This window comes from Polaromonas sp. CF318 (assembly GCF_000282655.1).
Lineage (GTDB): Bacteria > Pseudomonadota > Gammaproteobacteria > Burkholderiales > Burkholderiaceae_C > Polaromonas.
This window is the reverse complement of the sequence record NZ_AKIV01000011.1, coordinates 1-44,344: the sequence shown is the minus strand read 5'-3', so window position 1 is coordinate 44,344 and position 44,344 is coordinate 1. Positions and strand designations below refer to the sequence as shown.

The following is a 44,344-nucleotide window of genomic DNA, read 5'->3' as shown; positions in this document are numbered from 1 at the left end:
CATTGGCGGCCGTGGCCACCACACTGGCCGCTCCCCCGCCGGCGCCGCCGCCGGACCAGCCATCGCAACCGGCCTGGCCGCCGGAGCCGCCCGCAAACCCTGTGGCACCGCCGGCCAGGCCGCCCGCGCCGGCAGCGTTGGCGCAGGTGAAGGCCCCTTGCGAGGTGTTGCCCGCCCGGCCGCCTTGCCCCACATAAATATTCAGCACCGTTCCCGGTGCCGCATAGTAAGTGCCGGTGGCCCGCGCACCCGCGCCGCCTGCGCCGCCCCAGCCATTGGAGTCGTTGCCGCCGCTGCCGCCGCCCGCGCCGTTGGCCTGGATAGTCACCCCGCCCGCGCCTGCGGGCACGGTGTAGGTCTGCACCGCGCCGGTGTAATTAAAAGTCGTCTGCGCCGCCGCCCAGGGCGCGGCCAGCAGCAGCAAGGCGGCGGCCCATGCGGCGCGAGCCGGGCCGCGTGAAAACACCGGCTTGCGCGGCAAACGGAAAACGGGGCACTGAAGAAGCATCATTATTGGAGGGCCGCCGTGCGGGAAGGAGACGCCGCGGCCGCGCCGGAAGGCTCGCCGAAAACGTTCTCGTCAAACTTGAAGCGTACACGCAGATAGAGGCCGCGCTGGGTATAGGCCTCGCCCGCCATGTCCGCGGCCTTGAAACCCTTGACGTTGTAGCCCACCGACACCCACATGTTCTTCCAGGCGAGGTAGCCGACTTCCGCGCCCACGGCGGTTTCGGCGGCGCCGTTGCCCCACAAGCGGTAGGCCTGCAGGCTCACGTCCCAGCGCTCGGTCAGGTCCCAGGTGGAGCGCCCGCCGATCAGCTGCGTGAAGGAGCGGCTGCTGATGCCGTTGGAGCGGTCGCTGCCCCACTTGGCGGCGTAACGCCCGCTCATGGTCCAGTGGCGGTTGGGCTGCACGTTGAGGTGGGTGGACAGGATCAGGCCGGACTCGTCGCGGCTCAGGCCCGGGCCCAGAGTGCTGTCGGAATCTTTTTTGTATTCGATGCGGCCCAGGGCATTCCACTTATCGGTATCGACCGGGCGGTAAGCCACGCCGGACTGCGCGGTGATGAGCTCGCGCTTGCCGCCGCCGGCGCCGAGGTTGGACTGCTCGCTGTAAAGGCCGCGGTTGAGCAATGTCCAGCTGTCGTCCAGCTTGTTGGCCAGCGCGCCGGTGAGCAGCCAGCTGCTCGAGTTGGTCGAAGTCTGCCACTGCAGCTGGCCCGAGGCCTTCCAGGTGGCGGCGGCGGTGTAATCGGCGCCCAGCGTCACGGCGCTGGAGTCGTCGACCACCACGCCGGAAATCGGCTTGATGCGCTGCACGCTGGCCGTCAGGCCAACGCCGTTGTCCAGGCGCCAGAGCCGGCGCAGGCCCAGGGCGGCTTCGCTGGTGCGGCCGTTGATGCTGTCGCCCATGCGGTATTCGTTGAACAGCTGCGTGCTGTCCGTCAGTTCGGTGTTGATGCCGGCGACGGTGGTGTACTGCGAGGTCGAGGCGTTGAGCGTGTAAATGCTCTTGAGGCTGTTGATGAAGTCGTGGCGCGCATACAGGCGCGTCGTCGAGTTGATGGCGTAGTTGCCGCCGACGCCGACTTCGCGGCCGCCGCTGCCGTCGATGGCGTACTCGGCCAGGCCGTAGACGTCGGCCTGCGGCACGTCGGGCACGGGCACCGTCACCTTGACGCGCGCGGTGGTGGTGCCGACTTCTTCGGAGGATCCCGCCGCCAGCGCCGTGGCCGAGGGAACGATCGGCTGGGTGGAGCCCGGCAGGGCCGGGCCGGACAGGGCTGCGGCCGTGTTGGCGGCGCTGTAGCGCACGCCGACTTCCACCTTGACGTTGCCGGCCATGCTGTGCTCCAGCTTGAGCTCGGCGCCGGTCTGCGACGCGCCGGTCACGCTGTTGGCGGTGCGCAGCGCTTCGCCGACCACGCGGTTCTTCTCGTCCAGCGCGTAGCCGATCTTGGCACCGTATTCGGACTGGCCGGCCGACTGCACGCTGTTGGGGTTGTAGAAACCGGCGCTGGTCTTGGCGCCCCAGACGCGCGCCTGCAGCGCCTGGTCTTCGTGGCGGATCTCGACGCGCTGGCCCGAGCCGCTGCCCTGCAGGTCGGTGCTGCTGCGCGCGATCTCGCCGGTGGCCACGGTCTTCTCGCCGAGCTTGGCCGTCACGTTGAGGCCGTCCAGGTTCTGGCGGTTGGCCGGGTCGGTGTCGCGCAGCGTCGAAGCGCCCAGCGTCACGGCCGGCGTGACCTGCACGCGGGCATCGGCGCCGGCGACCGTGTGTTTGGCGCCGCCGGAATCGACCGAGTAGCTCACGCGCACGAAGATGGGGTTGAGGTCGGGGTCCACGCTGGGCACCGGCGCCTTGAGCAGCAGCCGGCCGCTCATGGGCTCGATCTCGTAGTCGGTGAACTGCGTAAGCGGCGTGTCGTTGACGATGACCGAGGCCTGGCTGCGGTTGCGCGTCAGGATGTTGACCTGCTGGCTGTTGACCACGCCGTTGATGTTCAGCAGGAAGGGGCCGGAGGTGCCGTTGGCACGGAATTCCTGCACCAGCTGCGTGGTGGCGGTGCGGCTGGCAAAGCCTTCCACCGTGACCGCGCCGTCCTGGTAGCGGCCCTTCACGCCGTTCAGCGCGCGCGAATACTGCGTGAGCTGGCGCGCCTGGTTGTCGGTCTGGGTCGAGTAGTCGCCCAGCAGCGCGTAGTTGCTGCCGTTTTGCAGCATCACATAGAGCTTGCCGGTGGACTGCGCGTCAAAGCCGCGCGCCGACGAGTCGCCGTAGACCGGGTAGAACTGGCCGGGCTGGATGTCGCGGAACAGCGCCGTGTCGCCAGGCTTGTCGGAGTCGTAGGCCAGCGTCAGCAGCGAGGAGCCCAGCACCTTGCCCTTGAGGAACAGCGCCGTGCGCGCGGCGGCCTCGCCCTTGCCGCCGGAGAAGCCGCGCGAGGTGCTCTGGATCTGGCGCTCGAACACGTCGCCGCTTTGCGCGGGCCGCAGCGCCGAAGGGTTGAGGCTGCGCAGGTTGATCGTGCCTTCCACGATGCCGGCGGCGATCATGGGCCGCAGGTTGGGCATGAACTCGATGGGCGACACGGACTTGACGGTGCCGCTGGTGATGGTGAGTTCGGCCTTGCCGGGCTGGGCCGGCGGCAGCAGCAGGAAGCGGCCTTCGCCGCCTTCGACAAACACCTGGGTGCCGGGCTGGCGCGCGTCGAGGTCGGGCGTCTGCCACTGGCCCTGGCTGGCCTGCAGGCTGACCTGGGTGCGCACGGCCACGGGCAGGCCTTGCGCGTCGCGCAGCGAAATGGTCACGGGCACGGCAGTGGCGCCGTCGGCGATCAACTGCGCGGGCGCGGCGACCTCGATCTTGGCCAGCGCACCGGGCACGCGCACCGTGATCTGCGCCGTGCCGCGGGCATTGCCGAAACCGTCGAGGGCGCGCACGGCCAGGGTGTTGCGGCCGGGCTTGAGGTCCACGCCTATGTATTCCCAGGCCAGGACCTTGTTTTTCTCCAGGCTGCTCTTCTTGCCGACCTGCGTCGCGGGCACGGGCTGGCCGTTGACGGTGAGTTCAAAGCGTGCGCCCAGCGGACCCTTCACGCGGACCCGGGTCTGCGCCACCGGCAGCAGCTGTTCGTCGACCAGTCCCACAAAACCGGTCGTGCCGTCCAGCTCCGGCAGCAGGTCTTCCAGCGGCTGCAACACCTGTTCGGCCGCGGGCGCCTCGGCGCCGGCGGGTGCGGCGGGCTGCGCCGGCTCCACGCTGGCCGGCGTGTAGATGGGCTTGGGCAGGCGGGCATTGGGCGCGGTGGGGCCACCCGTGTCGCCGACGGCGCCCAGGGTACCCGGCAGGGGCGCCGCCGCCACGGCATTGCTGCCGGCATTGTTTTGCTGCGCGCCCGGCAGTCCCATCGCGCCGCTGGCCGGCAGCGTGCGGCTGTCGGCCGCGGCGGCGCCGCGGTTGGCCTGCAGCAGCGTGCCTGCGGCCTGGGTGATTTCCGACGCATTGCCCAGCGCCTTGCGGCGCGCCGCGATCTGCTCGCGAATGCCGGGCGAGCACTCGGCGATGGCGAAGTCGGCCTTGTGCAATTCGCCGTTGGTGAGGTCCGCAAAGCGGCTGCCGGCATCGAAGGCATTGCGGTTGTTCAGCACGGCCAGCGTGGCGCCCGCGGGCAGCGTGATGTTGTCGACTTTGGCCACATGGGTGCGCGACTCCAGGCCGTAGAAGCTGTACTTGCCCTCTTCGTCGGTCACGGCATAGGTGCCGTCTTCGAGGTAGATGCGCACGCCCGGAATGCCCGGCTCGCCGGCGTCCTGCACGCCGTTCCTGCTGCAGTCAGCGAACACCTTGCCGATCACATACGCCTTGTTGGAAAACACGCCGCCCACCACCTGCACGCGCACGCTGGAGCTGTTGGAGCGCACCGCGCCGCTGGCGGCCTGGGCCGTGTTGATGCCGTTGCCGCTCTGGCTGCCCGCGCCCACGCGCACGCGGTAAGTCAGCACGGGCTGCGCGCCGGCGGCCAGCGTGCCCACGGCGAACTGCAGGCTGGGGCCGGCGCCGCCTGCCGGATCGGCCAACGCCGCGCCGTTCAGGCGCGCCGTGCCGCGCACATAGGCGAAGCCGGCCGGCAGGCTGTCGCTGACCACGGTGGCCGGCAGCGGCGCGGCCGAGACGTTGTTCAGCTTGACCGAGTAATCGACAAAGTCGCCGATCTCGGCGGTTTTTTTGTTGGCGGTTTTCTGGATAAACAGGCCGCCGGCGGTGGCGCCGGGATCCATGGGCACGTCGAAATGCACCGCCACGCCGGCCACCAGGAAATTGCCGCCGAAGGAGCCCGGCGTGTCTATCAGCCGGCCGGCCGGCTGCAGCGCGGCCGGAATGCGCGAGGGATAGGTAAAGCCGGCCGGCGGCGTGATCACCAGGCGGTAGGTGCTGTTGAGCACCAGCGGGAACTCATAAAAACCGTCGGCCGCCGTCACGACCACGCTGGGCGCCGGCGTGATGCCGTCCATCTGGAACACCACGGCCGGCCCGCCGGGGGTGCCGCCGTTGCCCGCGCCGGTGACGTCGATCAGCTGCACGGTGGCGCCGGCGATCGGCTGGTTGGTCGTGGAGTTGTAGACGGTGCCCGACGGATCCACCAGCAGCGTGGTGGTGGCCGACACCGAGATGCCGCCGCAGGCGGTGATGGTGGCGGTCACGGTGTCGTTGCGCAGCACTTCGAGGATGCCGTCGCCCGAGGCCACGATGTGCGTGGCCGCATTCGCGGTGGGGACACTGGGCAGGATGCGGAACACGCCGGTATTGGGCCCGGTTTCCACGGCCGTGTAGGTTTCCGAATCGCCGGTGAGCTGGCTCACGATGGTGACAGGCACCGTGCCTACCGTGGAAGGGTCGGCATTGCAGATGGAGGCGTCGGTCTGCACGAACAGCGCATTGCCGGGAATGCTCTGGGTGGCGCGGTTGGTATAGCTGTTGTTGGTATAGAAGAAGATGCCGGCGGCATGCGCGGGCAGCGGCAGCACCACCGTGTTGCTGGCCGTGGTCAGCGGGGCGGCGGCGTCGGTCCAGTCGGCATAGGCGGCGCCGCTCACGTTGCCGGCCGCGTTCGAATTCACCATGACGCTGAACTGGCCCTGGAACAGCCCGCCCTGCGGCAAGGTGGCGATGGCCCAGGCCACGGCATCCACAACGGCGCCGGCCGGCACCGCGCTGACGTAGCTGCCGGCCGCGGCGCCCGTCAGGTGGTACAGGGTCTGCGCGCCGGGGTTGGTGGCGGGCTGGGCCGAGGTGAAGGCGGTGTTCACCGGCACCGGCGCGCGCAGGATGAACAGCGCGGCGGGCGCGCCGTTGACGCTCACATTGGTGGGGCTGGCCGCCATGTTGCCGTTGTTGGTGGCCCTGGCCGTGAAATTGAGCGCCACGCCCTGGGTCGCGGTGGCGGCACTGGCCGCGTAGCTGACCTGCACGGCCGCGCCGTTGGTCAGGTTGAGGGTGTCGGTGTTGGTGGCCGTGGCGCTTTGCAGCTGGCTGACCGCGCGCAGGCTGAGCTGCGCGGTTTGCCCCGGCACCGCGCCGGCCGGGATCTGGCCGGTGATCAACAGGCCCGCGGTGGCGCCGACGGCCACCGGCACCACGCCGCCGGCGGGCACCACGGGCTCGCCGGCATCGACCAGGCCGTTGCCGTTGACGTCCAGCACCACCTGCAGGTTCAGCGGCGTGAAAGCGCTGCCGCCGGCCACGCTGGCGGTCACCAGGTAGTTGGTGGCGGTGTTGCCGGTGTTGGCCAGGTTGTGGCTGATGGTGAAGGAGGAGCCGACGCCGATCAGCAGGTTCTGGCTGGCGTTCAGCGTGAGCGCTTCCAGCGCCGCCACCGTGGTGTTCACGGTGTTGGAATTGATGCGCACCGACAGGCCCGTCGCGGCGTCCACAAACGTGGCGCTGGCCGTGTTGCTGATCACCGTCCCCACCGGGGTCGGCGCTGCCTGTGCGGCTGCCCAGAAGAGCAGCAACATGCAGGAAATCAGCAGTTTGCGCAGCGGGCGAAAAAGCATGTGGGCTGGGTGGGTGGTGGGTTGCGGCAGGGCGTCGCTTTCCAAAGGGCACGCGGCCGTGCCCTTGGAAAAGCGGGGAAGCTTTCGCTTCCCGCGCTGGAGTTCAGTCCCGGGTTAGGGGTTGATGCGCACACCGAAAGTCACGACAGCCGACTGACCGGGGGTCAGGGTGCCGATCGTTGCGGTGACGGTGCCGGCCGCGCCCGCGGCGGGGCCGGTGACGGTGCCCACCGTGCTGGCAGCGGCGCTGCTCAGGGTGGTGTAGCTCGGCGTCGCGTCGGACACGACGACGGAGGTCGCATTCGCGGATCCCACATTGGTCACCGTGATCTGGTACAGCACGCACTGGTTGGGACGGGCGCTCAGGGTGGCCGCCGCGTAAACCGTGCCGCCGTTGGCGCCGGCGCAGGCCGTGTCCAGGGATTGCGCCTTGGACAGGGTCAGGTTGCCGGCGATGACGGTGGTGCTGTCAATGGCGGTGGCCACTGCGGGGATCGTCGTCACGTAGCTGCCGTTGCTGGTCGTGACCGTGATGGTCGTGGCATCCACCGCGCCGGGGGTCGCGCCGCTCGGTGCGATCACCTTGTTGAACACGGTGATCGCTGCGCCGGGTGCCAGGCCCGCGGGCAGGACGCCCGCGGCATGCAGGGTGCTGCTGATCTGCGGGTCGGTCGCGTCGAGCACGCCGTTGGCGTTGGCGTCGTAGTACAGCGCGGAAGTCCAGCCGGCCTGGTTGTCGGCGCCGGCAAGGGTTACCGTGCTGACCGTGCCGTTGCCTTCCAGCACGTTGCCGGTGTTGGTCAGGGTGTGGCTGTAAACGTAGGAGCCGCCGGGGTAGGTCTGGCCGGCGCCGTTGGGCGTCAGGGTGATGGAACGCACGGCGTTCACGACCACCGCGTCATGCAACGTGTCCGAAGCGTTCGACGTGGGCGACAGCGTGCGGAAGTACAGCTGCGTGGTGCCTGCCGCGAAGCCGGCCGGCACACCGACCACCGCGCAGACCACGACGTTGCCGCCGGAGGCCACGGAGCCGGTGTTGGTGATGGTGGCGCCCGTGGTCGAGCAGTTGCCCGCGCCGCCGTCGGCGCGGAAGCTGACCGTCCAGCCGGCCGGCAGCGTCACGCTGGCGAAGGTGTTCACCGTGCTGGCGCCCAGGTTGTAGCTGTCCGGCGAAGGGCCGGTGTTGTTGGCCACGATGGTGAAGACCGTCGAGGCGCCGGGGTTCAGCGTGTTGGTGACCTGTGCCGCGCCTTCACCGTTGGCGAACACGCCCACGCCGGGAACACCCACCGCGGTCGGCAGGTTGTTGGTGGCGTCGACCGCTGCATTGGCCACGGTGGTCAGCTGATCGGGGGTGTTGGCCGACTTGGTCGGGTCGAACACGGAGGTGGCCGTCTTGGTGACGATGAAAGGCGCGCCGGTGTTGGTCGCGTTCGGCGGCAGCGTGGCCTTCAGGATCACGTTGTAGGTGGCGCCGGCAGCCAGGGGGCCGGTGTCGACCGTGCCGTCGCTGTTGGTGTCGACCAGCGGCGTGACGCCGTCGCTCTTGAACAGCTGGAAGGTCGTGCCGGCCGGGAAGTTGCCCGTGCTCAGCGTGATGTTGAAGGTGTCGGAGCCGTTGCCGGTGTTGGTCACCGTGTTGGTGAAGCTCACCGTCGAGCCGGGCGCGGCCGGGCCGGGCACCGTGGTGCCGGTCAGCGTCACGGCGGCGGTCTGCAGCACCGTGAAGGGCACGGTGTTGGAGCCGCCCGTCACCGTGGTGGCGCCGTTGTTGTAGGAGGTCGTCGCGGTGTTGTTCAACACGCCGGGTGCGGTACCGTTGGCAACAGTCACGCCGAAGCTGATGGTGCCCGACTGGCCGGCCGTCACCTGGTTGAGCGTGACCAGCAGGGTCTTGGTGCCCAGGGTGTAGCCCGACGTCAGGGTGTTGGGCGCGGAGCCGCTGGAGCCGCCGCTGTCACTCAGCGCCGTGGCGCCGGTCACGCTCCAGCGTGCGGAGCCCGCGGTGTAGGTCAGGCCTGCCGGCAGAACGTCGGTGATCGCCACGGCGGTGGCCGTGCTGTTACCGGTGTTCGTATAGGTCAGGGTATAGGTGATGGCCGTGCCGGCCGAGCCGCTGGACACGCTGGCCGACTTGGTCAGCGTCACCACCGCATTTGTCGTGGCCGTTGTCACGTCGGTGTTCGACTGGGTCTTGGTCGGGTCGAACACGCTGGTGCCGGTCACCGTGATGGTGTTGGTCTGCGTCGCCGTGGCCGTGCCCGGGAGCGTGGCAACCACGATGTACTTGAACTGGCCGCCCGCGGCCAGTGCGCCGGTCGAGGTGATGGCGGGGCCCGTGGGCGAACCGCTGCCGTTGTCGGCGAAGATCTGCACGCTCGCCATCGAGAAGGCACCGGTGTTGCTGGTGGTCAGGTTGAAGGTGTCCGTGCCGTTACCCGTGTTGGTCAGGGTATGCGGGTAGTACACCACGCTGCCCGGCGTCGCGTTTTGCGCGCCGTTGGCGGCCAGCGTCAGGCTGGCGATCTGCTGCACCGTGGTCTGCACCACGTTGGAGGTCACCGTGCGCGTGATGCCCGATGCATCCGAGTACGTGGCCGAGGCCTGGTTGCTGATCGACGTGCCGGCGGGCGGTGGCGCGGCGTGCGCCGCCGTACCGGCCATCACCAGCGCGAAGGCAACGAACAAACCCACGATCCAGTGGGTGAAGAAGTGCGGCAGCCCTAAGGGCCGCGGACTCGGGGGGTTGGCATACATGGCGTATTTCTCCTGGCTACAAGACAACGGTGAATCGACAGACAACTAACAACTAAAACTGGGAAGGGCGCTGCGGACGGATCCGGCCGCCGTCAAGGCTTGGCCGCCGAGGCGACCGCCGGCGCATCGATGCTCACGCGCAGGCTGACCACTGAGGTGGCGCCCGCGGGCAGGCTGCCGAGTTCCCAGCGCAGCGCGCGGTAGTCGGCCAGGGGCACGGGCTCTTTGCGCGTGCTGCCGTCAGCCTGCTTGACCATGCGGGTCAGCGGCATGGGCGCGAAGGTGCTGCCGTCCGTGGAGGCCTGGGCCTGGGCGGGCTGCTCGCTGGCGGCGATGAAGGTGGTACCGGGCGGTACCGGCACGGTGGCCAGCAGCTTGCCCGCGGCGGCGCTGCCGTTGTTGCGGTAAGTGGCGCTGTATTGCAGGACGTCGCCCGGCTTGCCGTCGCCGGCAGGCTTGAGCACCGGCTTGCCGGCCACCATCTCGACGCGTTGCGCCAGCAGCTGGGACGTCACCGGCGAGGCTTGCGCCAGAACCCCCTGGCCCAGGGCGAGGCTGGCGGCAAAAATGCAAAATTTCAGAACTGTTTTCATGGTTCACATCCTTTTCGTTACAAGTCGGCGGATAACAGCGCCAGTGGTTGGCGGTGCAGCCTGTATGCGCTTACAGGCCTTTGGACGTAACTTTATGTTACTGATAGCTCTTTTTTGGCTCGACTAAATCACGATTCGCCAAAAAACAAATAGAAAACCCAGATTTCCGTGAGAAAGCACGCAAAAGCAGTTTGAATTAGGGTCGCATCTGTGACTTATTGTAATTTTTCATCCTGTTGTCTTACAAGTAGTCACAAGTACACAGGACGGGTTTTCGTGACAAATTCACGTAAACCCTAGGGACTAGGTTTTGTTTTTTGCGCGCGGCGCGGGGTGGTTGTTACAAAAGGGAGTTGTGGCTCCCTTGCCGCCGGGGTTTGGTTTCGGCGGTTTGGTTCTCTGCTGAGGTTGTGGCCGGGCCTCGCCCCGCCGGGGCGAGACCCGGCCAGCAGAACCAAAAAGAGGAAAGAGGAAAGAGGAGGAAGGAAGGGAGCGCGCTCAGCCGGAGCAAGACCCGGCTATTTCACCGCATCCCTCAACCTCGCGAACACCTTCCAGAACGCCGCCTCCTGCGTGGTCGCAAAATTGATCCGCATCAGCGTGCTGGGTGCCCGCACCGCGTGGAACAGCGCTCCCGGGGCGATCAAATAGCCCTCGTCGAGCATGCGCTGGGCCAGGGCGTCGGTATCGACGCCGGTGTCCACCCAGCCGAACAGGCCGGCGGGCTCGGTCGCGAAGTGGCAGCCGTGGGCAATCGCCAGCTTGACGCTGCGGGCGCGCGCCGCATCGAGCCGGGTGCGTATGCGCTCGGCATGGCGGCGCAGCTGGCCCTGGTCTATGCACCAGGCCAGCGCTTTTTCCAGCAGGGCCGGTGTGGTCAGCGTGGCCAGCAGCTTGGTGTCCAGCAGGCGCTCGACCAGGTCGGGCGGCGCGGCCATGAAACCGACGCGCCAGCCGGGGGCGAGGATTTTGGCGAAACCGCTGACGTAAATCGTCCGCTGCAGGCCGTCCAGCGAGCACAGCCGGGTCGCGTGTTCGGGCGCCAGGTGGCTGTAGGTGTCGTCTTCAACAATGTGGAAGTTGTGCTGCATCGCCAGCTGCAGCACGCGGTGGGCGCTGCCCGGCGTGAGGCAGTAGCCGGTGGGGTTGTGGAACACGCTGACGCTGACAAACAGCTTGGGCTGGTGGATCTCGCAGTACTGCGCCATCACCTCCAGGTCGGGGCCGTCGGCGCGGCGCGGCACCGGCAGGATGCGCATGCCCAAGGCGTCCAGCCGGGCAAACTCCACCGCCCAGCCGGGCTCCTCCACCATCACGCAGTCGCCGGCGCGCAGCAGCGTGCGGCTCACGATGTCCAGCGCGTGCGTGGCGCCCACGGTGGTGATGATCTGCTCGGGCACGGCATGCACATTGAGCGCGCTTAATTTCTGCGACAGCGCGCGGCGCAGACCGCTGTCGCCCATGGGTTCGCCGTACTGCAGCGAAAAATCCCGCAGCGCACTGACGCTGGTGACCTTGCGCACGGCCGCGGGCATGAAGGTGGTTTCCAGCCAGTCGGGGGGAAACACGCCCATGCCGGGCTGGGGCTTGTTGCTGACCTTGTGGAACATGCCGCGTATCAGCGCGGTGGCATCGACCGGCGCCTGGCGCGCGGCCATCCAGCTGGCGGTGCTCCAGGCGCCCAGCGGCGCCAGGTCGGCCGCCTGCATCGGCCCGTGCTTTCCAGCGTGCGCCGCTGCCGGGGCCTTGGCACCGGGCGTCGAAGCCGCGTTGAGCGAGGCATCGCGCACAAAAAAACCGCGGTTCTTGCGCGCCACCACCAGGCCCTGCGCCAGCAACTGGTCATACGCGGCCACCACGGTGGACACGCTCACGCCCTGCTGCTCGGCGCACAGCCGCACCGAAGGCAGGCGCGCGCCTGGCGCCAGCAGTCGGCTGCGTATGCGCTCGGCAAAACGCGCCGAGAGCTGTTCGGTCAGGGATTGTGAAGCGGCTTTCATCAACATGGCGCGGCCTTTTTCCTGTTCATCGCCCTCGGCAGGGCATGGTGTGCTGATTATTTGACCAATACAGTTTTGGAATTTGTACCGCTAACTGTATTGGTGGTGTACTGCTTTCAACTATAAAGTGGGAAGCATGAACTGGCAAGAATTTACGGCTTTACTGGTGCTGGCCACGGCGATGAGTTTTTCGCCCGGACCCAACACCACGCTGTCCACCGCGCTGGGCGCCAACCACGGTTTGCGCCGCGCGCTGCCGTTTGTCTGCGCCGTGCCCGTGGGCTGGGGCGCGCTGCTGCTGGTGTGCGCGCTGGGCCTGGGCGCGCTGGTGCTGGCGGTGCCGCTGCTGAGCTGGGCCGTCAAGATCGGCGGCGTGGCCTACCTGCTGTGGCTGGCCTTCAAGGTTTCCCAATCGCGCCAGCTCAGCCAGGCCGACGCATCGCGACTGAGCGTCACCTTCTGGCAGGGCGCGGCGCTGCAGTTCGTCAACATCAAGGCCTGGATGCTGGCGCTGGCCATCGTCAGCGGCTGGATCGCCGGCCGCGAGTCGCCCGCCTTGCGCCTGGCCATCGTGCTGCCAGTGATGCTGGCGTATGCCTTTGTGAGCAACATGGTGTATGCGCTGGCCGGCTCGCTGCTGCGCGACTGGCTTTCCGGCCCCGCCGGCAGCGGCCTGCGGCTGCGGCGGTTCAACTACGCCATGGCTGCCGTGCTGGTCGTCACCGCCATCTGGATGCTCTTTATATGAACACCCAGGCGCAAATCACGAAAGGCCTGTGGCTGGGCCTGCTGGGCATCGTGATCTTTTCCGTCACGCTGCCCATGACGCGGCTGGCCGTGGGCACGCCCGACGCGCCGCAGATGTCGGGCGTCTTTATCGCGCTGGGCCGCGCCGTGGTGGCGGCGGGCCTCTCGGCGGTGTTCCTGCTGGTCACGCGCGCACCCTTTCCCCGGCGCGAGGACTGGTGGCCGCTGGCCGCCACGGCGGGCGGCGTGGTCTTCGGCTTTCCGCTCTTCACCTCCATCGCCATGCGCCATGTGGAAGCCGTGCACGCCAGCGTGATCATCGGCGCCCTGCCGCTGGCCACCGCCGCCGTGGGCGCCTTGCTACACCGCCAGCGACCGTCCGCCGGCTTCTGGCTGTGCGCCGCCCTGGGCAGCGCGCTGGTGGTGGCTTTCGCAATGCTGCGCTCCGGCAGCGGCAGCCTGGCCATCAGCCCGGCCGACCTGTTGCTGCTGGCCGCCGTGCTGTGCGCCGCCGTGGGCTATGGCTACGGCGCCAGGTTGTCGCAGCGCATGCAGGCTGAACATGTGATCTGCTGGGCGCTGCTGTTGTCACTGCCGCTGACCTTGCCGCTGGCCGCCCTGAGCTGGCCTGCCGGTGCCATCAAGGCGTCTGCCTGGTGGGGCTTTGGCTACGTCGCGGTGTTTTCGATGTGGCTGGGCTTTTTCGCCTGGTACCGCGGCCTGGCGCTGGGCGGCACGGTGCGCGTGAGCCAGGTGCAGCTGCTGCAGCCGTTTTTGTCCATGCTGTTCGCGGTGCCGCTGCTGGGCGAACGCCTGGACGCGGTGACCGTGGGCTTCGGCCTGGCGGTGATCGCCACCGTGTTCATCGGCAAAAAAATGCCGGTGCACCAGCCGGCCGCCGTGCCCCCTTCGTTGCTGCACCCTCGGAAGACCTGATGTACTGCGCCTCTTTTATTTTCGAACCCGGCACCTATGACGAGCGTTTCCACGCACTGGACGCGCTGATCGAGGAAGCCGCCCGTGCCACCCCGGGCTACCTGGGCGCGGAAACCTGGCGCTCGCCCGACGGCACGCGCAGCAACGCGACCTATTTCTGGGACAACCAGGAGGCGCTGCGCGCCTTCTCGGCCCACCCCAAGCACCTGGAAGCCAAACGCCAGTACACCCAGTGGTACAAGGGCTTTCACATCGTCATCTCGCAGGTGCTGCGCTCCTACGGGGACGGCAAAATCGAACACATCACGCCCAACCAGCGCGACCGCGGCCAGGGGGTTCCCGCATGAACATCGCCAACATCCCTTTCGGCACCACCGACTGGTCCACCGTGGCTCGCACCGAACATTCGGCCCTGGAAGGCAAGGCCTTCTGGCGCACGCAGAAATTCGGCGACGTGCGCGTGCGCATGGTCGAGTACACGCCAGGTTATGTGTCCGACCACTGGTGCAAGAAGGGCCACATCCTCTTGTGCCTGCAGGGCCAGTTGCATACCGAACTCGAGGACGGCCGCCGCTTCACGCTGGAGCCCGGCATGAGCTACCAGGTCGCCGACCAGGCCGAAGCGCACCGCTCGACCTCGCCGCTGGGCGCCACCCTGTTTGTGGTGGATTGAGCGGCCGCATGAAAGTCTCTTGTGCAAAACCGCCAGCCTGCGATCATGGTTGCCGTGCCCGGCAGCCTTGCACCGCGGCACCCTGAATTTTTCAACCATTGTGTGAGCCGGGCCGCCCGAGGCGGCCCCCAAGGAGGAGAGTGAGATGAGCGACATGACATGGACCCAGGCGCAACGCGCCCACAAGATGAACCCCTCGGTGATCCGCGAGATCCTCAAGGTCACCGAGAAACCCGGCATCATCAGCTTCGCCGGCGGCCTGCCCTCGCCCAAGACCTTCCCCGTCGCCGCCTTCCGCGAGGCCTGCGACAAGGTGCTGCGCGAGGACGGCCATGCGGCGCTGCAGTATGCGGCCAGCGAAGGCTATGCGCCGTTGCGCGAGATGGTGGCCGCCATGCTGCCCTGGGACGTCGATCCGGCGCAGGTGCTGATCACCACCGGCTCGCAGCAGGGACTGGACCTCATCGCCAAGATACTGATAGACGCCGGCAGCCGCGTGCTGGTGGAAACACCCACCTACCTGGGCGCGCTGCAGGCCTTCACGCCCATGGAGCCCGAGGTCGTGGGCGTGGCCAGCGACGAGGAAGGCGTGGACATCGCCGACCTGGCGAGCAAGGCCGCCGGCGCGCGCTTCTTTTATGTGCTGCCCAACTTCCAGAACCCGACCGGCCGCACCATGAGCGAGGCGCGCCGCGCCGCGCTGAGCGCCGAAGCCGCGCGCCTGGGCCTGCCCATCGTCGAGGACAACCCCTACGGCGACCTGTGGTTCGACACGCCGCCGCCGCTGCCGCTGACGGCGCGCAACCCCGAAGGCTGCGTCTACATGGGCTCCTTCTCCAAGATCCTGGCGCCAGGCCTGCGCCTGGGCTTTATGGTCGCCCCCAAGTCGCTGTACCCCAAGCTGCTGCAGGCCAAGCAGGCCGCCGACCTGCACACGCCCGGCTTCAACCAGCGCATGGTGGTCGAGACCATGAAGAACAACTTCCTGGACCGCCACGTGCCGACCATACGCGCGCTCTACAAATCGCAGCGCGACGCCATGCTGGCCGCCATGCAGCGCGACATGCCCGAAGGCGTGAGCTGGAACACGCCGGCCGGCGGCATGTTTTTGTGGGTGCGCCTGCCCGAAGGCATGAACGCCATCGACCTGCTGCCCAAGGCCGTGGAGCGCAACGTGGCCTTTGTGCCCGGCTGGGCTTTTTACGCCGACCATGCCGACGCCCGCACCCTGCGCCTGTCTTTCGTGACGTCCAGCGTCGAGCAGATCAACATCGGCATCGCCGCACTGGCCGCGGCGATACGCGAACAGCTGCCCACGGGCCTGCCTGAATTGCGCGCGGCCGCATGATGGACACGGGCACGCTGTCGCTGTTCGTGCTGGCGGTGCTGGCGCTGTTCATCTCGCCCGGCCCCAACATGGCCTTCGTGCTCTCGCACGGGCTGGCGCACGGCGTGCGCGGCGGCTTCGCGGCGGCCATCGGCATCTCGGCGGCCGACCTGGTGCATACCCTGTGCGCCGCGACGGGTGTGACCGCGCTGGTCGCCGCCTGGCCGCCCTCCTTCGATGTGCTGCGCTACGCCGGCGCGCTCTACCTGCTGTGGCTGGCCTGGCAGGCCTTGCGGCCGGCCGGCGCGCGCGATACCGCGCAGGCCCAGCCCGCCGGTTTCGCGCGCATTGTGCGCATGGCCTGGTTCAACAACCTGGTGAACCCGAAAGCGCTGCTGTTTTTCATGGTTTTCCTGCCGCAGTTCGTGAACCCGGCGCGCGGACACGTCACGCTGCAGCTGCTGGTGCTGGGCGTCCTGCTGTCGGCGCTGGCGCTGGCCTTCAACACCATGCTGGGCGCCTTCAGCGGGCAGATAGGCCGCCGCCTGCAGGCGCGGCCCGGCGCCGCGAAATTCCAGCGCGGCCTGCTGGCTTTTGTCATGGCCGGGCTCGCGCTGCGGCTGCTGTTCCTCGACCGACCTTCCAAAGGAATCTGACATGCTTCATCTCTGGGGGCGCATCAGCTCCATCAACGTGCGCAAAGTCGTCTGGGCCGCCCAGGAGCTGGGCCTGAGCCTGCAGCGCACCGATGCCGGCGGGCAGTTCGGCATCGTCAAGGAGGCCGACTACCGCCGCAAGAACCCGAATGCGCTGGTGCCGCTGGTGGAAGACGGCGAGGTCCTCATCTGGGAGTCCAACGTCATCGTGCGCTACCTGTGCGCCAAATATTCGCCGGGCAACTTCTATCCCGCGGGGCTGCCGCAGCGGTTTGCCGCCGAGCAATGGATGGACTGGCAGCAGACCACCTTCAACCCGGCCGGCCGCGCGGCGTTTGTGCAGCTGATACGCACGCCGGCGGAGCAACGCAATGCCGCGCTGATCGCGCAATCGGTGGCTGCCACCGAGCCGCTGCTGGCTTTGCTCGATGCGCACCTGGCCGACCATGCCTATATGGGCGGCGAGCAATTCGGCATGGCCGACATCCCGCTGGGTTGCGAAATGCACCGCTGGTTCGGCCTGCCGCAGCCGCGGCCCGCGCGGCCGCACCTGGACCGCTGGTACCAAAACCTGCTGGCGCGGCCCGCCTCGCGCGGCGTGCTGGACCTTCCCCTGTCATAAATCTTTAAACCCCCTGGAAAACCGAGAGCCCCATGAAGCAGCGCGCATTCAAGCAAGTCGACGTATTCACCCCCAACCCTTACTACGGCAATCCCCTGGCCGTGGTACTGGACGGCAGCGGCCTGGACGATGCCGCGATGCAGCGCTTTGCCAAATGGACCAACCTGTCGGAAACGACTTTCCTGCTGCCGCCCACGGACGCCGCGGCCGACTACCGCGTGCGCATCTTCACGCCAGGCGGCGAGCTGCCCTTTGCCGGCCACCCCACGCTGGGCAGCTGCCACGGCTGGCTCGAGGCCGGCGGGCAGCCGCGCTCCAAAGACTTCATCGTGCAGGAATGCAAGGTCGGCCTGGTCAAGATACGCCGCGAGCCGGGCACAAAACGCCTGGCCTTTGCCGCACCCGCGCTCAAGCGCTCGGCGCCCAGCCCCACGGTGCTGGCCCAGGTGGCCACGGCGCTGGGTCTCAAGGCCAGCCAGGTGCTGGCCGCGCAATGCCTGGACAATGGCCCGCTCTGGCTGGGCCTGCTGCTGGACAGCCCCGAAACCGTGCTGAGCCTGGCGCCCGACCACAAGGCGCTGGCCAAGCTGGGCACCAAGATAGGCGTGGCGGCGCGCTACCCGCATGAAGACGCCGCGCCGCTGATAGCGCGCGCCAACCGCGAGGCCAGGGCTTTTGCGGCGTCCCAGCCCTCCTTCGCACCCGACTTTGAGGTGCGGGCCTTTGCCGCGCCCCTGGGTGTCGACGAAGACCCGGTCACCGGCAGCCTCAACGCCAGCCTCGCGCAATGGCTGATCGCCGAAGGCCATGCGCCCGAGCGCTACACCGCCTCGCAGGGCGTGTGCCTGGGCCGCGCCGGCCAGGTACACCTGGAGCGCGACGCGGCCGGCCAGGTCTGGGTCGGTGGCGAGTCGGTAAGCTGCGTGGACGGAAGCGTCACGCTCTAAGGCCCTCCAACACCATGGAAACCACCACCGCATCCTCTCCGCTGGCCTCGCAGGTCGACCACCTGGTGGTGGTGGCGGCCAGCCTGGAGCAAGGCGTGCAATGGTGTGAGCGCGTGCTGGGCATCACGCCTGGGCCGGGCGGCGAGCATACGCTCATGGGCACGCACAACCGGCTCTTCAGCATCGCCTCGCCGGCCTTTCCCACGGCTTACTTTGAAATCATCGCAATCCAGCCGGGCAAGCCCTGCACACGCCCGGCCCCGGCCAGGCGCTGGTTTGACCTGGACGACCTCGAGCTGCAACTGCAGCTCAGCAAAGGCGGCCCGCAGCTCGCGCACTTCGCGGCGTCCACCCCCCGCGCCCAGGGCGGCGTGCGCGCGCTGGCACGCCTGGGACTGGACCGCGGCGAGTTGCTGGAAGCTTCGCGCATGACGCCGCAAGGCCTGCTGTCCTGGAAGATCACGGTGCGCGAAGACGGCCAGCGCCTGTTCTACGGCGCGCTGCCCACGCTGATCCAGTGGGGCGACGCCCATCCCAGCCAGACCATGGCGCCCTCGGGCGTCACGCTGCAGTCGCTGCACGCCAGCCATCCGCGGCCCGACGCGCTGCGCGCCGGCTACGAGGCCATAGGCCTGGCCGGCGTGGGCCTGTCACAGGGCCCGCCGAACCTCATCGCCACGCTGCAGACGCCGCGCGGCCTTGTCACGCTTGAATCAAAGGGGATATAGGGCCTATGAATGCTATGTTTACCACGACCGAACTCGCCTGGTTTGCCCTCGCCGCCTTTGTGCTGGTGATCACGCCCGGGCCCAACATGATTTATTGCATCTCGCGCACGCTGTGCCAGGGCCCCCGCGCCGGCCTGGTGTCGCTCAGCGGCGTGGCCACGGGGTTTGTCGTGCACCTGCTGGCCGCGTCCTTCGGCCTCACGGCGCTGCTGCTGGCCGTGCCGGTGGCTTTCGATGCGATCAAGGTGGCGGGTGCAGCCTATCTGCTGTGGATGGCCTGGCAGGCCGTCAAGCCGGGTGGCCTCGCGCCCTTTGAAACCCGTGAACTGCCGCATGACCCGCCGCGCACGCTGTTCCTCATGGGCTTTATGACCAACCTGCTCAATCCCAAGGTCGCGATGTTTTACCTCTCCTTCTTCCCGCAGTTCCTGCATCCCGAGCGCGGCGACCTGCTGCTGCAAAGCCTGACACTGGGCGCGGTGCAGATCAGCGTGAGCACCAGCGTAAACACGGTACTGATCTGCTTTGCCGCGGCGATTGCCGGCTTCCTGAACCGCAACCTCAGCTGGATGCGCGTGCAGCGTTATGTGATGGGCACGGTGCTGGGACTGCTGGCGCTGCGCCTGCTGACCGAAAAGCGGGCTACCCAATGAGCGCCGTACTCGACCGGGCGCCCGGGCTGGAGAATACCGGCAAGCTGCTGCCCTCGCTGCGCGAAATCGAAGACGCGGCCCGCGTGGTCTACCGCGAATTCCAGGCCACGCCGCAGTACCGCTGGGGCCTGTCCAGCCAGCGCCTGGGCACCGATTGCTGGATCAAGCACGAGAACCACACGCCGGTCGGCGCCTTCAAGCTGCGCGGCGGGCTTACCTACTTCGAGGCGCTGCAGCGGCGCGGCGAGTTGCCCGCGCAGGTCGTCAGCGCCACGCGCGGCAACCACGGCCAGAGCATAGGCTGGGCGGCGCGCGCGCACGGCGTGGCCTGCACCATCGTGGTTCCGCACGGCAACTCGCTAGAGAAAAACGCCGCCATGCGCGCGCTCGGCGTCACGCTGATTGAACACGGCGAGGACTTCCAGGAAAGCCGCGAATTCGCCATGGCGCTGGCCGCCGAACGCGGTGCCCACATGGTGCCCAGCTTCCATGCCGACCTGCTGCGCGGCGTCAGCACCTACTGGTGGGAATTCATGCTGGCCGTGCCGCAACTCGACGTAGTCTATGTGCCGATCGGCCAGGGCTCGGGCGCCTGTTCGGCGATAGCCGCCAAGCTGGCGCTGGGCCGCAAGCTGCGCATCGTCGGCGTGGTGAGCGCGCATGCCACCACCTATGCCGACTCGCTGGCCGCCGGCCGCGTGGTGGAAGCGCCCGTAACCACCCAGCTGGCCGACGGCATGGCCTGCCGCGTTGCCGATGGCGCCGCGCTGGACATCCTGCTGCCGCAGCTGGACCATATCGTGAAAGTGACGGACGACGAAGTGGCCCAGGCCATGCGTGACCTCTACACCGACACCCACAATGTGGCCGAAGGCGCGGGCGCGGCGAGTTTTGCCGCGGCCATGAAAGAGCGCGAACTTCTGAAGGGCCAGGTGGTGGGTGTCACCTTGTGCGGCGGCAATGTGGACCGGACCGTGTTCGCGGAGGTGCTGGCCGGGCCTCAAGCCTGAGTTGTCGCAGCGGACGCACCCCGGCCGGTCAACGGCCCGCGGGGATTGCCAGACGCGGCGCCAGGGCTGAGATCATCCGCAGCGCCGAAACTGGGACCAGCTTGAACAGCAGTGCCAGGTGCCGCAAGGGCACCTTTGCCTTGAGGATGGCCCCGTAGTCGCAGGAATCCTCGTGCGGGAAATAATTTTCGCGAACTGCGACGATCTCCCGCCATCCCTTGCCATGGTAGTAACGCAGCTGCGGATCCACAGGCAGGCCTGATCGGGTCGCGCGCGCATAGGCCTCCACACAGGCGCCGGGATGGCGCTGCAGGTGGCGCTTCAATCCGGGCATGGGCGAGCCCAGGAATATCTCGGTGTATCCACGCTTGAGCAGATAAAGGTAGTAAAACGCCAGGAGCTGCACCGCCGCACCGGGCTCCACACTGGTCAGGCTGATGCCGAACATGCAGCGGGTTCGTTTTTGTTGCGGCAACTTCCCCGCGGGCTGGGCATCCAGGCTCGCGCTTTGTGCCCAGTTGCCGGGGTCGGTCCATTCGGCATCATGGGTGGGCTTCGCAAAGACCGAGCCCAGCAGCTCACCGGTGCGCGCGCAGAAAGCGCCGCCACAGAGGTCAGGATGGGCCTCGATCCTCTCGCGGAACTCGGCGGGGCCCGCCGCCTGTTCAGCCGTCCACTGCCTGCGTTCAAGGGCCAGCAGTGCGGGGATGTCGTCCATCCGCAGAAATCGCGTGGTAAACCTGCGTGGCTGGGGTGCTAAAGTTTTCGGCAAAACGGATACCTTTCGCTCGGTCAAAAAGTGTTGGCAGGCAGGTTGGCTCAACGAGCGGCATGGCAAGTGCACCGCCTGCCGGCAAAAGGCATGGCGTCGTGGACGAACTGGCGTATTCCTGTCGAAAGCCAAAGGCAGGTGACTTGCGGCATGGGCCCGAAAAACCCGCTGAGGAAAATGCTGCTTTCCAGGTTGACGACTTCATGCCACCAACCCTTGGGAACATGGATGGCGTCACCGGGTCGGAGGTCAGCAACAAACAGCGACGCCTCCGGCAGCTTGCGCGTTGCGAGCTCCTGGATTCCGATGTCGGCCAGCCGCGCCCAGCGGTCGTACTTGGAAGACATCGCGCCTTGCGCTTCCACGACACCGGGCCGCGCCAGGTAAAAGCGCTTGGCTCCGCGCAGCAGCACGGCCAGGTTGTCCAGCAGGTCGTAGTGCAGGCCGGTGTGGGCGCCGCGCGGCCCTATCCAGGCGCTGCTGGCCACATGGTGGCGCGGGGGAAACAGGGCCTGCATGTTCACGTCGTTTCGCAGCGCGGGAAATTCACACAGCAGGTCGAATTCCTTGAGGTGCGCGGTCTCGGCGCCCTGTTCCCAAATGGACCCGTTGGACGCGAGGCTGCCGACGCAGGCGGCGAAGGTCGAGGTCACGAAACCGGTTTGTCCCAGCTCGCGATTGCCCACCACCAGTGTCACGGGGCGGTCTCCGCCCAGCGCTGCGAGATGGTCAAATGTCCAGCGCTGCGTCGCCGGCCATTGCGCAGCGGCGCCACGAATGACGCAGGGAAGCGGCGAATTCGGGCTCACGGCGTAAGGGGCCTGGCGCTCGTCGACCGGCGCCAGCAAGCCGGGGTGGATGTCCGGAATGGTTGAATTCATTGACGATGGCCCCAAGCATGGGGCCCGTGTATTGCACTGGCATGACAAAACCATGAGCGCCACATCGCCGCCGGGCCGGTCGCACGTGCGACTGGCAGGCGAGTGGTGATTCGCCACAATCCGCCCATGGGAACCCTCTACCTCGTGCGCCACGGCCAGGCCTCGTTTGGCGAAGACGACTACGACGTGCTCAGCCCCATGGGGCGCCAGCAAAGCCTTCGCCTGGGGGAATACTTCAAATACAAGGGCATCGCCTTTGACGCGGCCTTCACGGGCACGCTGCAGCGCCAGGTCAACACCTTTGCCGGCATCTGCGAGGGCATGGGAATTGAAATGCAGGCCGAGCAGCGGCCCGGGCTCAATGAATACGACAGCCATGCGGTGATAGGCGCGATCCACCCGCACAAGCTGGAAAAGCCCGCCACGCCCGAGGAATACCGCGGCCATTTCCGCCTGCTACGCGACGGCCTGACGCAATGGATGGCCGGCGTCGTCAGCCCCAAGGGCATGCCCAGCTACACCGAATTCGTCGCCGGCATCACCGACGTGCTGGACCACATCCGCAGCACCCACAGCGGCAATGTGCTGCTGGTCTCCAGCGGCGGGCCGATCTCCACCGCGGTCGGCCACGTGCTGGGCACCAGCCCGGAAACCACCATAGAACTCAACCTGCGCATACGCAACTGCTCACTCACCGAGTTCGCCTTCACGCCCAAGCGCCACATGCTGGTGACCTACAACACCTTGCCGCACCTCGACGCGCCAGAGCACGCGAGCTGGATCACCTACGCCTAGAAGCTGTTTACGGCCTGAACGCTGACGCAAACCTTGCATCGGCTTCCGTGGTGTTTTCACCATTGCCGGGATCGCGCCAAGCAAAGATACTCTTTGGCACATGAGTGCCGCCCCTAACCCCAGCCTGCTTGTCGCCGGCATACACCTGTACGCCGCCACGGGCGATGCGCTGGCGGCGTCCAGCTACCGCTTCCTGGTGCAGCTCGAGCAGCTCGGTCTGCAGGACGCCGTGGAAACCACGGAGCTCCCCGCGCGCGAGGGCGCCGCCGGGGGCCGGCGCTTTCGCCTGGCGCCCGGCCTGGCCGACAAATGGGCGCCCGGCCTGGACACCCTGGGCCTGGCCGAAAAACTGCAACTGGATACGACGGGCAGCAGCGAGGACCTGGAGCGCGAAATCCTGCTGGCCATGCTGCTGAGCCCCATCGCCTTCGAATTTCCCAGCCATGAGGAACTGGCCTCGGCAGTGCGCGTGCGCCGCAACATCGTGGTCGCCGCGCGCAAGACGGCGCTGGAATTCCACACCACCGAAGTCAACCGGCCCGAGGACTGCTGGACCTACTCCGAGGACGACGGCTTTACCGTGCGGCCCGGCCACGCGCTGATTCCCGCCTTGCAAAAAGCCACCCAGCCCGAGGCCTCGGGCAAGCTGTATTCCTTTTCCTGTTACCGCGCGACCGAGTATGTGATCCTGCTGGCCATCGCGCAGGAACTCGAGACCTGCAACCCGGCCCTGCTGGCCGGCCTGCAGCAGCGCTGGGAGCGGCGCGCCATCATGTCGGGCAAGTTCCACGACGTGTTCCTGCGCGAATACGGCTCCATGGAGCAGCCGCTGCCGCCCAAATACTACGTGCCCGGCGACCGCCTGTGGTTCCGCAACCCCGATGAACATTCGTCCGACGTCTCAGGCTATGAAGGCTCCTGGGTGTTTTACATCGGCAACGGGCTGTTCACCAACTTCTGGAAACGCGAGCAGCCCTACTCGCTGACGGCCAAATGCCTGGAGCTGTTTCACTGGCGGCACGCGACCTATACCGACGAAGCCGGGGAGCTGCGCATCAATGAAAGCATTGTCGAAGCCGGCGTCAAGGCCTCCAGCGCCGACCCGGCCGAGACGGCACGCATACTCGAGCTGATGCTGCGCATGCGCGAGCCCAAGGGCGTGTACCAGTCGGGCGGCTGCATAGACACCTCGCGCGAGTACCCGCGCTGGATGCGGCCCGGCACGGCGGACATGGTGCTGCCGCCCGTTTGAAGGGCCGGCTTATTGAGAAGCGCTCACGCGCCAGACGGCATTGCCCACATCGTCGGCCACCAGCAACGCGCCGCGCCTGTCCATCGCCACGCCCACAGGCCTGCCGTAGGCATGGCCCTCGGGGCTCAGGAAGCCGCTCAGCACGTCGATCGGCAAACCCGCAGGCAAGCCGTTTTCGAAGGGCACAAACACCACCTTGTAGCCGCTGTGGGGCACCCGGTTCCAGGAGCCGTGCTCGCCGACGAACACGCCGGATGCCAGCAGAGGCGGCAACGCCCTGCCTTCCGAGAACGCCATGCCCAGCGGCGCCACATGCGAGCCCAGCGCATAGTCGGGTGAAACCGCCTTGGCAACCAGGTCGGGCCGCGGCGGCCGCACGCGCTCGTCCACATTCTTGCCGTAGTAGCTGTAGGGCCAGCCGTAAAACACGCCGTCACGCACCGACGTCAGGTAGTCGGGCACCAGGTCGCTGCCGATCTCGTCGCGCTCGTTGACCACCGTCCAGAGCGCGCCGCTGCCGGGCGCCCAGCCCATGCCGTTGGGGTTGCGCAGGCCGGAGGCGAACACGCGGTGCGCGCCGGTCTTGGCGTCCACCTCCCAGATGGCGGCGCGGCCGGCCTCGGCTTCCATGCCGCGCTCGCCCACATTGCTGTTGGAGCCCACCGTCACATACAGCTTGCCGCCATCCGGGCTGGCGATGATGTTTTTGGTCCAGTGGTGGTTGATGGGGCCGGCCGGCAGGTCCACCAGCTTGACGGGCGCCGCCGTGATGGTGGTCTGGCCCGGCTGGTAAGGGAAACGCACCACCGCATCGGTATTCGCCACATAAAAATCATTGCCCACCAGCACCATGCCAAAGGGCGAGTTGAGGTTTTCCAGGAACACGCTGCGGCTTTCGGCCTTGCCGTCGCCGTCGGCATCGCGCAGCAAGGTGATGCGGTTGGCCGTGGGTGCGCCGGCGCCGGCCCGGCCCATGACCTTTTTCATGAACCAGCCGCGCAGGCCCTTGCCGTCCTCGGGTTTGGGCGGTGCATTGGTCTCGGCCACCAGCACGTCGCCGTTTGGCAGCACGTAAACCCAGCGCGGGTGGTCCAGGCCGGTGGCCAGGGCCGTCACGGCCAGGCCGGACATGGGCGTGGGCATGGCGCCTTCGGGCCAGCCCTTGGCCGGCGCGATGTTCACGGTGGGGATCAAGCTTTTTCTGGGCTGCGGCAGCGTGGGGTTGGCGCCCATGCCGGCTTCGGGTGGCAGCACGGCGGTGTCGCCGCAGGCCACCAGGCCGACGACGATGGCAGCGCAAGCCGAGGCCGCAAGCCATGTCTTGATGGAATAGCCGGGGGCGTGCATACATTCTCTCTTGGGTGCCGCGCCACAGCGGCGCGCCCGTCCACTGTGCGCCGCGGGGAATGCCGGAGCTGTCAGCCGGTGGCCCAGCGCCCTGTCAGCGTCGGGCCCGGGCCTCAGCCCGGCAGCAGGGGGAGATCGGCTTTTTTCAGCGTGCGCAGCACAAAGCTGGACTTGCTGTGGCGTATGCCCTTGATCTTGTAGAGCCGCTCGCGCAGCAGGCGCTCATAGTCCTTGGTGTCGTGCACCGCGATGCGCAGCAGGTAGTCATATTCGCCGGACACCAGGTAAGCCTCCACCACCTCGGGAATCGCGGCCAGGGTTTCGCCGAATTTTTCCAGCGTGTTGTCGGAATGGCTGTCCAGCGTGACCTGCACCATCACGGTGTCGCCCAGGCCCAGGGCCTGCGCATTGAGGCGCACCGTGTAGCCCTCGATCACGCCGGCTTCCTCCATCTTCTTGATGCGGCCCCAGCAGGGCGAGGGGCTCAGGCCCACGGCCTGGCCAATGTCTTGCAGGCTGGCGCGCGCATCGGCCTGCAAAACCTGAAGGATTTTCCGGTCCAAAGTATCCATTAAGCTAATTTATCTGATTTTTTCGGATTTACAGATTTTTTATCCATATTCGGCAAATCCGGCAGCAAATCAAGCAAATTATTCGGCCCCGTCCCGGCGATACTTTCTTCCATGGCGGCGGGCTTACCGGTCCGTCCACCAAGACAAGGCCTCCAGCAAGTTACCGCTCGCTGGGGGCTTTTGACTTTCAGGCCACTGAGCACTGCAAACGCAGCTCCAGGCAAACACCATCGTCCAGGTTGCGTGCGGTGATGGTGCCGCCCATCTTGGCCATATAGGTCTTGGCGACAAACAAACCCTGGCCGCGCTGGCCCGGCGCGCCGGCATCGGTGTCGGGCAGGTCGGACACGCCGTACTCAAAAATCTTGCCCAGCATGCCGGCGTCTATCCGCGGGCCCAGGTTGCTGATGGCGACCAGCGCCTCGGGCGCTGCCGTGCCTTCCTGCGCCTGCAGGGACAGCGTGATGCGGATCAGGCTGCCGGGCCGGCGGTAACGATCGGCATTGCGCAGCACATGCGAGACCACGTCCTCCAGCGAATATTCGTCGGCACGCACCGTCACCGGCTGGGCCAGGGGTTCAAAAGCCACGCCGGGAATGCCGGCCGCCGCGGCGTTGCGCGCCACGTGGCGCAGGAATTCATTGGCGTCCAGGGTCTGCACATTGAGCGCGGTGGATTCAAACGCCTCGCTGGGCGAAGCGCTGCCGTAGAGCACGCGTACCGCCTGCTGCATGCGGCTGATGTAGCGGTGGGCCGGGTCGTCGGCGCTGCCGTGCAGCACCATCAGCGACTGCAGCGGCGACATGATTTCATGGCCGACCGCGTGCCAGGTGTCTTTTTCCTGGGCCACGCGTATCTGCTCGCGCCGCACGTCCTCGTTCACGCGCTGCAGCAGGTCCTGCAGGCCGCCGGCCAGCACGCCCAGTTCATCGCCGCCGCGCAGGTCGGCCAGGTCCACCGCCGCCAGGCCGTCGCTGGCGCGCACACCCTTGGAGACGGTGGCGGCGCGGCGGGTCAGCACGGTGATGCGGTGGATGATGCGCAGCTCGATGGCCAGCCAGGTCGCGAAGATGGCCAGCAGCATGCCGCCCACAAACCAGGACACGCGGGTGGCCACGGCCGTGAGGGCCTTGTTGACCGTGCGGATGTCGCCGGTCAGCGTGAGTTCATAGCGGCCCAGCGGCGTGCTGATGATGTCGGTGCTGGTGACGGGCGCGTCGTAGCCCTCCACCTGCAGCCGCCGGATCAGCCAGGCGATCAGCGGCGAGGCACGCTCGGCGGCCTCGGCGCCGGACAGCGCCACGATGTCCTTGCCGGCGCCGCCCGCGCCCAGCTTGCGTATGCGCAGCTTCTCGCCGGGCAGCAGCAAAGGGCTCAGCTCGGACCAGGAAAAAGGCGCGGTGGCGCCCGCCGCATTGCTGTCGAACAGGGGTTTGCCCTCGCCGGGGGCCAGCATCTCCACCTGCACCCTGATCTGGTCCAGGTCGCTTGGCGGCCAGACGATGTCTGCCGGCCCCTTGGCAAACAGCGCCTCGCGAAACAGCTCCACCGGCAGGCGCACGCTGACAAAGGCGCGCCGCGCGCAATCCGGGCCGGCCGCCGGCGTGCCGTCCACGCAGCGGCCGTCCTGCCAGAGCCAGCCGCGGAAATCGCGCACCGGCCGGCTGGCCGGCGTGATGGGGCCGTCGTCGGCAAAACCCACCAGCCGCCCCCGGGTGTTGGCAAAAGGCGAGGCGTTGCGGCCCTCGTCCACGGCCTGCATGGCCTGGAAAGGCGCGATCCAGCGGTAGCGCTGGCCGCGCATGTCGACCGTGATGCGGGCGCGGTGCGCCAGGCTCAAGTCCAGCGTGCCCGAGCTGTGCGACACCAGGGGCCCGCTGTTGAAGCTGCCGACGGCGTAGAGGAAACCGCCGGCAAAGGGGTTGTTGCCCACGGCCACGCACATCGAGGCCGCATCGGGGTATTGCACTAGGCAGCCGGCCATCTCCACCGCCTGCTGGGCCTTGTTGCGGTCGTCAAAATCAAGGGCCGAAAACGGCAGCACCAGCGGGCGCAGGGGCGTGACCTCATGGTCGTAGGCCGTGGGGTTAAGCAGCACCAGCTGGCCCGTGGGATGCCGCAGCTTGGCCGCGATCTGCGCCTGGTTCTTGCGAAAGCCGTCCTGGTAGTTGCGGTAGCTGCGCTCTTTTTCGTCCTGCAGCACGGCGACGGCCAGCGCGACGGTGGCCAGCCCCAGCAGCAAAAACGCGCCGCGAAAGAAAACCCGCAGGCCGAAGGGCACACGCGCCGGCAGCAGGCGCTCGACGTCCAGCCCGGCCGGCAGCTTCACGCCAGGCCCTTGCCGCGCGGGGCGGGCTCGGCCTCGGCCCAGCGAAAGCCGCGCATGGGCACGTTTTCAATGCCCTCGAAGGCCGCGTCGATTTCCTTGAAGGCGTCGCGTATGGTGCTCACGTGCTTGCGGATGTTGTCGCGGTTGCGGCCGCTTTTGACCACCTGGTAGAGGTCTTCATAGCTGACCACCTCGCCGCGGCGCGCATGCAGCGCCGCCAGGATGCGCTGTGCCGTCAGCGGCAGGTTCACGCGCTGGCCGCGCCAGATGGCGGTGTTCTGGCGCAGCGGGTCCAGCTGCAGCTCCTGGCCGTCCGCCGCGGGCGCCTTGCCAGCCGGTTTTGCCTTGGCGCTGCGCAGGATGTCCAGGAAGGTCTCGATGAAATCGGCTTCCTCAAATGTGGTTTTTTGCAGGTAATCCCAGGCGTCCAGGGCTTTCATGATGCTGCGGTAGATGGCGGCCGGCATGGCCGAGACCACCAGCACCGGCGTGCCCTGCCGCTGCTTGTTGATGGCGTTGATGATGGCCACGCCGGCATGGCGTTCGCGCCCCAGTTCGATGTCCAGCACCACCGCGTCATAGCCCTCGCGGGCGACGGCGGCTTCGGCGTCGTCGCGGCTAAACCACTGGTCGACCTGTATGCCCGGCCGGGCCGATTCAATCCAGCCCCTGAGCTGGTTGCTCATGGGCAAATCGTCTTCGATGACGGCAATTTTGGTCATGGGGCGTGCCAAGTAAAGGGGTGGCCTGATTATGGGCGCGGGCCGCCCCCGGCCGTGTGAGTGTTTCTTCCGTTGGCGGATGAATGCCGCCGCCAAAGCGCGCAAAGACACCGCGCAAGCGCATTGAATGCTCCGGGCCCGCTTCGAACAATGGAGGCCAGAGAGAACACAAGACCGTGCCTCTCACCAAACCAGACCGGAGGAGCCCGTCATGAACCCACGTTTTAGCCGCATCGCCCTGCGCATACGCGCCATCTTTTCCAGGGGGGTGCACAGCACCCGCCGTATCGCCGCCACAGGCGTGCGGCGCGCCGCCAGCGCCAGCGGCCTGATGATCGCCACCGCCGCGGCAGGCGCGGCCGGCTACCTGCTGTGGGTGCACCCGCCGCTGGAATCCGTGGCGCGCGGCGACGTGGCCATACGCACCAACCAGCTGACCGGCGGGGTCGACGAGTTCCGCGAGGGCTCGCTGCTGCTGCTGCCCGGCCTGCACGAACTGCGCACCTTCTCGCTGCGCGACCAGGTGTATCGCCCAGAGGGCAGCAGCCGCGCCGACGGCCCCTCGCCTTTCCAGTCGGTGGAAGGCATGTCGCTGGGCGTGGACCTCACCGTGCGTTATGCGCTGGACCCGGCCCGGGTCAACGCGCTGTCGAAAAACCTGCCCGACGACATTGCCGGCCAGATCGTGCAGCCCGCCGTGCAGGGCGTGATCTACAAGACCTTCACCCGCTACACCGTGCGGGAAATTTTCTCGAGCAAGCGCGCCGAGATCCAGCAGCTCATTGAAGCCGAACTCAAACCCAAGCTCGCGGCCGACGGCATCCTGCTGCGCAGCGTGCAGATGGGCAAGGTGGACCTGCCCGCCGACTACCGCCAGGGCATGGACAAGCTGCTGGCCGAGGAACTCGCGACGGAAAAAATGCGCTACACCCTGGCCCTGAAGGAAAAGCGCGTCAAGGAAACCGAGCTGGACGCGATGGCCGAAAAAGTGCGCCGCGAGACCAATGCGCAGGCCGCCGCCAACGAACAGGTGATCGCGGCCCGGGCGCAGGAGGAGGCCATGAAACACGTGCTGCCCTTCAAGCAAAAACAGATCGAGCAGCGCCAGCTGGAGGCCGAAGCCGAGAAACAGTCGCGCATACGCACGGCCGAAGGCAGCGCCCAGGCACGGCGCATCGAGGCCGCGGGTGAAGCCGATTCGCGGCAGAAACTGGCGGACGCCGAAGCCTACCGGCTGGACCGCGTGGGCAAGATCAACAGCGAGCAGATGGCCCGCGAAGGTGTGCTGGTCACGCGGCATCCGCTGCTGATCCAGAAAACCATGGCCGACAAGCTCAGCGACAAGATCACCGTCATCATCGCCCCGCCCTCCACCAGCGGCGGCTTTGTGGGCGCGGGCCTGCTGGGCGGCGCGCCCAGGCCCGGCCGCAGCGTGGCGCAAGCGCCGCGCGATGCCGACACGCAAGACGACAAAGAGGCCGAATAATGATCACCACCGCACTCCTGACCCTGGCCATCGTGACGCAAGACCAGGCCAGCCTGCGCGCCGCGCCGCGCGATTCGGCCGCGCAGCAGGCGGCGCTGTGGCAGGGCGACGCGCTCGAGATACGCGGCCAGCGCATGGACTACCTGCAGGTTTACGACCACAGGCGCGAACGCGCGGGTTTTATCCACGTGAGCCAGGTGCGCGCCGTCTCGCTGCAGCTCGAGGAGGCGCCGCAGCTGCTCTCGGTGGTGCGCTTCCTGCGCGAAAGCCCGGGCGCCGAGGCTTTGGGCATTGCCTATACCGCCGCCTACCTCAAGGCCGCGCCGGCCGAGGCCATAGGCGCGGAAACCTTCGACGCGCTGGGCACCATGGCCGAGCGCCTGGCGCGCCGCGCGTCCATGAAACACGGCAAGGCCACCAGCGATGTGATCTCCGCGCACATGGAAGTGGCCTCCTTTTACGGCGTGGGCTTCAAGGGCTATGAGCAGGGCGGTAGCATGCAGCTTTGCTACAACGGCGAGGCCTTTCGCCGTGTGCTGGCCTTGCCCTCCGACGCAGAGCAGCGCGCCCGCGCCGCCCTGGCCCTGACCCGCCCCGACTGCATGAGTCCCGACCTGCACCCGCAGGAACGCCTGGCGCAGGACCAATGGCGCGCCGAGGTGCTGGACAAGCTCAGCACCGCGCAGTTTGCGAGCTTGCCCGAAGTCAGCAAAAACCGTTTGCGCCTGCGCCGCGCCGGTGTGTTTGCCAGCCTGGCTTTCGAGCAGGCGCGCCGGGGCGAAGCCCCCACGGCGGCCGCCCAGCGCGCGCTGGCCGAACTCGCGGCGGTGAACAAGCTGGAACTGAGCGACAACGACCGCCAGGACTACAACGATGCGGCGATCCGTGTGGGCGCATCGCGCTGGGCCGCCGAAACCGCCCTGCCCCGTTTTGCGAAACTGACGCTGGCCACCGAGACCGGCCAGGCCGGCGAGACCTGCGTGGCGCTCTATGAAAACAAGGCCGACGGCAAACCCGGCAAGGAGGCCGCGGCCAGGCGCTGCACCTACGGCATTGTGTGGGCCGCATCCGCCAGCGCCCACCCCGACGGCCAGGCCCTGGCGCTCGCGGTGCAGCCGCTGGACGCCTGGCGCGAGCTGTGGGTGTTTCGCAAGAGTGCCGGGAAATGGACGATTGAAGTGCTGCCGCCCGCCAGCAACGGCCCGGAGCTCGGTTATGTGGAATTTGCCGGCTGGGTGCGCGGCGCGCCGCAAATGCTGCTGGCCCGCGAGACCCGGATTGCCGGTCGCCTGCGCCGCAATTTCGAGGTGGCGCGCCTGGACACCCTGACGGCCGAGAAACAGGCCGGCGACCCGGGCGCGCTGGCTGCCTTCCGCTGGCAGGACGCCGCGTGGAAGCGCCAGACGGTGATCCTGCGCTAGAAGCTGTTTTTAGAAAGCCGTTTTGTCGCTCAAGGTATCGGCCGGCAACTGGTCCATCTCTACCAGCAGTTGCGCCAGCCCGCGGCCCGCCGCGCCCAGCAGGGCACGGCCTTTTTCGGCCGTGGCGGCGGCCGCATTGCCGGCTGCGCCGTGCGGGTTGTAGTCCTGCATCTGCCAGGCCAGCTTGGCGCTGCGGCCGTCGCCCAGGAGCTTGAATTTTTTCGCGCGGTCCTGAGAGCTCGAATGAAAGTCTTGCGCCTTGGCCATGTCGACCTGCTCCGGCTTGAGCGCCAGCATCATGGAGGTTTCAATCTCACCGGCATGGATGCCGAAGCGATGCTCCTCGGCGCTGAATAAATCGTTCACCGACTTGCCGTCTTCACCCAGCAGCGGCAGGTTGAACCAGTTCACGCTGTACACCAGCATGCCCAGCCGGGCCCGCAGGTCGCGCGCCACCACATCGAGCAAGCCGACCTGGCCGCCATGCGAATTGAGCAGCACCAGCTTTTTGATACCCGCCTGTGCGACCGACTGGGCCAGTTCAGTCCAGAGGCGAATCACGGTTTCGGCTTTGAGCGTGAGCGTGCCGGCAAAGCGCGTGTGCTCGGGGCTGAAACCCACGGCCTGCGTGGGCAAAAACAGGATTGGCTGCGCAGGCGGCAGATGCGGCAAGGTCGCTTGCACCACGCCATCGACCAGCGTCGCATCCACGTTCAGCGGCAAGTGCGGGCCGTGCTGTTCCGTCGCCGCCACCGGCAGCACCGCGATGCAGCGGGCCAGGTCCAGGCCTGCGAAATCGGGGCTTTTGAGCTGGGACCAGAAGCGGGGAGGGGTTGGGATGGGCATAGGGGTATTTTGAGCTATTTGCGCAGGGTCAAGCCGCCGCGGCAGCCTTCTGGATCTCTTCTTTGTGTCCCGCCAGCTGATTCAAATGCCGCCCTTGCCGTTCGGCGCCCTGCCGGCCGGCCCGCAGTGGCGACACCCTATGCGCCGCGCCCAAGGCCTCGGCCAGGCACTGCGGCCTTCCGCGCGCACCACCGGCCAGGTAATCGGCCAGCAGCGCGGTGCGCACATCTTCCGCAGCCAGCCCGCGCACGGCCGTCAGGTGCTCAAACAACAGGTCCACCAGCTTCTCGAGCGCAAACTCATGTGTCTTGCCTGTGGTCAGCCAGAGCCAGTCGCTGAAGCGCAGAAAGTTTCCGAAAGCCGAGCCCGGCATCAGCAGCAGCTTGAGCCCCTGCGCGAAGCGGCCTGAATTCGCGACCATCTCCCAGTAGCGCGCAAAACGGTTGATGCGCTGCATGGTGACAAAGTCGATCGTGGAGTTTTGCAGGATGGTGTACGGCGTTTGCGGGTCGTAGGCCATGGCGAATTCCGCCGTGTGCCTTGTGATGGGCGTGCCGCGCAGGCGCTTGAGGATGCCGAACTGGATTTCATGCGGCGCGAGTTCGTACAAGCGGTCAAAGCCGTCGGCAAAACTTTCCAGGGTTTCGCCGGGCAGGCCGAAGATCAGGTCGGCGTGCACATGGGCCCGGCTTTCATTCACCAGCCAGCGCAGGTTGTCGGCGGTCTTGCCGTTGTCCTGCTTGCGCGAGATGCGCTGCTGCACCTCAGAGTTAAAGCTCTGGATGCCGACCTCAAACTGCAGCGAGCCGGCCGGGAACTGCGCGATCAAGGCCTTCAGGCGCTCGGGCAGGCTGTCGGGCACGACCTCAAAATGCACGAACAAATCGGGCGCCATCCTGTCCAGGAAGAACTGCAGGATGCGCACCGAGTTCTCGACCTTCAAATTGAAAGTGCGATCCACGAACTTGAAGTTGCGCGCGCCGCGGCGGTACAGCGCATCCATTTCCGCCATAAACACATCGAGGTCAAAAGCCCAGGCGGTCTTGTCGAGCGAGCTCAGGCAAAACTCGCACTTGAAGGGGCAGCCGCGCGAAGCCTCGACATACAGCAGGCGCTTGGCCAGGTCTTCAGCGCTGTAGTCGCTGTAAGGCAGGGCCAGCGCCTCCAGCGGCGGCTGTTCGCCGGCAATCACTTTCATCAGCGGCTGGGGGCCGTCGAGCAGCGCGCGGCACAGCCTGGGAAAACTCACGTCGCCCCAGCCGGTGACCACATGGTCGGCCAGGCGGCAGATTTCCTGCTCGCCAGTTTCGTAGCTGACCTCGGGCCCGCCCAGCACGATCCTGATATCAGGGCGCAAGGCCTTGAGCAGGCGCACGACCTGGGTGGTTTCGACCACATTCCATATATAGATGCCCAGGCCTATCACCTCGGGCTGCAGCGCCAGCAGTTCTTCCACGATCTGCGTGGGCCGCTGCTGGATCACGAATTCGCGCAGCTGCGTGGCTTCGCGCAGGCCAGGGCCGCCGTGCCTGTCCATATTCGCCAGCAGGTAGCGCAGGCCCAGCGAAGCGTGGATGTACTTCGCATTCAGGGTGGCGAGGACAATACGGGGCATGACCCTATTATCGGAGTTGGCTCCGAAAACGGCTGTAATCAGGTGGCCGGCGCCGGCCGTCCCCAGGAACTAATGCCCCCACCGCCCGCTCACACCCGCACCATGCATTTCAAGCGCCCCCTGTTCGCCGCCCTGACCGCTACGCTTTTGATAGCTTCCGGCGTATTGCCCACGGTGGCCAGTGCCCAAAGCACACCCTTGAACCTGCCGGGCAAAAGCAGCCGCGGCGCGGCCGCCAGCGTGGTCACCACCGAGCAGGTGCGGGCCGAGCTGCTGGCCTGGGTGCCCGAGGGTGTGGAGCCGGGCAAGCCGGTCTGGGTGGGCCTGGCGCTCACGCACCAGCCCGAGTGGCATACCTACTGGAAGAATTCAGGCGATTCGGGCCTGCCCACGCAGCTCGACTGGCAGCTGCCGGCCGGCATTGACGCGGGCGAGATCGCCTGGCCGACGCCGAAAAAAATCCCGATCGGCACGCTGGCCAACTACGGCTACGAAAAAACCGTGCTGCTGCCGGTGCCGCTGACGGTGGCGCCCAGCTTTGCCGGCAGCCAGCTCGAGGTCAAGCTCAAGGCGGCCTGGCTGGTCTGCCGCAAGGAATGCATTCCACAGGAGGGTGAGTTCGCGCTGAGCATCCCGGTGCGCAGCTCGACCGCCGCCAGCAGCCAGCTGTTCCAGGACACCTTCGCCGCCACGCCCAAGCCGCTGGCAGCCGGCGCCAGCCAGGTGGAAGTCGGCGGCGGCAAGTCCATCAGGATTTCCCTGGCCGGCCTGCCCGCCGCATTGCAGGGCAAGACACTGGCGCTGTATCCCGAAACCGGCAGCGTGATCGAACCCGCGGCCGCCTGGCAGCAGGCCTGGCAGGGGGCGGTCTGGACGGCCGAGGTGCCCCTGTCCGGCCAGCGCAGCGAAAGCCCGGCCAGCATGCCGCTGGTGGTGGCCCTGGAGAACGCGGCCTACCGCATAGACGCGCCGGTAAAGGGCAGCTGGCCCGCGCCGGCGGCGGCCGCCGTGGTGCCGCCCGCCCTCGAAGCGGCCCTGCGCGCCAACGCCTCGGCCGGCGCCGCGCCGGTGCAGGCCGGCGGCACGCCGCCCGTGGGCCTGCTCGCCGCGCTGCTGGGCGCCTTGCTGGGCGGGCTGGTGCTCAACCTCATGCCCTGCGTGTTCCCGGTGCTGGCCATCAAGGTCGTGGGGTTTGTGCAGGTGAAAGACGCCGCCACGCGGCTGACCACCGGCCTGGCCTATACCGTGGGCGTGGTGCTGTCCTTCCTGGCGCTGGGCGCGTTGCTGCTGGGCCTGCGCGCCGCGGGCGAGCAGCTGGGCTGGGGCTTTCAGCTGCAGAACCCGGCGGTGGTCGCGCTGATGGCGGCGCTGTTCACGATGCTGGGCCTGAACCTCGCGGGCCTGTTTGAATTCGGCAATATCCTGCCCGGGCGGCTCGCGGGCTGGCAGGCGAAAAATCCCACGGTCAACGCGTTTTTGTCGGGTGTGCTGGCCACGGCGATCGCCTCGCCCTGCACCGCGCCTTTCATGGGCGCTTCGCTGGGTTATGCGGTGGGCCTGCCGGCGCTGCAGGCGCTGTCGGTGTTCGCGGCCATAGGCGTGGGCATGGCCATTCCCTACCTGGCGGCCAGCGCCATCCCGGCCGTGGCGCGCGTCCTGCCGCGACCCGGCCCCTGGATGCTGACCTTCAAGCAGCTGATGGCCTTCCCGATGTTCGCCACCGTCGCCTGGCTGGTCTGGGTGCTGGGCCAGCAAAGCGGGGTGGACGGCGCGGGCGCGCTGCTGGCCCTGCTGGTGTTGATGGCGCTGGTGATCTGGGCTTTCACGCTGCGCGGCACGGCACGCACGCTGCTGGCGGCTTTTTCCATCGCGCTGGGCGCGCTGGGCCTGTGGGCCGTGGGCCCGAACATCACCCGGCCTGTGGCCGTGGCCTCGGCCGCGCCGGCCGCCGGCGGCTGGCAGGCTTGGGAGCCGGGCCGGGTTGACCAGCTCGCCGGTCAAGGGCAAAGTGTGTTCGTCGACTTCACCGCCGCCTGGTGCGTGACCTGCCAGTACAACAAAAAAACCACGCTGGCCAATGCTGCGGTGCTGGCCGATATGCAGGCCAAAAACGTGGCGCTGCTGCGCGCCGACTGGACGCGGCGCGACCCGGCCGTGACCGCGGCGCTGGCCCAGCTGGGCCGCAGCGGCGTGCCGGTGTATGTGATCTACAAGCCCGGCCGCGCGCCCGTCGTGCTGTCGGAGATCCTGTCGGTTGACGATGTGAGGGCCGAGCTGGCCAAGCTGTGAGATCTTGCCGTTCCTGTCATTGATTTCTTCGCCAAGGAGTTCAAGCCATGTTGAATCGCACCCCCGCTGTTTCCCCATTGACCCGCCGGCAGTTTTCCGGCTCCCTGCTCGCCGCGCCCTGGCTGGCGTCGGCCGGGTTTTCTCCGCTTTACGCGCAGGCCGCGACGGCCGCCGTGGGCCAGGCGGCGCCCGACTTTTCCGCCGTGGACACCGCCGGCAAAACCCACCGCCTGAGCGACTACAAGGGCAAGCTGGTGGTGCTGGAGTGGACCAACCCGGGCTGCCCCTTTGTGCGCAAGCACTACAGCGGCAATATGCAAAGCCTGCAAAAAGAGTTCACCGCCAGGGGCGTGGTCTGGCTGGCCGTCAACTCCACCGAAGCCGGCAGCGGCGACTACCTGGCGCCGGCCAAACTCGCCGGCTGGATGGCCGAAAAGCAGGGCCAGCCCAGCGCCACGCTGATGGATGAATCGGGCCAGGTGGGCCAGCTCTACGGCGCCAAGACCACGCCGCACATGTACATCGTCGGCCCGCAGGGCCAGCTGCTGTATGCGGGCGGCATCGACAGCATTCCCTCGGCCCGCGTCGACGACATCAAGGCCGCCACCAACTATGTGCGCCAGGGCCTGACCGAAGCGCTGGGCGGCAAGCCGCTGAGCGTGGCGAGCAGCCGCGCCTATGGCTGCTCGGTCAAGTACAAGGACGCGGCGTAACCCGCAGCCACGCAGCTCATGACCACCCTGCCCCCCGCCGAGCGCATGCCGCACATCCTCAAGCACTACCGCAACATCGCGGTGGTGGGCCTGTCACCGCAGCCGCACCGCGCAAGTTTTGACGTGGCGCGCTACATGCAGGCCAACGGCTACCGCATCATCCCGGTGAACCCCAACGCCAGCGAGGTGCTGGGCGAAAAAGCCTATGCCTCGCTGACCGAAGCCGCGCGCCACGAAAAAATCGAACTGGTGAACTGCTTTCGCAACAGCGAGGACATTCCGCCCGTGGTCGACGAGGCCATCGCCATAGGCGCCAAGGCGGTCTGGATGCAACTGGGCATCAGCAACCCGGCCGCGGCGGCCAAGGCCGAGGCCGCCGGCCTGCTGGTGGTGCAGGACCACTGCATCAAGATAGACCACCGGGTGCTGCAGTCGCGCGGTCTGCTGGCTTCGGCCTGAGCCCGGGAAAGCCAGGCTTGCGCGGTCGCGCATCGCCGCTGAAAATGCGCCATGTCCCAGCGCACGGCCCCTACCCTCCCGCCCATTCCCGCCGTCCCGCCTTCGATTTTTTCCTTCTTGCGCCCTTGCCTGCTGCTGGCCGCCACGGCACTGGCCGGCTGCGCCAGCGATGCGCCCACCCACAAAGGTGAAGCCCAGGCCGCGCCCATGGCCGCCGGCGAGGTCGGCCAGTCGGACGTGAACCGCATGGCCACGCTGGGCATGCGCGATAACCTCGAAAGCCTGCTGCGCCTGGCCGACAAGCTCTACCGCCGCAACCCGGCTGAATGGCGCAAGACCAGCGCCCTCAGCCGCGACGCGGCCCTGGCCCAGCTGCGCGTGGCCGTGGACACGCGCACGCCCTGGCCGGAGCTGCAGGGCAAGCGCGACATCGCCGCGCTGTCGCTGGCCCTGGGCCCGGACTTCAAGGGTGACCGCGTGGCCGCCTTTATTTATGCCAGCGCCGACATGGTGGTCACGGCCCATGGCGGCAAGACCGCCTTCTACCTGACCGACAGCCTGGACGCGCAATACATCTACAACGCCGCGCGCAATATCGAGATCGCCGTGTGGATGCTGTCCAACCGCCGCAATGCCGCGGGCCAGCCCCTGCTGCTGGCCGACGAGATCACCGAGCGCGAACGCAACCTGAGCTTTGAGCGCGAGTTCGGCAAGGTCATCGGCCGGCTGGATCTGCTGGCCTCGGTGCTGACCGAGAAGTACCGGCGCGCGGTGATCACCTACGTGCAGAACTTGCTCGGGGGGACCTTCCTGCAGTTTTTACCCGTCAGGTAGTCTCTTGTCTTAACCAAGTGACAGCACGGAACCGGCTTCGCCGGGCCGTAGATGTCGCCCCCTGAGGGGGGATCCCGCTACACGAAGTGAGCGGAGAAGGGGGGAACACTCTTCGGGCGGAGACAATACGTCTTTACTGCCAATTTCCGGAAGACGCCATGCCCGACAACTACCTGCCCGAGGTCAGAAACCAGTACGAAGCCCTGCCTTACCCGCCCTGCAACCCGCAGGACGAGCACAAGCGCCTGGTGCTGACCTGGCTGGAAGACCTGCCCATGATCAACCACTACTGCTTTGCCGGAAAGCAGTCTTTCCAGAAGGGCTTCCGGGCGCTGGTGGCGGGCGGCGGCACGGGCGACGCGACGATTTTCCTGGCCGAGCAGCTGCGCCACACCGACGCGCACATCGTGCACCTGGACATGAGCCAGGCCAGCATCGCGCTGGCCCGGGAGCGCGCGCAGATCCGCGGGCTCGGCAACATCAGCTGGGTGCACGACTCGCTGCTGAACCTGCCGGCGCTGGCCGCGCAGCTCGGCACATTCGACTACATCAACTGCAGCGGCGTGCTGCACCACCTGGCCGACCCCGACCTGGGTTTCAAGGCGCTGCTCAGCGTGCTGAAACCGGACGGCGCCATCGGGCTCATGCTCTATGCCACCACGGGCCGCATCGGCGTCTACCAGATGCAGGCGCTGATGCGCATGGTCAACGGCGGCGAAACGGACGCGCAGCGCAAGATCGCCAATACCCGCGACATCCTGGCCAGCCTGCCGCCCGGCAACTGGTTCAAGCGCAGCGAAGACCTGCACCACGACCACAAGGCCGGCGACGCCGGCATTTACGACCTGCTGCTGCATTCACAGGACCGCTCGTACAGCGTGGGGGAGCTCTTCGACTGGCTGGGCGAAGGCGCGGCGGACGGGAAACAAGGCCACGGCATGCACCTGGCCTTCAGCGACGTGCAGCGCGGCCGATCGCCCTACCTGCCGCACATGGTGCTGGGCAGCAAGCCGCCGGCCATGGCTGCGGCGCTGCGCAAGCTGCCGCTCAGGCAGCAATATGAAATGGCCGAGCTGATGGGCGGCAGCATCATCACGCATTCGCTGTACCTGACGCGCAACGCGGCCTGCAGCGCGCCCTACGGCGATACCGACTACGTGCCTTTTTTCTACCACGAGCCCTTGACCGGCGAGATCGCGTCCCAGGTTTTCGGCAACAGCCGCGGCCAGCCTTTTATGCTCAGGCACCAGCACTCGGGTGTTTCCGTGATGGTCAATCCCGGCAAGTACGGCGCGAAAATCCTCGCGCTGATAGATGGCCGCCGCAGCTTCGGCGAGATCTTCGAGCAGTTCCGCGCGGCCTGGCAGGGCAAGGCCGAGGCGCCCGACAATGCCGTGCTGTTTGCCGACTTCGCCGAATCCTACGAGACGCTCAACGCGCTGGAACGCCTGCTGCTCAGGCACGTGTCGGTCGGCGCGGCCGCGAAATAAGCGCCGGCCTTCAGGCCGGGGAACTCCAGAGATCGGCCGTCGGCGAGGGCTGCCCGGCGAGCAGGTCCACGACCACCACCAACTCGCCGCCGAAACGGCCTATGCCCAGGCCGCTCATGAGCTTTTGCTCTTCCTCCTCCGAGGCCATGCGCAGAAAACACAGGGCCTGCTGCTTGCCGGCATGGGCGGCCGGCAGGATGTTGAGCTGCGTGACCGAGCCGAAGCGGGCGCACAAGGTCCTCAAGACGGTTTGCAGGGTGTCGATGTCGGGGCATTGCTGCAACTGGTCGAGTTCTGGGGAGCTCATGGGTCCTTGCCTGGAATAAAAACGGGAACAACGGGAAAGCTGGCGCCGATAGCGCCGCGGAGGTGGTGCAGCATGAAGGGTGATGCGGCCACCCCTCGTGGGGAGCATGCGACCCACAGCGTAGGACAAAACCGTACACGGGTAAGTGACGGAACGTTTTGCAACGCTTTATCGCCAACGCTTGCAAATCTCACGAAAAAACCGCGGCGCGATGCGTCAGCATGGGCTATTGAATGTTCTGAAAAGCAGGTCCTCGTCCCGTGTCCGTTTCCGTTCCCAAGCTGGCGCCCGCCTTCGCGCTCCATGTGCTGCCGCATTCCGGCGCCGACCGGCTCGCCCGGCTGGCGGCCCGCGCCTGCGGCGCACCGATTGCCATCGTCGCCGGCCTTGAAAACGGCGAGGCCCGCTTCGTCGCGGGCACCGGTTTTTCCCCGCAGGAGCGCGAGGGACTGCTGGCGCTGTGCGGCGCCACCCTCGAAACACCGCCGCGCCAGCCGCTGCTGCCGGCGCGCTGCGCGCCCGAGATCGCCTTTTACCGCGGCCTGCCGCTGAACCGGGAAGACGGCACGCTGCTGGGCGTGCTGGCGGTCATGGACAAGGCGGCGCGCAGCCTCGGCGCCGACCAGGAAGAAGACCTGGAGACGCTGGCCGGGCTGGCGGCGGCCCAGCTGGACGCGCAGCCGCAGCACGCCGCGCGGCAGACGGAGGAAGACGCCCAGCGCCTGGCCACGCGCCTGGGCATCACGCTGGAGAGCATCACCGAGGGCTTTTACACGCTGGACCCGCAGTGGCGTTTCAGCTACCTGAACCGCGAGGGCGCGCGCCTGCTGGGTCGGCCGCCCACGGAGTTGCTGGGCAAAAGCATCTGGAAGGAATTTCCGGGCGCCATCAACACCTTGTTCTCCGAAAAGGTGCGCGCGGCGGTGGCGGGCAACTACCAGGTGGAGTTCGAGGCCCTGTATGCGCCGCTGGACAAATGGTTCGAGATACGCGCCTACCCCTTTCCCGACGGGCTGGCGATCTACTTTCGCGACGTCAGTGAACGGCGCAAGGCCAGGGAGCAGCTCATGCTGCTGGAGACCAGCATCTCGCGGCTCAACGACATCGTGCTGATCGCCGAGGCGGTTCCCTCGGGCCGGCCCGGGCTGCGCATCATCTTCGCCAACAACGCCTTCGAGCAGCACACGGGTTACAGCCTGGCCGAGGCGCTGGGCCATTCGCCGCGCCTGCTGTGCGGGCCGCTGACGCAGCGCGGCGAGCTCGAGCGCATACGCAACGCCTTCCAGAAGGGCGAGCCGGTGCAGGCCGAACTCATCACCTACAAAAAGAACGGCCGGCATTTCTGGATGGAGGTCGACATCGTGCCGGTGGCCGACGACGCCGGCGTGTTTTTCACCCACTGGGTGGCGGTGGGCCGCGACATCACGCGGCGCAAGGTGGCGGAAAGCGAGATCAAGCACCTGGCCTTTTACGACCCGTTGACCCAGCTGCCGAACCGCCAGCTGCTGATGGACAGGCTGGACAAGGCGCTGGTCCACAACCGCCGCCACCCGCGCGAAGGCGCGCTGATGTTCATAGACCTGGACAACTTCAAGACGCTCAACGACACCATGGGCCACCAGAAGGGCGACCTGCTGCTGCAGCAGGTGGCCAAGCGCCTGGCGGCCTGCGTGCGGCAGACCGACACGGTGGCGCGCCTGGGCGGCGACGAGTTTGTGGTGATGCTGGAAGACCTGGGCCAGGACCCGCGCGAAGCGACCGTGAAAGCCGAGATCGTGAGCGGGCAGATCCTGGCCGCGCTCAGCGAGCCCTACAGCCTGGCGGGCTACCAGCACTACAGCACCTGCAGCATAGGCGTGACCGCCTTCAACCAGACGCTCAACAACATCGGCGACCTGCTCAAGCAGGCCGACCTCGCCATGTACCAGGCCAAGATGGCCGGGCGCAACACGGTCTGCTTCTTCAACCCGGCCATGCAGGCGGCCGTGACGGCCAGCGCCGCGCTGCAATCCGACCTGCGCCGCGGCCTGCGCGAAAAGCAGTTCCTGCTGTACTACCAGCCGCAGGTGGGCCGCGACGGTCGCATGACGGGCGTGGAGGCGCTGCTGCGCTGGCAGCACGGCGAACGCGGCCTGGTGCAGCCCGCCGAGTTCATCCCGGCCGCCGAAGACGCCGGGCTGATCTTGCCGCTGGGCCAGTGGGCGCTGGAAACCGCCTGCCGCCAGCTCGCGGCCTGGGCGCAGCGCCCCGAAACCGCGGCGCTCAGCATCGCGGTCAACGTCAGCGTGCGGCAGTTCCGCCACCCGGAGTTCGTCGACCTGGTGATGGCCGCGCTGAAGGAAACCCAGGTCAGCCCGCACAAGCTCAAGCTGGAGCTGACCGAAAGCCTGCTGGCCGAGGACATGGAAATCACCATCACCAAGATGGCCCGCCTCAAGAAGATGGGCGTGACCCTGTCGCTCGACGATTTCGGCATGGGTTATTCGTCGCTCTCCTGCCTCAAGCGCCTGCCGCTGGACCAGCTCAAGATCGACAAGTCCTTTGTCGAAGACATCCTGCGCGACCCCAACGACGCGGCCATCGCGCGCACCATCATCGGCCTGGCGCAAAGCCTGGGGCTGGGCGTGGTGGCCGAGGGCGTGGAGACCGAGGCGCAGCGCGACTTCCTGTCGCGCCACGGCTGCGACTGCTACCAGGGCTACCTGTTCTGCAAGCCGCTGCCGATTGACGAGCTGGAAGCCTTTATCAAGACGCTGCGCATGTGAGCGCGTGCGACGGCGCGGCTTTGTGGTGTTCCAGCCGGAAGATCACTTCCTTGACGATGCCGTACATCAGGGCCCGGTCGCGGCTCGGGTGGTCGGAAAAATGCACATGCGTGGCGCCCAGGGTCGCGCCTTCGGCGTCAAACCCCACGCTGATGCCATGGGCCGCCAGCAGCGGCCCGCAGGCCGCCCAGTCACGCGTCCACTGCGGCAGGGCCTGGGCGCTGTCCCAGAGCGTGCCCGCGCTTTCGTAGCATTCCTCGATGTGCGTGTGGCCCAGCAACTGCGCCAGGTGCCGCTCCTTGGCGATGCAGCTGCGGAAATACTCCTGGTCGTTCATGCGCATGGAATGCTCCTGGAAAGCCCTTGCGGCCATGGTAAATCCGAACCGGCATCAGTGCCAGTTCCAGCACCAGCCCAAGCACCGGCACCCGTGTCAATGGACACAAAGCCAACCTGAGACAATCAGTGCATGTTCGCACCCCTTCAAAACGACACTTTTTTGCGCGCCTGCCTGCGCCAGGCCACCCCCCACACCCCCGTCTGGCTGATGCGCCAGGCCGGCCGCTATTTGCCCGAATACCGCGCCACGCGGGCCCAGGCCGGCAGCTTCATGGGCCTGGCCACCAACACCGACTACGCCACCGAGGTCACGCTGCAGCCGCTGGAGCGCTACCCGCTGGACGCGGCCATCCTGTTCAGCGACATCCTGACCGTGCCCGACGCCATGGGCCTGGGCCTGTCTTTCGCGCTGGGCGAAGGCCCGCGCTTCGCCACCCCGGTGCGCGACGAGGCCGCCGTGGCCAAACTGCAGGTGCCGGACCTGGCCAAGCTGCGCTATGTCTTTGACGCCGTCACCTCCATCCGCAAGGCCCTGAACGGCCGCGTGCCGCTGATCGGCTTTTCCGGCAGCCCCTGGACGCTGGCCTGCTACATGGTCGAAGGCGCCGGTTCCGACGACTACCGCCTGGTCAAGACCATGCTCTACCAGCGCCCCGACCTGATGCACAAGATGCTGGCCGTCAACGCCGACGCGGTGGCCGCCTACCTGAACGCGCAGATCGAGGCCGGCGCCCAGGCGGTGATGATTTTCGACAGCTGGGGCGGCGTGCTGGCCGACGCGGCCTTCAAGACCTTCAGCCTGGCCTACACGGCCCGGGTGCTGGCCCAGCTCAAGCGCGAGCATGAGGGCGTGAAAATCCCGCGCCTGGTGTTCACCAAGGGCGGCGGCCAGTGGCTGGGGGG

General features: G+C 67.3%; 36 protein-coding genes and 1 pseudogene. 22 read left to right on the top strand and 15 right to left on the bottom strand.

Annotated elements, in window-relative coordinates; genetic code table 11:
- From PMI15_RS01760 to PMI15_RS01740, 5 genes and pseudogenes are all read right to left on the bottom strand, one after another.
- A pseudogene (locus PMI15_RS01760) lies at nucleotides 1-511 on the bottom strand (hypothetical protein); the annotation flags it as partial.
- Nucleotides 511-6,558 carry an SdrD B-like domain-containing protein gene (locus tag PMI15_RS01755; RefSeq protein WP_007862992.1) on the bottom strand — a complete coding sequence of 2,016 codons (6,048 nt, stop codon included), beginning with the start codon at nucleotides 6,556-6,558 and terminating at the stop codon, nucleotides 511-513. The gene PMI15_RS01755 and the pseudogene PMI15_RS01760, both read right to left, overlap by 1 nt.
- A gap of 114 nt (nucleotides 6,559-6,672) precedes the next feature.
- Nucleotides 6,673-9,315 carry a DUF11 domain-containing protein gene (locus PMI15_RS01750; RefSeq protein WP_007862990.1) on the bottom strand — a complete coding sequence of 881 codons (2,643 nt, stop codon included), beginning with the start codon at nucleotides 9,313-9,315 and terminating at the stop codon, nucleotides 6,673-6,675.
- Between the two features lie 92 nt (nucleotides 9,316-9,407).
- Nucleotides 9,408-9,908, bottom strand: coding sequence for a hypothetical protein (locus PMI15_RS01745; protein WP_007862989.1), 501 nt, complete (start codon nucleotides 9,906-9,908; stop codon nucleotides 9,408-9,410).
- A gap of 518 nt (nucleotides 9,909-10,426) precedes the next feature.
- Nucleotides 10,427-11,914: a PLP-dependent aminotransferase family protein gene (locus PMI15_RS01740; protein WP_007862986.1), complete on the bottom strand. Its 1,488-nt coding sequence runs from the start codon at nucleotides 11,912-11,914 to the stop codon at nucleotides 10,427-10,429.
- Nucleotides 11,915-12,044: 130 nt separating this feature from the next.
- On the opposite strand from PMI15_RS01740, the gene PMI15_RS01735 reads away from it, so the two are divergent.
- From PMI15_RS01735 to PMI15_RS01685, 11 genes are all read left to right on the top strand, one after another.
- A complete protein-coding gene (locus PMI15_RS01735) occupies nucleotides 12,045-12,656 on the top strand; it encodes a LysE family translocator (protein WP_007862985.1) in 612 nt (203 codons plus the stop codon).
- Nucleotides 12,653-13,591: a DMT family transporter gene (locus PMI15_RS01730; protein WP_007862983.1), complete on the top strand. Its 939-nt coding sequence runs from the start codon at nucleotides 12,653-12,655 to the stop codon at nucleotides 13,589-13,591. Before PMI15_RS01735 ends, PMI15_RS01730 begins: the two co-directional genes overlap by 4 nt.
- Nucleotides 13,591-13,938 carry an antibiotic biosynthesis monooxygenase gene (locus PMI15_RS01725; RefSeq protein ID WP_007862981.1) on the top strand — a complete coding sequence of 116 codons (348 nt, stop codon included), beginning with the start codon at nucleotides 13,591-13,593 and terminating at the stop codon, nucleotides 13,936-13,938. Before PMI15_RS01730 ends, PMI15_RS01725 begins: the two co-directional genes overlap by 1 nt.
- Nucleotides 13,935-14,264, top strand: a complete 330-nt coding sequence (locus PMI15_RS01720) for a DHCW motif cupin fold protein (RefSeq protein WP_007862979.1) — start codon at nucleotides 13,935-13,937, stop codon at nucleotides 14,262-14,264. Before PMI15_RS01725 ends, PMI15_RS01720 begins: the two co-directional genes overlap by 4 nt.
- 154 nt (nucleotides 14,265-14,418) lie before the next feature.
- The gene (locus PMI15_RS01715; protein ID WP_036837125.1) at nucleotides 14,419-15,612 is read left to right on the top strand and encodes a PLP-dependent aminotransferase family protein; all 1,194 of its coding nucleotides are present in this window, start codon (nucleotides 14,419-14,421) and stop codon (nucleotides 15,610-15,612) included.
- The gene (locus PMI15_RS01710) at nucleotides 15,609-16,247 is read left to right on the top strand and encodes a LysE family translocator (RefSeq protein ID WP_007862967.1); all 639 of its coding nucleotides are present in this window, start codon (nucleotides 15,609-15,611) and stop codon (nucleotides 16,245-16,247) included. The genes PMI15_RS01715 and PMI15_RS01710 overlap by 4 nt, the downstream gene beginning before the upstream one ends.
- Nucleotide 16,248: 1 nt before the next feature.
- Nucleotides 16,249-16,869 (top strand): glutathione S-transferase, encoded by a 621-nt coding sequence (locus PMI15_RS01705; protein WP_007862965.1) that lies wholly within the window; start codon nucleotides 16,249-16,251, stop codon nucleotides 16,867-16,869.
- 32 nt (nucleotides 16,870-16,901) lie between these two features.
- Nucleotides 16,902-17,816, top strand: a complete 915-nt coding sequence (locus tag PMI15_RS01700) for a PhzF family phenazine biosynthesis protein (protein ID WP_007862963.1) — start codon at nucleotides 16,902-16,904, stop codon at nucleotides 17,814-17,816.
- A 14-nt stretch (nucleotides 17,817-17,830) separates the two neighbouring features.
- Nucleotides 17,831-18,544, top strand: a complete 714-nt coding sequence (locus tag PMI15_RS01695) for a VOC family protein (RefSeq protein WP_007862961.1) — start codon at nucleotides 17,831-17,833, stop codon at nucleotides 18,542-18,544.
- A 14-nt stretch (nucleotides 18,545-18,558) separates the two neighbouring features.
- Complete coding sequence (locus tag PMI15_RS01690; protein ID WP_036837107.1) at nucleotides 18,559-19,197, top strand: LysE family translocator; 639 nt, start codon at nucleotides 18,559-18,561, stop codon at nucleotides 19,195-19,197.
- Nucleotides 19,194-20,207: a threonine dehydratase gene (locus tag PMI15_RS01685; protein ID WP_007862959.1), complete on the top strand. Its 1,014-nt coding sequence runs from the start codon at nucleotides 19,194-19,196 to the stop codon at nucleotides 20,205-20,207. Before PMI15_RS01690 ends, PMI15_RS01685 begins: the two co-directional genes overlap by 4 nt.
- Nucleotides 20,208-20,235: 28 nt before the next feature.
- On the opposite strand, the gene PMI15_RS01680 is transcribed toward PMI15_RS01685, so the two are convergent.
- Together PMI15_RS01680 and PMI15_RS01675 are read right to left on the bottom strand one after the other, a co-directional pair.
- Nucleotides 20,236-20,925, bottom strand: coding sequence for a hypothetical protein (locus PMI15_RS01680; protein WP_007862958.1), 690 nt, complete (start codon nucleotides 20,923-20,925; stop codon nucleotides 20,236-20,238).
- Nucleotides 20,926-21,026: 101 nt separating this feature from the next.
- Complete coding sequence (locus PMI15_RS01675; RefSeq protein WP_007862957.1) at nucleotides 21,027-21,860, bottom strand: cupin-like domain-containing protein; 834 nt, start codon at nucleotides 21,858-21,860, stop codon at nucleotides 21,027-21,029.
- 126 nt (nucleotides 21,861-21,986) lie between these two features.
- Between PMI15_RS01675 and PMI15_RS01670 the strand changes: the two genes are divergently transcribed.
- Nucleotides 21,987-22,655: a histidine phosphatase family protein gene (locus PMI15_RS01670; protein ID WP_007862956.1), complete on the top strand. Its 669-nt coding sequence runs from the start codon at nucleotides 21,987-21,989 to the stop codon at nucleotides 22,653-22,655.
- Nucleotides 22,656-22,755: 100 nt separating this feature from the next.
- Nucleotides 22,756-23,907 (top strand): hypothetical protein, encoded by a 1,152-nt coding sequence (locus PMI15_RS01665; protein WP_007862955.1) that lies wholly within the window; start codon nucleotides 22,756-22,758, stop codon nucleotides 23,905-23,907.
- Between the two features lie 9 nt (nucleotides 23,908-23,916).
- On the opposite strand, the gene PMI15_RS01660 is transcribed toward PMI15_RS01665, so the two are convergent.
- From PMI15_RS01660 to PMI15_RS01645, 4 genes are all read right to left on the bottom strand, one after another.
- Complete coding sequence (locus PMI15_RS01660) at nucleotides 23,917-25,254, bottom strand: sorbosone dehydrogenase family protein (protein ID WP_007862954.1); 1,338 nt, start codon at nucleotides 25,252-25,254, stop codon at nucleotides 23,917-23,919.
- A 113-nt stretch (nucleotides 25,255-25,367) separates the two neighbouring features.
- Nucleotides 25,368-25,826, bottom strand: coding sequence for an Lrp/AsnC family transcriptional regulator (locus PMI15_RS01655; protein ID WP_007862953.1), 459 nt, complete (start codon nucleotides 25,824-25,826; stop codon nucleotides 25,368-25,370).
- Between the two features lie 187 nt (nucleotides 25,827-26,013).
- On the bottom strand, nucleotides 26,014-28,155 hold the full coding sequence (locus PMI15_RS01650) for a sensor histidine kinase KdpD (protein WP_007862951.1): 2,142 nt from the start codon (nucleotides 28,153-28,155) through the stop codon (nucleotides 26,014-26,016).
- Nucleotides 28,152-28,877, bottom strand: a complete 726-nt coding sequence (locus PMI15_RS01645; RefSeq protein ID WP_007862950.1) for a response regulator transcription factor — start codon at nucleotides 28,875-28,877, stop codon at nucleotides 28,152-28,154. The genes PMI15_RS01650 and PMI15_RS01645 overlap by 4 nt, the downstream gene beginning before the upstream one ends.
- A 211-nt stretch (nucleotides 28,878-29,088) precedes the next feature.
- Between PMI15_RS01645 and PMI15_RS01640 the strand changes: the two genes are divergently transcribed.
- Nucleotides 29,089-30,363, top strand: a complete 1,275-nt coding sequence (locus tag PMI15_RS01640; protein WP_007862949.1) for an SPFH domain-containing protein — start codon at nucleotides 29,089-29,091, stop codon at nucleotides 30,361-30,363.
- Nucleotides 30,363-31,784: a hypothetical protein gene (locus tag PMI15_RS01635; protein ID WP_007862948.1), complete on the top strand. Its 1,422-nt coding sequence runs from the start codon at nucleotides 30,363-30,365 to the stop codon at nucleotides 31,782-31,784. Before PMI15_RS01640 ends, PMI15_RS01635 begins: the two co-directional genes overlap by 1 nt.
- A gap of 9 nt (nucleotides 31,785-31,793) precedes the next feature.
- Here the strand turns inward: PMI15_RS01635 and PMI15_RS01630 are convergent, their stop codons facing one another.
- Nucleotides 31,794-32,630 (bottom strand): creatininase family protein, encoded by an 837-nt coding sequence (locus PMI15_RS01630; protein WP_007862947.1) that lies wholly within the window; start codon nucleotides 32,628-32,630, stop codon nucleotides 31,794-31,796.
- 28 nt (nucleotides 32,631-32,658) lie between these two features.
- On the bottom strand, nucleotides 32,659-34,245 hold the full coding sequence (locus PMI15_RS01625; protein WP_007862946.1) for a radical SAM protein: 1,587 nt from the start codon (nucleotides 34,243-34,245) through the stop codon (nucleotides 32,659-32,661).
- A 102-nt stretch (nucleotides 34,246-34,347) separates the two neighbouring features.
- On the opposite strand from PMI15_RS01625, the gene PMI15_RS01620 reads away from it, so the two are divergent.
- From PMI15_RS01620 to PMI15_RS01600, 5 genes are all read left to right on the top strand, one after another.
- Nucleotides 34,348-36,534, top strand: coding sequence for a protein-disulfide reductase DsbD (locus PMI15_RS01620; protein WP_007862945.1), 2,187 nt, complete (start codon nucleotides 34,348-34,350; stop codon nucleotides 36,532-36,534).
- A 47-nt stretch (nucleotides 36,535-36,581) separates the two neighbouring features.
- The gene (locus PMI15_RS01615; RefSeq protein WP_007862943.1) at nucleotides 36,582-37,247 is read left to right on the top strand and encodes a thioredoxin family protein; all 666 of its coding nucleotides are present in this window, start codon (nucleotides 36,582-36,584) and stop codon (nucleotides 37,245-37,247) included.
- 18 nt (nucleotides 37,248-37,265) lie between these two features.
- A complete protein-coding gene (locus PMI15_RS01610) occupies nucleotides 37,266-37,706 on the top strand; it encodes a CoA-binding protein (protein ID WP_007862942.1) in 441 nt (146 codons plus the stop codon).
- 51 nt (nucleotides 37,707-37,757) lie between these two features.
- Nucleotides 37,758-38,540, top strand: a complete 783-nt coding sequence (locus tag PMI15_RS01605; RefSeq protein WP_007862941.1) for a hypothetical protein — start codon at nucleotides 37,758-37,760, stop codon at nucleotides 38,538-38,540.
- 158 nt (nucleotides 38,541-38,698) lie between these two features.
- The gene (locus tag PMI15_RS01600) at nucleotides 38,699-40,030 is read left to right on the top strand and encodes a class I SAM-dependent methyltransferase (protein WP_007862940.1); all 1,332 of its coding nucleotides are present in this window, start codon (nucleotides 38,699-38,701) and stop codon (nucleotides 40,028-40,030) included.
- Nucleotides 40,031-40,040: 10 nt separating this feature from the next.
- On the opposite strand, the gene PMI15_RS01595 is transcribed toward PMI15_RS01600, so the two are convergent.
- On the bottom strand, nucleotides 40,041-40,337 hold the full coding sequence (locus tag PMI15_RS01595) for a hypothetical protein (RefSeq protein WP_007862939.1): 297 nt from the start codon (nucleotides 40,335-40,337) through the stop codon (nucleotides 40,041-40,043).
- Between the two features lie 260 nt (nucleotides 40,338-40,597).
- Here PMI15_RS01595 and PMI15_RS01590 point away from each other — a divergent pair, with 260 nt between their 5' ends.
- The gene (locus tag PMI15_RS01590) at nucleotides 40,598-43,102 is read left to right on the top strand and encodes an EAL domain-containing protein (RefSeq protein ID WP_007862938.1); all 2,505 of its coding nucleotides are present in this window, start codon (nucleotides 40,598-40,600) and stop codon (nucleotides 43,100-43,102) included.
- Here PMI15_RS01590 and PMI15_RS01585 read toward each other — a convergent pair.
- On the bottom strand, nucleotides 43,083-43,445 hold the full coding sequence (locus tag PMI15_RS01585; RefSeq protein ID WP_007862937.1) for a hypothetical protein: 363 nt from the start codon (nucleotides 43,443-43,445) through the stop codon (nucleotides 43,083-43,085). The two genes, PMI15_RS01590 and PMI15_RS01585, sit on opposite strands and share 20 nt — an antisense overlap.
- A 126-nt stretch (nucleotides 43,446-43,571) precedes the next feature.
- On the opposite strand from PMI15_RS01585, the gene hemE reads away from it, so the two are divergent.
- The coding region (hemE, locus tag PMI15_RS01580; protein WP_007862936.1) for a uroporphyrinogen decarboxylase at nucleotides 43,572-44,344 on the top strand (773 nt) is incomplete at its 3' end.

Excerpts from the sequence above, each read along its gene's own strand:
- PMI15_RS01755 (WP_007862992.1), bottom strand. The coding sequence starts at position 6,558 with ATGCTTTTTCGCCCGCTGCGCAAACTGCTGATTTCCTGCATGTTGCTG.
- PMI15_RS01750 (WP_007862990.1), bottom strand. The coding sequence starts at position 9,315 with ATGTATGCCAACCCCCCGAGTCCGCGGCCCTTAGGGCTGCCGCACTTC.
- PMI15_RS01745 (WP_007862989.1), bottom strand. The coding sequence starts at position 9,908 with ATGAAAACAGTTCTGAAATTTTGCATTTTTGCCGCCAGCCTCGCCCTG.
- PMI15_RS01740 (WP_007862986.1), bottom strand. The coding sequence starts at position 11,914 with ATGTTGATGAAAGCCGCTTCACAATCCCTGACCGAACAGCTCTCGGCG.
- PMI15_RS01735 (WP_007862985.1), top strand. The coding sequence starts at position 12,045 with ATGAACTGGCAAGAATTTACGGCTTTACTGGTGCTGGCCACGGCGATG.
- PMI15_RS01730 (WP_007862983.1), top strand. The coding sequence starts at position 12,653 with ATGAACACCCAGGCGCAAATCACGAAAGGCCTGTGGCTGGGCCTGCTG.
- PMI15_RS01725 (WP_007862981.1), top strand. The coding sequence starts at position 13,591 with ATGTACTGCGCCTCTTTTATTTTCGAACCCGGCACCTATGACGAGCGT.
- PMI15_RS01720 (WP_007862979.1), top strand. The coding sequence starts at position 13,935 with ATGAACATCGCCAACATCCCTTTCGGCACCACCGACTGGTCCACCGTG.
- PMI15_RS01715 (WP_036837125.1), top strand. The coding sequence starts at position 14,419 with ATGACATGGACCCAGGCGCAACGCGCCCACAAGATGAACCCCTCGGTG.
- PMI15_RS01710 (WP_007862967.1), top strand. The coding sequence starts at position 15,609 with ATGATGGACACGGGCACGCTGTCGCTGTTCGTGCTGGCGGTGCTGGCG.
- PMI15_RS01705 (WP_007862965.1), top strand. The coding sequence starts at position 16,249 with ATGCTTCATCTCTGGGGGCGCATCAGCTCCATCAACGTGCGCAAAGTC.
- PMI15_RS01700 (WP_007862963.1), top strand. The coding sequence starts at position 16,902 with ATGAAGCAGCGCGCATTCAAGCAAGTCGACGTATTCACCCCCAACCCT.
- PMI15_RS01695 (WP_007862961.1), top strand. The coding sequence starts at position 17,831 with ATGGAAACCACCACCGCATCCTCTCCGCTGGCCTCGCAGGTCGACCAC.
- PMI15_RS01690 (WP_036837107.1), top strand. The coding sequence starts at position 18,559 with ATGTTTACCACGACCGAACTCGCCTGGTTTGCCCTCGCCGCCTTTGTG.
- PMI15_RS01685 (WP_007862959.1), top strand. The coding sequence starts at position 19,194 with ATGAGCGCCGTACTCGACCGGGCGCCCGGGCTGGAGAATACCGGCAAG.
- PMI15_RS01680 (WP_007862958.1), bottom strand. The coding sequence starts at position 20,925 with ATGGACGACATCCCCGCACTGCTGGCCCTTGAACGCAGGCAGTGGACG.
- PMI15_RS01675 (WP_007862957.1), bottom strand. The coding sequence starts at position 21,860 with ATGAATTCAACCATTCCGGACATCCACCCCGGCTTGCTGGCGCCGGTC.
- PMI15_RS01670 (WP_007862956.1), top strand. The coding sequence starts at position 21,987 with ATGGGAACCCTCTACCTCGTGCGCCACGGCCAGGCCTCGTTTGGCGAA.
- PMI15_RS01665 (WP_007862955.1), top strand. The coding sequence starts at position 22,756 with ATGAGTGCCGCCCCTAACCCCAGCCTGCTTGTCGCCGGCATACACCTG.
- PMI15_RS01660 (WP_007862954.1), bottom strand. The coding sequence starts at position 25,254 with ATGCACGCCCCCGGCTATTCCATCAAGACATGGCTTGCGGCCTCGGCT.
- PMI15_RS01655 (WP_007862953.1), bottom strand. The coding sequence starts at position 25,826 with ATGGATACTTTGGACCGGAAAATCCTTCAGGTTTTGCAGGCCGATGCG.
- PMI15_RS01645 (WP_007862950.1), bottom strand. The coding sequence starts at position 28,877 with ATGACCAAAATTGCCGTCATCGAAGACGATTTGCCCATGAGCAACCAG.
- PMI15_RS01640 (WP_007862949.1), top strand. The coding sequence starts at position 29,089 with ATGAACCCACGTTTTAGCCGCATCGCCCTGCGCATACGCGCCATCTTT.
- PMI15_RS01635 (WP_007862948.1), top strand. The coding sequence starts at position 30,363 with ATGATCACCACCGCACTCCTGACCCTGGCCATCGTGACGCAAGACCAG.
- PMI15_RS01630 (WP_007862947.1), bottom strand. The coding sequence starts at position 32,630 with ATGCCCATCCCAACCCCTCCCCGCTTCTGGTCCCAGCTCAAAAGCCCC.
- PMI15_RS01625 (WP_007862946.1), bottom strand. The coding sequence starts at position 34,245 with ATGCCCCGTATTGTCCTCGCCACCCTGAATGCGAAGTACATCCACGCT.
- PMI15_RS01620 (WP_007862945.1), top strand. The coding sequence starts at position 34,348 with ATGCATTTCAAGCGCCCCCTGTTCGCCGCCCTGACCGCTACGCTTTTG.
- PMI15_RS01615 (WP_007862943.1), top strand. The coding sequence starts at position 36,582 with ATGTTGAATCGCACCCCCGCTGTTTCCCCATTGACCCGCCGGCAGTTT.
- PMI15_RS01610 (WP_007862942.1), top strand. The coding sequence starts at position 37,266 with ATGACCACCCTGCCCCCCGCCGAGCGCATGCCGCACATCCTCAAGCAC.
- PMI15_RS01605 (WP_007862941.1), top strand. The coding sequence starts at position 37,758 with ATGTCCCAGCGCACGGCCCCTACCCTCCCGCCCATTCCCGCCGTCCCG.
- PMI15_RS01600 (WP_007862940.1), top strand. The coding sequence starts at position 38,699 with ATGCCCGACAACTACCTGCCCGAGGTCAGAAACCAGTACGAAGCCCTG.
- PMI15_RS01595 (WP_007862939.1), bottom strand. The coding sequence starts at position 40,337 with ATGAGCTCCCCAGAACTCGACCAGTTGCAGCAATGCCCCGACATCGAC.
- PMI15_RS01585 (WP_007862937.1), bottom strand. The coding sequence starts at position 43,445 with ATGCGCATGAACGACCAGGAGTATTTCCGCAGCTGCATCGCCAAGGAG.